The following is a 52,223-nucleotide window of genomic DNA, read 5'->3' as shown; positions in this document are numbered from 1 at the left end:
CGACTCGGATTCCTTGCGGCCTGAACAATCGCAAGTGTCCGGCGAGGGGGCGGCTTTGTAAAGCCGTTTGGCCCCACCCGCATAGCGGGTGGTTTCTGATGCGGCGCGCTGCGCGCCCCGCACAGGCTAAAGCCTTTAATGAAAGGGCGCTGACCTTCTGGTCGCGCCCTTGAAATTGAACGCCAGATTGCCGCTTGGGGCCGTTTGTAGCGTCGAGCGGTTACGCGGTTTGGTAAAACCGCGTAACTACAGAGCCTCCAGCGCGGCGGCGATGCGCTTCATGGCGGCGTCGGCGGCGTCTTGGTCGGGGGCCTCGGCCAAAACGCGAATCACCGACTCGGTTCCGCTCTTGCGCACCAGCACGCGGCCCTCGCCCGCCAGCGCCGCCTCGGCCTCGGCAATGGCGGCCTGCACGCCCATGTTGCCCAGCGCAGCATCCTTGTCCGCCACGCGTACGGCAACCTGCGCCTGCGGCAGCAGCTTGCACGGCACCGCGAGCTGCGAAAGCGTCTCGCGTTCGGCACGAATCACTTCCATCACACGCAGCGAGGTCATAATGCCGTCGCCCGTACGCTCGATATCGCCAAAGATCGTATGGCCCGTCTGCTCGCCACCCAGGCTGTAGCCGCCCTCGCGCATCTTGGCATACACGTGGCGGTCGCCCACGCCGCTGGTCACGGCACTCAGGCCGGCAAGCTCCAGCGACTTAATCAGGCCAAAGTTGCTGGCGATCGTCGGCACCACGGTACCGCCCGAGAGGCGCCCGTGCTTGTTAAGATACACGCCGCACACGTACAGAATCTGGTCGCCGTCGACCACGCGGCCGCGCTCGTCCACGGCCAGGCAGCGGTCGGCATCGCCGTCGTAGGCAAAGCCCACGTCCAAGCCTTGCTCCACCACATGGCGCTGCAGGCGCTCCATATGCGTGGAGCCACAGTCCACATTGATGTTAAAGCCATCGGGCGCGGCGTTAATCACGCGCACGTCGGCGCCCAGCGCGTCGAACACCGGCTTGGCCACCGAGGACGCCGAGCCGTTGGCGCAGTCAATGCCAATCTTGACGCCCTGCAGCGAAAAGTTCGCGCTCGCGATGAGCGAGGCAATATAGCGGTTGCGGCCCTGCATATAGTCCACCGTGGCACCAATCTGGTTGCCCGTGGCCAGCGGCACCTCGCCCTTGCCATCGATATAGTCCTCGATGAGCTCCAGCACGTCCTCGTCCATCTTAAAGCCGTCGCTGTTGACGAGCTTAATGCCGTTATCGCAAAACGGGTTGTGGCTCGCGCTGATCATGATGCCGCAATCGAAGCAGCCCTCCACGGTCTGGTGCGCCACGCCCGGCGTAGGAATCACATGCAGCATATAGGCGTCTGCGCCGCTCGCAACCAGACCGCTCACCAGCGCCGCCTCGAACATATAGCTCGAGCGACGCGTGTCCTTACCCACGATCACGCGCGCCTTGGCCCCGCGCCTGGCGCCGTAATACCAGCCCACAAAGCGGCCGATCTTGTACGCGTGCTCCACGGTCAGCCCAACGTTGGCCTCGCCGCGAAATCCGTCGGTGCCAAAGTACTTCATAAGAGGTCCTCTCTATAGACAAAGGCGCGCCGCCAAAGCAACGCGCCGCCAGCCTATTATCCTTTATAGCAACCGCAGAGGCTACACCGTCAAAAACACCATCGCGATAATCATGGCAAAACCCGCCAGGTCGGTGGGCAAAAATACCGTCCCCAGCATGAGAGCGCTGGTGATGGTAGCCGAAACCGGCTCCATGGTTCCGATAAGGCTCGCACGAACCGAGCCGATCTCCTTGACACCCTGCATATAGAACATATAGGCAAAAAACGACCCAATCACGATGAACACCGCGAGCGCGCCGACACCCGAGGGCTCGAGCGCCGGCATGTGTGCCCACGGCTGGGTAAAAATGCTCAGCACGATTCCTGCCGAAAGCATGGCTGAGCCCGTGACAACCGAGCTGCCGTATTCCTTGAGGATTCCGGCCGGAATAATTGCCATGCAGGCACCGCCCACGGCGCACAAAAGGCCCGCGAGCAGGCCCATCGGCGAAATGCTCAGCGTACTGGGGTCGCCGCCTGTGGCGATAAGAAACGTTCCGCCCAAGGCGAGCAAAACACCAAGCGTCTCGCGCGTGCGCGGAAGTCGATGCGTGGCAACGCAGGCATACCCCATGACGACCACCAGCTGCAGGCACTGGAACACCGTCGCCGTGCCCGCGTTGGTTAGGCGCACGGCAGACAGATAGCAAATCTGGTTGAACAGCAAGCCAAAAATCGTAAACAGGATGAGCTGCTTGCGGTCGGCGGGAGTAGTCCACAGTTTAACCAAGCGGTCGCGATCCTTGTTGAGCACGACGAGCATAAAGAGCAGGCCGGCGCAAACCTGGCGCATGCTCATGAGCCAAAACGTCTCGATATGGCAAACATCGAAGAGGTAGCTGGCGCAGGTGCCAGAAAATCCCCAGAACGTTCCGCCGGCAGCCGCGGCAAGCACACCCAGGGCCATCTTGCGCGTCTGGGCATCGTTGAGGCGGTCGCGCCATGCACGGCGGGTGCTGCGGCTGAGCTCATCGGTGCCCTCGGGCACATCAATGTTCGATATATCGGTCATCGGCACCGAAGCCCCTGCGCCTTCGACCTGCTCGACACGCTCTCTGCTCATCCCGCTCCCCCGAAACAGTCTGGAAACAATTCGGCTTACCTTACCACGGCGAAGGCACCAGCTGGGGGCTTGTCCGCTTATCGGTAGGACAATTCCGCAGACGTCTCTTCCATGGTTCGGCATCGCAACGGCTTTGCATTATGCGACAGCCAAACACGGCAGCGAGCTCTTTTAAAATGGGCGCGACAAAGCCCTTTGATTCCACAACGTTAGCGATTTTAAAAAATATTCTTGCCACCGAGTTCAAGCTCCGTTATATTATCCCTTGCGCACTTGCGCACCCTTGATCGGGCGTTTAGCTCAGGGGGAGAGCGCTTCCCTGACACGGAAGAGGTCAGAAGTTCAAATCTTCTAACGCCCACCAAATGTTCGCAGCCCAGAGGCTATGCCTCTGGGCTGTTTTGTTTTATGTGCTAAGCCAAAAGGGCGCCGTGGCACCCAAAACCGCTTCGGCAGCTCCAATAACCATCCCAATCGAGGCTGATACCGCCTCTACATAACCGGCAATCATCCCGGCAGACCCCAAGTTGCTTCGGTATCGCCGGCAATTACCCCTGCCACACCCAAAGTCGCCCAGACAACCCCGGCGACCGCCCCAACCAGCCCCAAAATCACCCAAACAGCCTTGGCGACCGCCCCGATCTGGCCTTCGCAAGCCTCGCGGCCACATCCGGACAGCCTTCCCATAACCAGGTCTAATATTTTTCCCAAGAAGTGAACGACCTTATTTGGACCCCCGAAGCATCCACACTTTTTACAGCCAAAACCGCAGGATTCCAATGATAAAACCGCAGGAAATAAGCCACCAAAAGTGTCGATGTTTCGGGGGTCCGTTTTGACTCGTTCACTTCTCGGGAAAAGTATTAGACCTGACAATGAGGCCCTTGGTCCCATGCCCAGCAACCGCCCCTACCAATGTTGACGCGCCTCGATTACGGCCTGCCAAAGCTTAAACCGCTTCGCTTCGACGCGCTTGAGGGCAAAGTATCGCTGCTCCTCGCTCATGGGCTTGTTAAAAATGGGTCGCTTGTTCCGGTGCAGCTTCCGTCGGATGCGTTCGCACAGCCGGATGAGCTTGTCGTAGTCATTTGCCTGCTCAGTCGTCACGGTGAAGTGTGCCACGCCGCTCAACAGCTCCAACTCGTTGCGGCGCTCGGCATCCTTGTAAATCTTCTCGCGTCCGTCATGAATGGCATCGCTATCGTAATCGACCATCGCGGTCAGCACCTCTGGCAGCAGCCCGGCCTTTACTTTATCCATGCCCACCTCGACTTTAGCCGTAAGCGTTATGTCGGGTGTGCGCTCCAACACGCGAAGCTTGTGATCACGTCCGTCATTGTATCCATCGCGAATGAAGACCTTCTTGTTAAGTTCGGCCTTGCCCAATGCATACCCGCCGTAGCGCGCAGGCAGCGACATAAACATGCAGAGCCCCGACTCCCTCGGAGAGCGCGACCCCTCGATCACATATGCAAGCAGCGCCTTTGCCTTCGCGATGCCCCTCACCTTGGGTGACTTCTCGATATACGCCGCGATGAGCTCCTTAGTCGTGAGCCTGCTATCGCGCATGCCCGCGTCCCTGCCTGTTACCCCACCGGGAGCAAGGTTATCCAGCCGGTAATCCGATGTCATCGCATAGCCGGCATAGACAGCCGCCGCCACATCGCCATCGTGCACAGCCTGCAAAAACGCCAGCTCGGGAGAGCACACATACGCATCAAGGTCGCCCATCCAGTGGCCCAGCGAGATAAACGAACCCGCCGGGAGCTCGTTGGTGCACAGATGCGTCTTAACATGCTTGCTCTGCCGACGGCCGGCGCGCGACGGCACCAGCAAATCCAGCGTTTCGATCCCCAGGTCATAGCGATCGATAACCTCCTGCGCTTCTTGGTCCAAGAGCGCACGGGCACCTGCAATCGACACGACCTCTGGCTCCGAATCCCCAAAGCGAGGGTTCGACATGTGCGCCAACAGCGCCAATGCGGCGTTATGTGGAACGATAAAGTACCCCATGGCGCGAAGATAGCACGCACGCCGGCGGCGGCTAGCGGTCCTGTTAAGTTTCCGGTAAACGACCGGCGGTTTTTTCGCCGAGGTGCGCCAAAGTGTTCATTCGACGATGCCCAAGCCGCAATCCGTCAAGTTTTTGGCAAGGTTGCCGCCCAACTGGCCAAAAGCCGACCATCTACTTGCCAGTTTATCCAAGGCGTAACCAACCAGTCCGCACCGCGGCTTCTCGGCAAAACACCACAACGTCCACACCCTGCGGTATCCTTGAGCCACTTACACCTGCAGCACCAAGGAGCCACCATGCGCACCGAGCTCGATGTTCCCTTTTCGCGCAAAGAAGAAGCCAAGGCGCTGGGCGCCAAATGGGACCGGACCAAGAAGATCTGGTATGTACCCAGCGGCGTCAACCCCGAACCCTTTGCCGAGTGGCTGCCCGGTGTTGACCGATCCGACCCCTCTGCGCCGTATATATATCTAGTACTGGGCAAGCGCGAGTGCTGGAAGTGTCACAAAGAGACCTCGGTCGCGGCCTTCGGCATTCCCTATCGAACCGATAACGACGAGGGCATCGCCATCGCGCACGCACCCAACAAGGCCGGGCACATTGCCATCGACACGACCAATGCCAACGCGCTCGCCATTGTTCCCGCTCTTGGCTGCGTCCCGGGCGAGATCCGCGACTATCTTTCTAAGCGCTGTGGCTACAAGCCCGTAGGCGCGCGAGCCTCCAAAGCCCCATCGCTCGGCAACACGTGCACCAGTTGCGGCGCACTGCAAGGCAGCCGCTATCTGTTCGAAGAACCCACGTCCCCGTTTGCCCTCACTGCCATCAACAAGCTGCCGGCACTGGAGTTTGTGCGCGTCGAAGTTGCCGGCGTCTTTGGCGTCCCGGCCACGCGTACCAATTTTGACCAGGCACTCTTTACCTGGGCACGCGACCATCACGCCGAGTTCCATAAGCAGCTCGGTGAGGGGGTTTATTTGTAGAAACGGAGAAGCCTTCACAGCCAGCTCCTCCGCATCACCTATCCCCCGTCGCAAACGTCATACACGATATCGAGGCCGCAAACAGGGCATTTCTCCGGATACACCGGCATATGAACGCCCGTCCGTTTTCTCACTTCGTCGCTGAGTCTGTCGCGCGCATCGATGAACCGAATATCGAGACACGATATTTGCGAGCCGCAACAAGGACAGGAGACAGCAAACGACCCGCAATCAACCTCTACGCCCGGAAACATATTGTTGTCGATAAGGGCACACGGCAGTTTTCCGTACTTCCCCATCGCAATATCGCCTCGCCAGCTCACACGCGCTCCTCTCTCGCTATCCAAATCAGGAAGAGCATGCACCGGCGGGCGTGCACGAGATTGCATCGCCACGCGATCCGATCAAACAACACGATCGTCAAAGACTGCCAAAGCCAAATACGCTAATACGGCAGAAGCCCCGCCTTTTCACGCTTCTTTTCCGAGCGATCGAACTCAATGCGATGGGCCTCAAGAAACACCGCATTGGGTCGCCACTGACGCTCATTCGGCTGCCTTAGCGTCGCACCTGCAAAGGAAGCGTAGTCGGTCTTATCCAGCAGGTACGATCCGCACAGCCGATATTCGCCGCAAACAGGCTCAAACGAAATCAGATGAGCATCGAATAGAGCATGAAAGTCGCGCCGAAGCAGAATACCGTTGCTGGCAACCTGCGATTTGGGTCCCGAGTAATTCTCGATATGTGCAGCCTCCAGTGCCTCGTTAACCCCACAACCCGACACCGCGCAGCGACCATCATAGGCGGCAATGAGCTGCTTGCGGAACCATTGCTGCCCCAATCGCTCGCGTCTCAACGCATAGCGAACTTTTTCGTCATCGGTCGCACTCTGTCCGGCAAACTCAATGTCGGCTGGCATGTGCTTCAGATAGCTCATGTCGGACGCAAAACGAGGATCAGGCCCGCCTTTATGAACGGGACCATGCAGAACAAACCAGCCGTTTTCGGGCTCAAACCGTTCAACAAACGCAAGGCCGAGCACCTTATAGCCCACCTCGGTTGCAAATATGACTCCAACTGGAACGCCATATTCCATGCAGTTGAGCATTTTACGGTTGTAATTCTGGTCTCGAGAACCAACGACACCTGGCGCTTGAACCGAATACTTAATGACCCACGTACCGTCATCCAAATAGAGCGGAGGAACATCGGTGTAGAAGCTCTTTTTAGAGTTATGGACCGAAAGCGCAAAGATCTTATTGGGATCTTGCTTCACCCGGTCCTGGCCCGGCCAGAAGATCCCTGAATCCCGCGTTACGGGAAAGAAGTCCGAGCCAATTCTCAAACGATACTGATACTGAGGGCTATCTTCCTTGGTGCGGTGCGGAAGGCTGGTCCAAACGCCCCCGCGCTGCTCCTCACCCAGAAACCACTCCCATGCCTCAACGTATTCGGAAGGCACGAGACTGCAGGCACGGTCATAGCTTGGTCCATCCATCAACGGAACAGCAAGGTCAATGTCGTTCATCGCCAGCACCTACAACCATACGAACGCGAGTCATGCCCCTCAATAATATGGCCGAGAGTCAATTATTACGAGATCTCATTCCGCGATCGGCACATCGTTGATGCTCTCGGTTTGCCGCTGGCGCGCTCATACCCCGCTATCCCACTCCCCTGTATACTGATGTAGCACGTGTTTCATCCGGGCTTATTGGGCCGGATTGTTCATGGGAGGGTCTTATGGCTGCTTCGAATCCGCCTAAGGGAAGCGTTTCTTCTTCGTCCATCAAGCCGGTGACGCGCAAGGCCGTGCGCTGCCAGCGCGAGGTCGCTTGGCTTGTCACGCAGGCGGCGGGCAGGCTTGTGGCGACCACTCAGGACGTCAATGCGCCTACGCCGAGCTTTGTGTTAGCAGCGGCGCTGGATTTTGTGCGCCAATTGGAGCTTGCCGCACAGGATGCCAGCGGCCACCTCGACTACCAGAATGTTATGGCGCCCGACCTGCAAACGTTCTGCCACATGGCCAAGTTGCCCGCCGCGCCCAATGCGCTTTCGGACGCAGGCTACATGTTTACGCTTTCGGGCGCGGACCTTATCCGCGACATCTATGCATACTGCAGCGAGCTCGCCGAGCGCCACGTCTTTGGCGCGGCTGAAGTCAAACCGGGAAATGTCATCAAACTGGTTCTTAGGCTGTTCCTGATGGACGGACACGCGGACGCTCAGGCATAGGACGTCTTTCGGCACCATTCATCAAGCCGGCGCTGGCCGCCTTATCTTGGTTGCCGCTACGTGAGTGAGAATTTTTGGACGGTCCGAAAATCCGCGCTCGTGTGTCCGAATATCCACGCTCGCGCGGCGGTCACGCAGGGCCTTTGTCCAATCCGCCGGCATCGTCTCCAGTTCGCCGCAGAGCCGCGGCCCCATATGGGTATACTCACGAGGATTCGACTCGATTCGCCCCCGCTGGGGCGTCAAAGGAGACTGCATATGTCCACCACCTCAACCGACCCGCGCGCCGCTGCCGCCGCGCTGCTGGTGCCCGGCACCACCTGTCACGGCTTTGCCGTCGAGCGCTGCGAGACCGTGCCCGAGCTCGACTCGGACGCCTACGTGCTGCGCCACACCGCCTCGGGCGCTCGCCTGCTGTACCTGGCGTGCGACGACGAAAACAAGGCTTTTGCCATTGGCTTTAAGACGCCGCCGGCTGATTCCACCGGCGTGTTCCATATCCTCGAGCACTCGGTGCTGTGCGGATCGGCCAAGTTTCCCGTCAAGGAGCCGTTCGTCGACCTGATCAAGAGCTCCATGCAGACGTTCCTCAACGCCATGACCTACCCCGACAAGACCATCTACCCCGTTGCCACCACCAACGAGCAGGATCTGTACAACCTGATGGACGTGTACCTGGACGCGGTGTTCAACCCGGCCATCTATACCAAGCCCACCATTTTTGAGCAGGAGGGCTGGCACTACGAGCTGGACCTGCCGAAGGGCGCCGAGGGCGAGGGCAACGGCAGTTCCGCAAGCCTGCGCGAGGGAACGCTACGCTATAACGGCGTGGTTTTCAATGAGATGAAGGGCGCGCTGTCCGACCCCATGAGCGTGCTGGACGACGCCGTCAACGCCGCGCTTTATCCCGACACCGCCTATGCGCACGAGAGCGGCGGCGACCCGCGCGCGATTCCTGCGCTCACCTACGAGCAGTTCCTGGACACGCACGCGCGCCACTACAATCCTTCCAACTCCTACATCACGCTCTACGGCGACCTGGATGTGGACCGTGCACTGGCCTTTTTGGACGAGCGCTATCTGTCGCAGCCGAGTGCCGCGAGCCGCCGCATGGACGCAGCCGTCGCCGCCGGCGAGGACCCGTCCACGCTGGCGCCCAATCCGCTGGTCGTGCAGGCGCCCGTGACCTGCGAGTACAAGCGTGTCGAGATGGCAACCACACCCGAGAACGCCCTGGTGGGCCTGGGTCTTGTGCTGGGCAGCGCGCTCGACCGCAAGCGCACGATCGCGGCGGACATCCTGTTCGAGGCACTGCTGGGTTCCAACGAGGCGCCGGTTAAGAAGGCCATTCTTGCCGCCGGCCTGGGCGGCAACGTGGTGAGCTACACCGCGGCCGAGAGCCTGCAGCCCTACGAGCTCATCATGCTGCAAAACGCGCAGCCCGGCGTGGCGCGCGAGCTGCGCCGCGTGTTCCAGGACGCCTGCCGCGACCTGTGCGAGCACGGCGTTCCGCGCGAGCGCCTAGAGGCCATCATCAGCAGCAACGAATACGACCTGCGCCAGCGCGACTACGGTATCGCCGACGGCGTGGCCATTGCGTGCGACGCGCTGAGCACCTGGCTCTACGATGACGACGCCGCGACGCTGGCGCTCAAGTACGGCCCGGTGTACGAGGAGCTGCGCGGCGAGCTGGACGGCAGCTATTTTGAGGACCTGCTGCGCGAGCTGGTGCTGGAGAATGACCACATGGCGCTGGTTGAGCTGGTGCCGGTGGATGCCGCCGAGGGTGCGGAGAGTGCCGAGGCCGCCGAGCTGGCAGCCAAGCGCGATGCCATGACCGATGCCGAGCTGGCCGATGTGGTCGAGCGCACGGCTGCGCTGCGCGCCGCGCAGGAGGCGGATGACGCGCCCGAGGCCAAGGCCACGCTGCCACGCCTGCGCGTGTCCGACATTGGCGAGGCGCGCCCCGAGCCGCCGCTGGTCGTGGACACGACCGCGCCCATCCCCTGCCTGCGCCACGGCATCCCCACCAACCGTTTGGCCTACGCCATGCAGTATTTCGACCTGAGCTGCGTCGCGTTTGAAGACCTGCCCTATGTGACGCTACTCTGCCGCCTGCTCAAACAGCTGCCCACGAGCGAACACTCGGCCGAGGAGCTCGACAACCTTATCGCCGGCAAGCTGGGCTTTTTGAGCTTTACGACCGAGGTCATGACGCAGCCCGACGTGGACGGCGTGCGCCCCTACCTGCTGGTGAGCGCCGGCGCCCTGTCCGAAAAGATCGATGCGCTGGCGAGCCTGCCGCGCGAGGTGTGGTCGAGCACGCTGTTGCTTGATGCCGACGCCGACCGCGTGCGCGACGTGCTCACGCAGATTCGCATTGGGCTTGAGCAGGGCTTCATTAACAACGGTCACTCGGCGGCGCTCGGTCGCGCGATGAGCTACAGCTCGCCTTCGGCCGTGGTGCGCGAGCAGCTTTCGGGCGTGGACTTCTACCTGTTCCTGCGCGATCTGCTCGACCACTTTGACGAGCGCCTGGACGACCTGCGCGCCAAGCTTGCCGAGCTGGCAGGCCGCATCTTTGTGTCCGATGGCTGTCTGGCGAGCTTTACCGGCAGCGATGAGGACTTTGACGCGTACTGGGCCGCCGCGGGCGACCTGGGGTTGGGCGTGGGCGACGGTGCTGTTGCCGGCCGCGACGCGCTCGTGGTGCCGACGCCGTGTGACCGCCACGAGGCTTTCGTCATCCCCAGCGACATCTGCTTTGCGGCAAGCGCATGCGACCCGCGTCGCCTGGGCATTGACGTGACGGGCGCCTGGGCGGTTGCCGCCAACGCGCTCTCCTACGACTACCTGTGGAACGAGATCCGCGTGAAAGGCGGGGCGTACGGCTGCGGATTCCGCGCGGCAGGCGAGCGTCAGGCGGCGTTCTACACCTACCGCGACCCGGCAATCGACCCCTCGATTGAGCGCGTGGCGCGCGCAGGCGAATGGCTCGGCGGTTTTGAGCCCGACGAGGCAGCCTTTGAGGGCTTTATCGTGAGCTGCGTGAGCGGCATGGATGCGCCGGTGAAGCCGTACGCGCTCACCAAACGCCGCAACACGACCTACCTGGCCGGACTCGATCCGCATGCACGCGAGGAGCGCCGCGCCCAGATGCTCGCCGCCACGCCCGGTGAGCTGCGCTCGCTCGGCGCCGACGTGACGCGCATCGCAGCCATCTCGCCCACCTGCGTCTTTGGCGGCCGAGACGTCATCGCCAAGAGCAACGCCGGCTTCAACGTCATCGACCTGCTGGGCTAACGCACAGCAAAGGTAGATTTTTGGGACATGCCTGAAAATCTACCTTTTCTTTTGCCGCTGCTTGGGCGGGGCAGCTCAGCCCGTCACACCAGGTTGTCTAAATCTGTAACATCTAGGCGGCAATATTGGCTCCAGATGTTACAAATCGAGACGTTTTCGGATGACGCCGGCCCTTTGTCTAAATCTGTAACATCTAGGCCCGATTTTGCCGAGTTACTGTTACAGATCGAGACACACCGCCGCGAACACCCACTCTTCGCCAAAACCCACGAAGGTGTCCATGAGCTGCTCCCCTTGCGATGGTTTGCGTGGTGGTTTCGTCATTTGACCAGATAAAACCTACCAAAATAAACCTGTCCCTTTTTGGTAGGTTTGAGAGAGGGGCCGGGATGGATAAGGCCGAGTTGCGGCGGGCGGTAATTGCCCGGCGCGATGCTCTAGATTTGGATATGCGGGCGGCGAAGTCTGCTGCTGTATGCGCGCGGCTCGTTGAGTTGCTGGGCGGCTCGGGTCCCGCGGCCCCGCGCACCGTTGCCGTCTATGCCGCCATGGGCTCCGAGGCAGATCCTGCCGCGTTTGCCGCAGCGGCCGCAAAACACGGCTGGCGCGTGGCCTATCCGTGCATGTTCTCGGCAGCTGACACCGTGGCTTGTGGCCAGCGCATGTGTATGCGGGCAGTTGCTGCCGGCGATGCGTCCGAGGCCCCGTTTATCGCCCACCCTACGCGGGCCTTCGCAGCCACGGACGTCGACAGCAGCCGTTTTCCTATCGTGCCTGCCGAGGCGCTCGATATGATCGTCGTGCCGCTCGTAGCCTTCGACCACACCGGCGCGCGCCTGGGCTACGGCGGCGGCTGCTACGACCGCTACCTGCCCACGCTCTCGCCCGCATGCCAAATCATCGGCATCGCCTTTGACGAGCAGCGTGTCGACCACGTTCTCACCGACACCCACGACCTGCCGCTACCCCACATCATCAGCGCCTAACCGCCGTTGTATCGCACCCGCAAGATGGGCATCCAAGAATCCACGCTCGTCACGCCGCAGCCACAACCGCAACCGCGGCCGTAGCCTAGTGCTCCTCGCCGGCGCGGGCCAGGTCGTAGGGCGTGGTCTGGTAGACGTAGTAGTTGAGCCAGTTGGTGTAGAACAGCTGGGCCTGGCTGCGCCAGACGTTGCGCGGCTCGGCGGTGGGGTCGTCACCTGGGAAGTAATGCGCCGGCACCTGGGGGTTGAGCCCGCGCTTCACGTCGCGCTCGTACTCCAGGCGCAGCGTGTCGGTATCGTACTCGGGATGGCCAAAGACAAAGAAGCGGCGGCTGTCGGTCGACTTGACGATGTACAGGCCCACCTCGTCTGATACGGCCACGACCTCAAGCTGCGGCTCGGCCTCCACGTCCTCGCGGCGCACATCGGTATTGCGTGAGTGCACGGCATAGAAGCGGTCGTCAAAGCCGCGGACCAGCGGGCTTTGCGGCTTCACCAGATAATGCTCAAACACGCCGCTCGCCTTGGCCGGCAGGTCGCACTTCTGGATACCGTAATGATGGTAGAGCCCTGCCTGTGCACCCCAGCAAATATGCAGCGTAGAGTGCACGTGCGTGGTGGACCAATCCATGATCTGGCAGAGCTCGGGCCAGTAGTCGACCTCCTCGAACGGCATCTGCTCCACCGGCGCGCCCGTGATGATCAGGCCGTCGTAGTGGATATCGCGGATGTCGTCGAACGTACGGTAGAACGTCTCCAGGTGGCCGGCACTCACGTGCGTGGCCTCGTGCGTCTTGGTGCGTAGCAGGTCCACCTCTACCTGCAGCGGCGTGTTGGAGAGCTTGCGCATGATCTGCGTCTCGGTGGCGATCTTGGTTGGCATGAGGTTGAGGATGAGCACGCGCAGCGGACGGATGTCCTGGTGCAGCGCGCGGTACTCGGTCATGACAAAGATGTTCTCGCTCTCGAGCTGCGCGGCGGCAGGGAGGGCGTCGGGGATGCGAATGGGCATGGATGCTCCTTACGAGTCAGTTGCAGCTATGGTACAACGAGCGGCCCCATCCGCGCGAGTGCATCGCCCCGAGACACCGTCAGCGGCCCAAATCACTCCAAAAGTAGAGATTAAGGCATGTCCCAAAAATCTACGGCGCTTTAGCCTAGCAAAGTGGCAGCAGGACGCTACAATGGTTCGATGCGAAATACTCGGCCGAAAGGATATGAATATGTACCAGACGCGTAAGATCGGTGTGGTCGGCCAGGGCCACGTAGGAGCACATGTCGCCAACAGCCTGCTCATGCAGGGCATTGCCGATGAGCTGTACCTCTGCGATATCAACGAAGCCAAGGTGACGTCCGAGGTCCAAGACCTGCGCGACTCCCTTTCGTTTGTCCCGTACAACACCAAGATCGTCAACTGCTACGACCACTACGAGGAGCTGGCCTGCTGCGACGTCATCGTCAACGCCGCCGGCAAGGTCGCACTGGCCGCCGGCAACCGCGACGGCGAGCTGTTCTTTACCACCGACGCCGCCCGCACCTTTGCCAAGCGCATCGTCGATGCCGGCTTCGACGGCATCTTCGTGAGCATCTCCAACCCCTGCGACGTCGTGTGCACCGAGCTGTGGCACCTGACCGGCTACGATCCCAAGAAGATCATCGGCTCGGGCTGTGGCCTGGACTCTGCCCGCCTGCGCACCGAGATCTCCAAGAAGGTCGGGGTGAGCCCCAAGTCCATCGATGCCTACATGATCGGTGAGCATGGCTTTAGCCAGCTGGCCGCCTTTAAGGCCGCAACCATCGCCGGCAAGAGCCTCAACGAGCTTCAGGCCGAGAACCCCGACAAGTACGCCTTCGACCACATGGAGGTCGAGGAGCTCGCACGCAAGGGCGGTTATGTGACCTACGCCGGCAAGCAGTGCACCGAGTACGCCGTTGCCAACTCCGCAGCGCGCGTCTGCGCCGCCGTGCTGCACAACGAGCACGCCGTGCTTTCGGCCTCTACGCTTATGACCGGCCAGTATGGCGAGGAGGGCATCTTTACCTCCCTGCCGTGCGTGATCGGCGCCGAGGGCGTCGAGGAGGTCTACACGCTCGACCTTTCCGAGCACGAGCTCGAGGGCTTCCACAAGAGCTGTCAGCACATCCGCGACAACATCGCCCAACTCGACTGGTGGGACGCCGAGGCCTACGACGCCAAGTAGTCCGCCGGTTGATGCGACAACTCACTCATACGGACACAATGTAAAGCGGGCCGCGCCGGAAACCCACCGGCGCGGCCCGCTTTTTGACTCACGCGACACGCTTGCAGATTTAGGTCTAATACTTTTCCCGAAAAGTGAACGAGCAAAAACGAGCCCCCGAAGCATCGGCACTTTGTGGAGACCATTTCCTGCAGTTTCATTAAGATTTTCCTGCTGTTTTGGCGTCAAAAAATGTCGATGCTTCGGGGGTCCAAAATAGGTCGTTCACTTCTCGGGAAAAGTATTTGACTTCGTTTTCGACAAACAGAAAGGGGCGCCGTAACGCAAACGGGGCCCGCGCTTGGCGAAGGCCCCGTCATGAAAATCGCGTTCCCCGTTACCTAGTACCGCTCGACGCCCATGTAGCGGCGAACCTCGGGGCTGTGGTCAAATACCTTGCCGCGGGCGGCGCGCAGCTCACAGCTCATCGCATAGAAGAAGATCGGCTCCAGGTACGAACGCACGCTGGCAGGCACCTCGCCCACGCCGTACTCAAGCGCATCGAGCACCATGACTGTATCGGTGTGCGTGTTGAGGAATGCCAGTGCGCGCTCCTCCATGGGGCGACACTCGCCAGCGCCAAGCTGCACAAAGTAGAACACGCCGGGCTCGGTAGCCTCGAAGGGACCGTGGAAATACTCGCCGGAGTGGATGTAGCAGCAGTGCTGCCACTGCATCTCCATGAGCGAGCAGATGGCCATGGCGTAGGTCTGGCTAAAGTTGGGGCCGGAGCCCAGGATATAGAAGAACTTGTGCTGCTGGCAGAGCTCGGCAAAGCGATCGCCCAGCTCGGCGTTGACTTTCTCGCGGGCAGCGGGCAGCAGTGCGTCCATCTGCTTAAGGCCGGCGTACATGTCGGCGAGCGCCTCGTAGCCCTCCTGCTGGTCGAGCAGCTCGGCGGCGATCAGAGCGCCGATGCCCTGCGGAACTTCGGCCTGCGACTCGCCCTTGCCCCACGGGTAAACCCAGGTGGTCCACTTGCCGTTATCGATCTTGGAGCCCGCGTAGTCAGTCATAGTCACGACCTCGGCACCGGCGGCCAGCGCCATCTCGCAGCCGTCGACGACCTCTTGCGTGTTACCGCTGTGGCTACAGGCGATGACGAGTGACTTCGGCCCTAGACTCTTGGGGGCCATAAGGCAAAACTCGCGCGCCGTGTAGACCGTCGAGGTAAACGTGGTTGCCTCGCGCTTGAGCAGCTCATTGGCCGGCATAAGGTCAATCATCGAACCGCCGCAGGCGATCCAAAAGACATTCTCGATCTTACCCTTGCGCTCGATAATTCCCTGAACCAGATCGTGTGCGTTCACGGTGACATTCCTCCCTGTGTGGCGGCTTTGAGCGACGAAAGCTCGTACCTGCGGTCGTTCTATGTTGTCCTATTTATAGCACGCAAGCTGTCGCAGGTGAATTCATTTCACCAAACTTGTTCTGTATTGTTCTATCTATGGACGTTAGATGTCGAACACGTAGCGCGAGCCCACGATCTTTTGGCGCCCGAGCAGCAAGGGCCGCTCGTCCGCATCGGTAAAGTACGCCTCCATATAAAAGAGCGGCTCGCCGACCGGCACCTCCAACAGCGGGGCCGTCTGAGCATCGGCGAGCGCGATCTCCACGGTACAGGGATCGGACTTGAGCGGTGCGCGGCCCGAATGCACGGCAACGAGCGCAAAAATCGAATTGTCGGTGAGGTCCTCGTCGGCAAGCTGCTGCAGATAGGGATGGTCGGCCAGCACAAAGGCGTTGTTCTCGAGCATGACGGGCACGCCATCGGCCGTGCGCACGCGCTCGACCACGATGAGCTCGCAGCCGGGTTCCACGCCAAAAAACGCCGCGTCCTCGCGCGTCGCCGCAACCACCGTGCGCGACACCAGGCGCGCTCCGGCCGCCATGTCGTTGGCAGCGCAGGCCTCGGTAAAACTCTGGACGTCGCCTTTCTGGACAATCTTGCGCTTGAGCTTGGGCGCACACACAAACGTGCCCCTCCCCTGCTGACGGTTGAGATATCCCGCGCGCGACAACTCCTCAATGGCGCGACGCACGGTAATGCGCCCCACGCCGTAGGACTTCGCGAGCTCCATCTCGGAAGGAATGCGCGAGCCGGCAGCGTACACGCCGCGCGCGATCTCGCCCTTTAGGTCGTCCATAACCTGCTGGTACAGCGGCACGGCGGACACGTCAGTACGGTCGGTCTTGCTATCGGCTGCCATCGTTACGCTCCATCCCGTGCATGCTCGGATTCAAACTCTTCAATCGCCGCCATAAACTGCTCGCCAAAGGCGTCGGCTTTTTTCTCACCAATGCCGTTGACCCGGATAAGCTCGTCGCGCGTCTGAGGGCGCAGGCGGCACAGACCGCGCAGGGCCTTATCGGAGAAGACCATGTACGGCGCCATCTCCAGCTCGGTCGAAATCTCCTTGCGGAGTGCCCGCAAGCGCTCGAACAGATCGGCATCGTCGCCCACGCGCGGGCGCTGATCCAGCTCGGCCTCCTCGCGCAGCAGATCCACCGCACGGCGGGCGCGGGCCGAGGCCTTGCGCTTGGATGCACGACGCTTAACGGTAAAGGCAAACGCCTCGTCCTCGACCTCGCCGGCACGCGGGCCCAGCCCCACGACCGGGTACTGTCCCTGTGAGGTTGCCAAATAACCGCGGCCGCACAGCTGCCCGATGATGTCCTTGATGCGCCCGACCGATTCGCTCGACAGCTCACCGTAGCCGCGGTCCTCGTCCAGATGCATCTGGCGAATGCGCTCGGTGTTGCCGCCGTGGAGCACGTCGGCGATCAGCGACTTGCCAAAACGCATGGGACGCGTAGCCACATAGCGCACGGCGGCGCGGGCCATATCGGTGACGTCCTCGACCTCGAACTGCGTGAGGCAGTTGCTGCAGTTGCCGCAGCCCTCGGCGTCGTCCGTGGCGGCACCGCTAGCACCGGCTGCGGCGGTATGCTCGGCCGCAGCCTCGTCGCCAAAGTAGCGCAGCATGTATTCGCGCAGGCAGCCGGTGGTATTGCAGTAGCCCTCCATCTGGCTGAGCAGGCGGTATCGATTCTGGAGCGCCCACGCGCGTTGCTCGTCATCGAGCGCCTCGTCGGCAGCATCGCCGCGATCGATCAAAAAGCGACGCATACGAAAATCATTGCCGTTCCACAGCAAATGGCAGCTGGCTGGGTCGCCATCGCGGCCGGCGCGGCCCGCCTCCTGGTAGTACGCCTCGATGCTCTCGGGCACGTTGTTGTGAATCACGTAACGCACGTTGGGCTTGTCGATACCCATGCCAAAGGCGTTGGTGGCAACCATTACCTGGATATCGTCGTCGATAAAGGCGCGCTGGCTTTGCCGGCGGGCGTCGTTGCCCATGCCGGCATGGTAGCGGCCAACGCGAATGCCGCTGGAGCCCAGCGCCTCGGCAAGCTCGCTTGCCAGCGCATCGACGGTCTTGCGAGTCGAGCAATACACGATGCCGCTTTCGCTCGAATGTGCGATCACATAGTCGCGCACCCACGCGGCCTTGGCCTTGTCGCCCATCTCCTCGCAGCCAAAGTAGAGGTTCTTGCGATCGAAGCCCGTCACCACCGTCGCGGGGTTTTGCAGGCCGAGCATCTGCTGAATGTCCGCGCGCACGCGCTCGGTCGCCGTAGCGGTAAAGGCCGCCACGATGGGGCGCTTCGGCAGGGAATCGATGAACTCGCGAATCTGCAGGTAGGCGGGACGGAAATCCTGGCCCCACTGGCTTACGCAGTGGGCCTCGTCAATGGCCACGAGCGGCACGCCAATGCCGGCGGCGGCGGCCTCCCGCGCAAAAGCTAAAAAGCGCGGCTCGAGCAGACGCTCGGGCGCCACGTACATAAGCTGGTAGCGGCCCTCGCGCGCCCGCTTGAGCACGGTGTTTTGCTGGGCCGGAGTAAGACTGGAGTTGAGATAGCTGGGTCGCGCACCCGCCGCGAGCAATGCACGAGTCTGATCCTCCATAAGCGACAGCAGCGGACTCACCACAAAGGTGATACCGGGCAGCATGAGCGCGGGCACCTGGTAGCAAATGGACTTGCCGGCGCCCGTGGGCATAACGCCCAGCGCATCGCGGCCGGCAAGGATCGCATCGACCATGCGGTCCTGCCCCGGGCGAAACGAGGTGTAGCCAAAATAGGCGCCGAGCGTATCGAGCGCCATCTGCTGCATGCTATCGGTCATGGTTTCCTAACGTCCAAGTCATCTGCCGCCGATTATACGCCGCCACGCGGACCGATGCCGCACGGCTGCCGGCCACGGGCAATGTAATCCGATGGGAACGAGCGTGGATAATCTCCCACTTTGAGCCCGTCACCAAGCAAAAAACGGGAGATTATCCACGCTCATTCTGCGGGTAGTCATTGGGGACATTCTTGACAAGCGCGGAAACGTCGCTGGTTGAGCATAAGTCAGCGAAAACGCCCCTAAGCGAGCAAGGTGACGTGAAAGAGGAGGGAAGCGTACTTCGGTACGCGACCGACGATTGAACGTCAGATTGCCGCTTAGGGGCGTTTGCAGCGTCGACCGGTCCGCCGTTCGTTAGAACGGCGGAACCAAAGGCGTAGCATCGAGCCGTTACGCGGTTTGGTAAAACCGCGTAACTTACATGACCATAACGTAGCGGCTACCCACGTAGTACTGCTTGCCGAGCAAAACCGGCTCGCCATTGGGACCGGTAAAGCCGGCACGCAGGTTGAGCAGCGGATCGTGCGGAGCGATGCCCAGCTCGGCCGCCTGCTCGGCATTGGCGCGAACGGCCTCGACCGTGCGGTAGCCAACCGAGGCAATCGGCGTTCCACCAACACGCTCGACCTCGGCAAAAATCGACTTGTCCTCAAGATCGGCCGTCAACAGCTCACGGTAGGCGTCAAAGGGCACAAAGATGTTCTCCTCAAAGATGGGCTCGCCGTCGGCCGTACGCACGCGCTTGATATGCAGCAGCAGCGCATCCTTCTGCAGGCCAAAGAACTCCATCTCGTTTTGGCGCGCCGGAACGATCTGGCGATCGATTACATGCGCGCCGGCCTTCATGCCATTGTCGGCACACAGCGCGGTAAACGTCTGCAGCATCGAGGCATGAAACTGGCGGTTGATGTGCGGCGTGGAGACAAACGTGCCACGGCCTTGCTGTTTAACCAGATAGCCATCGGAACACAGCTCCTCTACGGCGCGGCGCACCGTAATACGGCTCACCTCGTACTGCTCGGCAAGCTCAAGCTCGGACGGGATACGCTCCTTGGGTGCATAAACACCTTTCTCGATCGAATCCTTGATTTCGTCGTAAATCTGCTGGTACAGCGGCGCATTTTTGGGTGCAGGCATATCTAATCACTCTTATCGAAATATCGGAATAACAAATACGTATATAACGTCTAGTTTTATGTTACCTCATAACGATAAAACGATACACCCTCCCTACCAAAAAGGGACAGGATTGAGCAGAGCCGGCAAAATGCCAAATACCTTACTTGCCGTCGTCCTGCTGCAAGCTGTCCTGTTCGCTGAGGCGCACCTGCCTGATGGCCATGCGTGCGGGCTTGTCGGGATCGGGAACGGCCGTGGGCATGGGTTCGTCGACATGACCGCCCCACCAACCGCCCACAAAGTTGAGCGTGTGGAAAACGTTGATCACGGCGCCGGGATCAACCTCGCATACCAGCCTGATAATGTCCTGGCTCTCGTAGGTCGAGACAACGGTGTGCAGCAGGTACATCTTCTCGCGGCTGTATCCGCCGACGACCTCGGCGCAGCTAATGCCGTGCTGAAAATGGTTTACGTAGGCAGTCATGACCTCGTCTGCCTTACGCGTCGTGATCTGCAGCGTCACACGATCGTAGCGATGATAGAAACTGTCGATGGTCTTGGTCGAAATAAACTGAAACACAATGGAATACGCCGCCTTGTCCCAGCCAAACATAAAACCAAAGATTGCCAGGATAAAGCAGTTGAAGCCAAAGATGACGCCCCAGATGGTCTTGCCCGTGTGGTTGGAAACCCACAGCGCGATAAAGTCGGTGCCGCCGGTGGATGCGCCGGACTTAAGCGCGATGGCAGCACCCAGGCCCGAGACCACGCCGCCAAAAATGATGAGCATGATCTTGTCGCCTAAAAACGGCGCAAAGTGAAAGACGTTGAGGAACAGCGACGAGAGCACGACCTGCATCATCGAGAAGATGACAAAGCGCTTGCTAATGCCGTTCCAGCATAGGAGCGCCACGGGGATGTTGAGTGCGAGCATACCGAGCGAGATGTCGATGTGAACGCCGCCTAGCGAGGTAACGCGATCGAGAAGGACCGCGACGCCGGTAAGACCACTCGGAAGCAGGTCAGCGGGCCGAATGAACGCCTGGATCAGAAATGTCTGGAGAACGGCAGAGACCGTGACTGCCACGGCAGTAATGGCACGGCGGACGATGGTGAGGCGGCCGAGTACGAGCACGCGGTCCGTGAGCTGATCGATGGCATCCGCCACGCAGGCTCCTTTCGAAGGCAGATATAGTTGTGGGGCATGCCCGCGATTGTAGCATGGAGCGTGCGGGGGCGCCTCAATTCACCCTCTCTCGACAACCATCAGAAGGACCGTGAGGCCGCTCAAAAGAAAAACGCCGTGAAGAGAGCGATCCCTTCACGGCGAATTCGGCATTTGCCCAGATAAAACCTGCCAAAATAAACCTGTCCCTAAATGGCAGGTAGGATGTCACACAGATTGTCAATGACAACGTCGGCGGCAGACTGGTCCAGGTTGACGCCCTCGTGCGGACGCAGCGCCAGGACGCGGGCGCCAGAGCGCTTGCCAGCCTCGATGCCCAGAGGCGAATCCTCGATAACCAGGCACTCGGAAGGCTCCACCCCCAGCGCCTCCATGGCACGCTGGTAGATCTCGGGGTCGGGCTTAAACGCACTGCACTCGTGACCGCTGATGGTGTAGTCCAGCACGTCGGCGATGCCGGCAATCTCCACCAGCTCGTCGATCAGCTCGCGATAGGACGAGCTCGCGATGGCACACTTCACACCGCGCTCATGCAGCTCACGCATCACCGGCTCCGTCTGCTCGTTGAGAAGCTCGGCATACGGAACGGGGTGGTGCGGGCTGTAGACCTGCTTGTACTCCACGCGCAGGCGCTCACGCAGCTCAACATCGTCGGGCACCAGCGCCTTCCAAATGGCCGGCTCGTTAGACCCCGAAAGGTCGGGGATCTCGTCAAAGTGGAACCCCTTCTCTTCCATAAACGCCACGCGGCGACGGTTGTAGAACCACTCGGTATCGACCAGCACGCCGTCCATGTCAAACAGCACTGCCTTGATCATACGCTCCTCCTTCCACCTGCCAAAAAGGGACAGGTTTATTTTGGTAGGTTTTATCTGGGGTTTGCGGCGCGACAAACACGCCCCCCAAAGCAAAAAAGGGGACGGGGCGAAAACCCCATCCCCTCTCAATCAACCCGTAAGGTCTACTTACTTGTGATTAGTAGGAAAGCTTCCACATGTAGCGACGCATGGTCAGCGGGTGCTGACGGGCCTCGGCGATCTGGTTGCCGTACTCACGCATAACGGCGAGGTGCAGCAGCGGGTTGAAGTAGGTGACGACGCTCGCCGGCACGGCGTCAGCCAGGCCGTAGTCCTTGGAGTCGATCAGAGCGACCTTGGCGCCCATGCGCTTAAGGAAGGTGAGGGCGCGGGCGTCCATCGGACGGGTAGCGCCATCGGACATGAAGAAGACGTAGGGCTTACCCTCGGTGGAAACCTCGAACGGGCCGTGGAAGTACTCACCGGTGTTGTAGGCGGCGGCATCGATCCACTGCATCTCGGTGAACAGGAAGGCGGCGTGAGAATAAGCCATCTTCTCGGAGGCACCGGAAGCCATGAAGTAGATCATCTTGTCGTCCTTGAAGTCCTCGGCGAACTTCTTGGCGAGCTTCTTGCAGGACTGAGCGGCGTTCTCGCAGAGGTCGAAGACGTTGGTGAGGCCGGTAATCATGTCCTCGTAGTGGTCATAGCCCTCGGTCTGCTGAAGGATCTCGAGAGCAAGAGCGATGGCATAGCCGGGCTTCTCGCACTTGGCAGCGTAGTTGGCGTGGAAGCCGTGGATGATGACGTGGTCGGCGTCGACAGTCAGAGCGGAGCCGGCCTTGTTGGTGAGGGAGACGACCGGGCAGTTGTGCTTCTTAGCGGTCTTGTTGGCCTCGACGGTCTCGGGCGTGGAGCCACCGAGGGAGCAGGTGATCACGAAGGTGTGCTCGTTGACCCAGGAGGGCGTGTCGTAGTTGAACTCGTTTGCGGTGAAGATCTGAACGTTCAGCTTGTCCGTGTTGTTGGCCAGGAAGTACTTGGCGGGGTAAAGGTCGGACATGGAAGCGCCGCAGCCGACGAAGGCGACGCTGTGGATCTCGTGGTTGGACAGGACGTCAGCGACGATCTGCTTAGGGAGGTTAAGGTCGATCTCGTACATCTGACACATTCCTTTCGATTTTTGCGGCGCCACTTTGCCGGACGTGCGCAGGGTTACCGTGATTTGGACCGAGTCGCCGGCCCATTGAAGATGTGACATAGGGACTGTCCCTTTGACACATTTAGGGATGGAAGCCTGCCTGGGGTATGGGATGCCAGGCAGGCTCCCCGGGGAAAGCGGTTAGACGCTTGGGCGCGACTAGGCCAGGATGCCGGCCGCGGAGAGGGCGATGCCGCCCACGATGGCGATCACAAGAAGCCAACCGGTGTTGACGTTCTTCTTGATGAGCCAGTACATAAGGCCGGTGAGGCCAAGGGAAATCATCTGGGGCATCATGCCGTCCAGGATGTCCTGGATCACGACGGTGCCGTCAGCGAACTGCAGCGGGGTGGTGGCGCCGATCAGCGTAGCGATCATGCCGCCCACGGACATAAGACCCACGATGCCGCAGACATACATGAGCTTCTCCATGAGGTCGCCGCCCTGAAGCTTGCTCAGGTACTCGTGGCCGCCCTGATAGCCCATCTTGGCTGCGAACCACGTGATCAGCACGGAAGGCACGATGGAGATGAGCATGGCCAGGATCGGGCCCATGATGGAGCCCTGCTGAGCCAGCTGAACGCCCAGACCAAAGGCGATAACGCGGATGGTGCCCTGGAAGAAGGAGTCACCAATACCGGAAAGCGGGCCCATGAGGGAGGTCTTGACCGCGTTGATCGAATCGGGATCGAAGTTCTCGGGATCCTTGGCGTACTCCTCCTCCATGGAGGCGGCGAGGCCCAGGACGAAAGCGCTCGTCTGCGGAGTGCAGTTGTAGAACGCCATGTGACGGCGATAAGCCTCTTTCTTGGCAGCGAGCTGCTTGGGGTCGGACTCATCCGGATAGAGGCGATCGAGCGTGGGAACCATGCCATAGAGGAAGCCCATGTTCATCTGACGCTCGTAGTTCCAAGAGGCCTGGATGGCCCAGGAGCGCCAGAAGAACTGGCTGACCTTCTTGTTCAGGGACACGTCCTTGGTTGCGGTTGCCATAGTGTGTTCCTCCTTAGTCTTCGTCGTCTTCGAGCGGATCGTAGTCGGAATCGACACCGGCGGCTGCATGGGAACCGTTGAACTTGAAGCCCATGAAGACGACAGCCAGGCACACACCGATCAGAGCGACCGCGATGACGGACAGGTTGAGGTAAGCGGCGAGCAGGAAGCCGATGAACAGGAACGGAGTCATACCCTTCTTGATCATCATGGTGAGCAGCAGGGCCAAGCCGTAGGCGGTCATGATCTTGGTCGAAACGTTAAGACCAGTGGACAGCCACTCGGGAACCATGTTGACGATGGCCTGAACCAGGTCGGTGCCAACAAAGACGGCGAGGAAGATCGGCAGGAAGTACATGACGGCGTACAGACCAGTGCCGACGCAGATGTGCATACGGTAGGCGGTCTTGAACTTTCCGTTATCGATCGCGCTATCTGCCACATGGGTGAGGGCGGCGATGATGGAACGGAACACGATGCCGAGGAGCTGACCCAGGACGGCGACCGGGATGGCGATCGTCATGGCGGTCTCGGCGGAAGCATCGGTCAGGCACGCAAAGGCAGCGGCCACGATGCCGCCCAGGACCATATCGGGCGGAACGGCAGCACCGACCTGCACCAGGCCCATGGACACGAGCTCGACGGCGGCACCGACGGCAAGGCCGGTGGGCACATCGCCCAGCAGCAGACCGACGAGCGTAGCGCCAACGAGGGGCTGCTCGAAGTTAAGACGACCGAGCAGGCGGGAGTCCCACATGCAGAACACGCCGACGAGGCCGACGAGCACCGCACTGATGAACGTATTCATACCCTTCTCCTTTCAGTCAGGCAAAAGCCTGGTTGACTACAGCTTGGCGTCGATGTCGACGCTCTGATACGTGGGGGTCTGCTGGACATAGAGCTTGATGCCCATGTCGAGCAGCTGGTTGATGTCGGCCTTCTGCGTGGCGTCGAAGAAGACGGAGCTGTCCTTGCCGCCGACCTGATCGGCACCGTCGTGGTTGGCGGTGGCGCCCAGGTTGATGGCGTCGAGCTTGTAGCCCTGGCAGAACTGCAGCATCTCGGCAGTGTTGCCAAAGACGAACATGACGCGCTCGCCAAGGGTGTTGAGCTTGTCCATCTTGGCGAGGGCGCGCTCGACGGTGAAGACGTTCAGGCGCACGCCCTGGGGCTTGGCCAGCTTAAGAGCGCCCTTCTTGATGTCATCGTTGGCGGCAGCGTTGTCGACGACGATGATGCGCTCGGCCTGAACCTTGGTGGTCCAGGTAAAGACGACCTGACCGTGCAGCAGACGGTAGTCAAGACGTGCGAGGACGATCTTGGCGGGACCGGAGCTGTGATGGGACGCCTTGGCCTTCTTGGCGGGAGCCGCGACGGCCTCGACCGGTGCGTTGGGGTTGGTCAGACCAGTGCGGGCCTCGTTGATGAGGGCCGCGAGCTCGGTGCCCTTGACGGGGGCGGGGCTCATAGCGAGCGTGAGCGCCAGCGGGATGTTGAAACCGCTGACAACCGTGAACTTCGTGCCGTTCTTGGAAAGCTCGACCATGCTGTTGTTGACCGAGCTGCCGAGCATATCGGTCAGCACATAGACGGTGTCGTCCGCGTTGAACGTGGCGATCATGGCGTCCACCTTATTGGTGATGGGCTCCTTGTCGTCACGAGCAAGCGACACGACGTGGACGTTCGACACGTCGCCGAGAACCATCTCGAGCGTGTCTTTGGCGCCTGCGGCCAGGCCGCCATGAGATGCGAGAATGATCTGATTCATCTTGCCTCCTCCTTTTCGTTATGGTCATTATAACGTTTTATACGCTACTTACATTGATAATTAGTATAAAGACCGTTCGCGGTTAAAAATCGACCGTTTACGGGTTTAACGTACTCGAAACGTTGGGGCTGGGTAGGCGGGCACTGGCTGGATAACCCCAGGTCGGATGCCGCACGCAATTCCCTATCGCACGAAGTACCAGGGACTTTCCTGTACGGTGGGCTCCAGCGCGATGCCGGTGCGTTCCTTAAACAGATCCATGTCCTGCGATTTCTCCGTCCACCACGCGTTGGGCTTAAAGGTCATGCTCTCAATGACATGACCGACAAACACACTGTTGCGCAGCCTGGAGAAGTCGGTGTTCATGATCAGGATGGACGCGAGCACCAGCACGATGCCCAGGACCTTGATCGCGCCGGCGGGCTCGGCGTAGACACCAATGCCCAGCAGTACGGTGACAACTGTCTCGAATGACATTACGACGGGAACTTTCGACGTCTCGAGCCCCATGGACAGACCCTGCATATATAAGATGTAAGCCACGGCTGTGGGGATGAGTCCAAAGCCAAGGAACAACAGCAGCAGCTGTGGCGACATTGCCGCGGCGACATCCGGCCACGGAGCCGCGATAGCTGCCATAACCGCACCGCCAAAAACAAAGCCCCAAAACGTGACAGCCAGCGGGTGGACCGTCTTGGTTGCTATTCGGCTAAACACCGCGAGCGACGCACCGCAAAGGCCTGCAATCACACCCGACGTGACGCCCCAAACCGAAAAATGAAAACCGGAAAGGTCGCCATTGGTCACTGCAAGCACGCAGCCAACGATGTTAAAGACAATGGCAACGAGCTTGTTAGGGGTCACGTCCTCGCGATAAAGCACGCGGCCGAGCATGACGCCAAACACCGGCGAGGTGTAGAGCAGCACCGAGGCCGTGGACATGCCCACCTCGCCCATGCACTCGTAATAGCAGGTGTTGGCGGCGGCCAAACCGACGATACCGACAAGCGCGCAGGGAACAAGCTCTTTAGGGCTTGCCTTGAACAGGGTCAGCGGACCCTGAGCCACGGTAGACCCCTCACCCGGGCGGCAGCCCATAAACATCAGGACCGGCGCCAAGATAAGCGCTCCGACCAACAAGCGAAAGGCAGCCATGCTCTGGGACGAAACGCCCATGGCCGAGATGCCGTTTACAAAGATTCCGATGCTGCCCCACATAAGCGCGGCGATCAGCACCAGCACATAGCCCAGATTGCTTTTCTTCAACGCAGCCTCCTCGGTATTGTTTCCAATATGTTTCATACTACGTTATAGTCGTTATATACATTTTTCAAGCCACAAATCGCCGAACGGAAAATGATCCGCTGGGGACGGAGGAAAACGGATCACTGAGGGGCTGGTCTGAGTCAGTGATCCGTTTTCCTCCGTCCCCAGCGGATCATTTGGCTGTTGCGGTGAAATAGTTCCTAAATAGAGGCTTCAAGCCCCCAAACAGGAACTATTCCACCGCAACTTATGAGGACATCGAGCTGTTAGGCCGCTCTATCCCCTAGTAGTCAAGCTTCCACATGTAGCGGCGCGTCATATAGTCCTTGTGGGTGACGGCAGAGAGCGCGCGCATGTAGACGTTGTTGAGGATCGGCGCGAAGATCAGGTGGTTGAAGTATTCGCTCACGCTGTCCTTGATGTCGTTGAGGCCGAGCTCCTTGGCGTCGAGCTGATAGACGCGCTCGCCACCGTACTGGTTGACGAAGCGGATGCCGCGCTCGTCGTTGCAGCGGCTGCGGCCGACGCTGATGAGCTGGAACAGCGAAGTTCGCTTGTCCAGGATCTCGAAGGGGCCATGGAAGAAGTCGCAGGTGTTGATGGTGCAGGAGTCGATCTGTAGCATCTCCTGCACGTTGCAGATGCTAAAGACGTAGGCGGCACCAAAGAGCGGACCCTGAGCCATCACGTTGATGCAGGGCTTGTCGGCGTTCTGCTCGGCCCACTTGGCAGCAAGCGGACGGGTGTACTCGACGGCCTTGCGATAGATGGGGTCGACCAAGTCGAAGGCGGCCATGGCGGTCTCGTACTCGGCATAGCCCTCGGTCTGCTGCATGAGCTCCATGGCGATCATGGTCACGACGGCGGAGTTGGTGCGGCCCATGCAGGACTCGTCGACGGCCAGGCTGTCGTACTGAATCTTGTAGTCGCAGACCTCGGTGAGGGCGGATTCGTCAACATAGATGGCGATGGTGCTGGCGCCGTGGTCCTTGGCGACCTGGGCGGCGACGATAGTCTCCTTGGTGCCGCGCATGGACACGACGACGGCCAAGGTGTTCTCGTTAACGTAGGCAGGGGTGGCGTGCACGAACTCGTTGCTGGTGTAGCTGGAGCTCACGACCTGCGTGGCCTCGTGCTCCATAAAGTACTGGGCAGGATAGTTACCGCCGTTGGATCCGCCGGCGCCAATCCACACGACGCGCTTGATGCCGCCCTTGTCTGCCTTGTCGGCCAAAACCTGGGAGACGACATCTTTAACCTGTTCCTGAGTAATCATCGTGCATCAGCCTTTCTTCTCGTTTGATGCTCATCACAGGCATACAAGTTACATACATGTTTTGGTTATGTCGACTAGTTGTATGCTATATTTGTCTTAGAAATTTTGCTGCTGTGGTTTTCGGTAGCTCGATACCAGCAGTTTTATTGTTTTATTAAATACATGCTTGCTTAGGTAAGCATACAGGTTAGAAATAGGTTGGCAATATGGGCGTCACATCTAAAAAGAAACTGACCCAATACGAGCGCTTGGCGGGCACGCTGCGCGATCGCATCGCTGCCGGCACGTATGCGCGCGGAGACAAGCTGCCGTCCGAGATGGAACTCATGGACGAATCGGGGCTGTCACGCAGCACCGTACGCCACGCCCTTAAGGTGCTCGTTGATGAGGGCCTGGTGCGCACCGAGCGCGGGCGTGGCGCCTTTGTGGCCGACACGCCCGCGCTCCACGAGAACAACCTGGTGTTTTCGAGCTATACCAAGCAGGTCGAAGGCCAGGGCATGAAGCCCACCACGCGCACCGTGGACTCGGGCTTTGCCAAGGCGGCCGGCAGCATAGCTAAGTTCTTTGACGCCGCCGTGGGCAGCAAGCTCGTCAAACTTGTCCGCCTGCGCTACCTGGACGACGCGCCGCTGTGCCTGGAGACCACCTACCTGCCGCCAAGCTTCGAGACGCTCATCGATCGCGATATCAACGGTTCGCTCTACGCCACGCTGCGACAGGAGTTCCATCGCGCACCGGCACAGGGGCATAAGACCTTTGAGGTGTGCTATGCCTCGCAAAATGAGGCGTTTTTGCTCAACGTTGAGCGCGGGCAGGCGCTGATCCTGATCACCGACTACGTCTACGACACCGACGGCCGACCGCTCCATATCTCCAAGCGCATCCAACGCACCGACCGCGCCAAATACACCGAACCCATCGGCTAACCTGCCAAAATAAACCTGTCCCTAAATGGTAGGATTGGGGAGGTCGGGGAACCAGGTTGGTTTGGGTTGGTTGGGCGTGCGCTCGGCTAGGACCAACTCCATCCAACACATGTCGTACCAGCGACCGAACTTTTGGGCGCAGCGATCGAAGGCACCCACCAGGCGATACCCCATATGGGCATGGAAATCCTGGCTGTTGTGCGTCAGGTACTCGTCGTCCTTGTCGTGCGGCACGGCGATGAGCGCGCACATGTTGGTGATGCCCATCGCAATCAGGCATTGCTTGAGCGCATCGTGCAGCTTGCGGCCCAGCCCGCCGTGGCGCACATCGCGCGCCAGGTAGATCGACGTCTCGACCGACCAGTCGTATGCCTCGCGGCTGTTGAGCGGACTCACATAGGCATAGCCTACCGGACGCCCGTCCAGCTCCATCACCAAATACGGGTAGCGCTTGAGCGTACGCTCGATACGCCCGGCGAACTCCTCAACGCTCGGAACCTCGTATTCGCAGGTAATCGCCGTCTGGCGCACATACGGCTCATAGATGGCAAGCAACGCCGGCGCATCGTCGGGCGTCGCCAGGCGAATCGTCGGCTCGGACATTTCGGTCATACAACCCTTCCCCCTCAAAAACAAAGGCTGCCCTGCGCCAAGCTCAGGCGCAGGGCAGCCCCTTGTCACTACATCAGGCTACAGGACAGCCGCCAACGCGTCGATGTCCTCCTGCGTCGTGGCCCAGCTGGTGCAAAAGCGCACCACCGTGTGGGTCTCGTCGTACTTTTCCCAGTACTCAATCGAGGCATGCTCGCGAATGCGGGCCATGTCCTCGTTGGGCAGAATCACAAACTGCTGGTTGGTCGGCGTCTCCAAGAAGAACTGGTAGCCGCGCTCGTGCAGCACGCGACGAAGCGCCTGAGCCGTCTCGATCGCCTGGCGACCAATCTCAAAATACAGGCCGTCGGTAAAGAGCGCCTCAAACTGCACGCCCGTCAGGCGGCCTTTGGCAAGCAGCGCGCCATGCTGCTTAATACGCGGAATGGGATGCGCCGGGGCGTGCATACCGCAGAACACCACAGCCTCTCCGCAGAGCGCGCCGCACTTGGTACCGCCGATGTAGAACACGTCGCACAGCTGCGCCAGCTCGGGCAGGGTAATGTCGCACTCATCGGCCGCCAGCGCATAGGCCAGGCGAGCACCGTCCACAAACAGCGGAATCTCGCGCTTCTGGCACACTGCGTGAATCGCCGCGAGCTCGGCCTTGGAGTACAGCGTGCCGTACTCGGTCGATAGGCTCACGTACACGGCACCCGGGAACACCGTATGCTCGTAGCTCTCGTTTTCGTAGAACACCTGGATATAGTTCTCAAGGTCCTCGGCGTGCATCTTGCCCTCGTAGCCGGGGATGGTGAGCACCTTGTGGCCGCCAAACTCGATGGCGCCCGCCTCGTGGCAGGCGACGTGGCCAGTCTCGGCAGCAACGACGCCCTCGTACGGCGCGAGCAGCATGTCGATCACCGTCGCGTTGGCCTGCGTGCCGCCCACCAGAAAAAACACGTCGGCATCGGGGGCCTGACAGGCCTCGCGGATAAGCTGCTTGGCACGCTCGGTATGTGCATCGGTACCGTATCCGGGCTGCGGCTCCATATTGGTGTCGACGAGCGCCTGCAGCACCGCCGGGTGTGCGCCGTGGGAATAATCGTTGTTAAACGCGAGCATGGCAATCCTCTCTTACCGGGTATCGGCCAGATGATTCAAACGGAGCTATTGTACGCCGCTGGGATAGGCAATGCGCGCGGCAAGGCACTCAAGTGCCAGCACCAGAGCAAAACCGCAGCTCACGTCACTCAAAAAGTGCGCTCCGATCACGATGCGGCCAAACGCGACGAACGCCACAACCACAGCCGCCGTCCAAAAGACCACACGACGGCGCGACGGCTTTTCCTTAAAGGCCGCTGCGGGAAGCCCGGCGAGCATAAGGCCGATCGCCGCGTGCGCCGCGTGTCCGCTCGCAAACGACTTAAAGCCGTCCTTGACTACACCGGCGGCAATATAGGCCCGCTTGTCGGGGTTGCCGATCACCCACCACGGCTGAAACTCGAGCCCCGGCGTCACCTCGACCACGCGCATGCGCGGGCGCGACCACAGCGGCTTGACGATCACGTTGAGGATGATGGCCTGAGCGACCCACACGGCAAGCACCATGAGCGCCCAGCGTGTGAGCTCGTCGGGCTCGGTCGTGCGCGTGAGGCGATAGACGATAAGGTTGGCGACGATGGCCAGCACAAACGTCAGCACCAACTGAGCCGCGATGAGTTTGCCGCCAACCCTCAGGGACGAAACGATCTCATAGCCGGTCAGGCCAACATTGACGAGGATGCCGAGCACGGCGAGCCATTTGCTCCCCCTGGAGTCGGGACGCACCGCACGCACGAGCATAACGCCCGCGACGCTCGCCGTCAGCTCAAACGGCAGCTCGCCGGCCGCCTCGATAAAGCGGCCGTACATACTGCCGATGTTGAACAGCGAGCTCGAGATCTGATAATCGAAGAAACTGCCCACGCCCAGGCAGAGGGCAAGGATAACCGCGATAGCAGCGGCATCTTTCTTATAGATGTACCCGAACATGCTTTCCTTTCGATGGAACCAGATTGCCCAAATGGGGCGTTTACGGCGTCGACCCGTTAGTCATCGTCGGACGTGCCCAGCTGCTGCAGCAGCATGAGTGCCGCGGCCACGGGGCCGGTGCCGTCGTTGGCGTCGAGACCGCGACCCAGGCCGCTGCCCGCGCCGGCTCCCGCCTTGTAGGGCACCGACAGTTTGCGGCTCTTGGGGAAGTTTACCGCGCCATAGCGGGTCTTAAGCTCATAGGCCACCTTCTTGGGAACGTCGACGCCCAAAAACGTGATGCGACCGCCGCTGAGCGTAACGCTCTCGAGCCCCAGGCGCTCGCCGCGAATGCGGATTCGCGCGCGATTGAACAGGTTGAGTCCCGCCAACGGCAGCTCGCCATGCGCGGCCTCGGTCTCTTCCTGCACCTCGTCGATGCTCTCCAGGTCCTCGGCCGCCGCAAGCTTACGGTATACGAGCACGCGCTGATCCACCGCCGGCAGGTACTCCTCGGACAAGAAGTAGTCGGCCGGCAGGTTAATACCCACGCTCGCGGCCTCCACACCGGCATCGTCGTCGCCACGCGCCTCGGCCACGGCCTGACCCAGCATCTGCGTAAACAGGTCAAAGCCCACGCTCGACAGATTGCCGTGCTGCTCGGCGCCCATGAGCGAGCCGGCGCCGCGAATCTCCAGGTCGCGCATGGCGATACGCATGCCGCTGCCCAGGTCCTGGAACTCGGAGAGTGCGGTCAGGCGTGCCGTAGCCTCCTCGGTGAGCGGCAGCTCGCCCGGGAACATAAAGTACGCGTAGGCTTGCGTGGCAGAACGGCCCACGCGGCCCTTGAGCTGGTAGAGCTGCGCCAGACCCAAGCGCTGCGAATCCTCGATGATCAGCGTGTTGGCGGTCGCGTTGTCGATGCCGCTCTCCACGATGGTCGTGGCGACGAGCACGTCGATCTTTTTGGTCGCGAACTCGATCATCACGTCCTCGACCTCGCGCGGGCTCATCTTGCCGTGCGCCACGCCCACGCGCGCCTCGGGCGCGGCCTCGTGCACGCGCGCCACGGCGTCGTCGATGGTCTTGACGCGGTTGGACACGTAGTACACCTGGCCGCCGCGGCCCACCTCCAGGCGAATCGCCGCGCTCACCACGTCGGGGTCGTACTCCCCCACGTGCACGATCACGGGGCGGCGCCCGGTCGGTGGCGTGGTGATCAGGCTCATGTCGCGCACGCCGCTCGTGGCCATCTGCATGGTTCGCGGAATAGGCGTTGCCGAAAGCGTGAGCACGTCAATCTGCTCGCGCAGGTTTTTGAGCTGCTCCTTGTGCTGCACGCCAAAGCGCTGCTCCTCGTCGATGATCACCAAACCCAGGTTCTTGGGGTTCACATCGGCCGAAAGCAAACGATGCGTGCCGATGAGTACGTCGATCGTGCCCTCGGCAAACGCCTTGAGCGCGCGCTTCTGCTGCGCCGGCGTGCGAAAGCGGCTGAGCACCTCGACCTCGAGGCCAAACGGCGCAAAGCGCTCAAAGAAGGTCTCATAGTGCTGTTGGGCCAGAATGGTCGTGGGGCAGAGCACCATGACCTGACGGCCGGAGTCCACGCACTTAAACGCCGCGCGCAGGGCGACCTCGGTCTTGCCAAAGCCCACGTCGCCGCACAGCAGGCGGTCCATGGGCTTGGGCGCCTCCATGTCGGCCTTAATATCGGCGATAGCCTCCAGCTGGTCGCGCGTCTCGTCGTAAGGAAAGCTCTCCTCCATCTCGATCTGCTCGGGCGTGTCGGGCGGGCAGGCGATACCGGTAATCGAAGAACGGCGCGTATACAGATCGACCAGGTCAAACGCCAGCTTTTTGGCGTTCTTGCGCGCCTTGTTGGTGGCACGCGTCCAGTCGGCGGTGTTGAGCCTAGTCAAGCGCGGCTTGTCGCCGTCGGGACCAACATAGCGCGTGATGCGGTCGACCTGCTCGAGCGGCACGTAGAGCTTGTCGCCGTCGGCATATTCCAGCAAAAAGTAGTCGCGCTCCTTGCCGCCAACTTCCTGGCGCGCGATCTCGCTAAAGAGCGCGATGCCGTGAGTAGCGTGCACCACGTAGTCGCCCGGCTTAAACGGAAACGTGATCTGCGTAATGTCCACCTTGCGACGGCTGCGCGCGCGGTTGGCGTCCATGCGGGCATTGAGATCGGCGATCGAGAACACGGCTAGGTTGGCATCGGGCACCACCACGCCCTGCGGCAGGGCAGCATCCACAAAGGTCACGCGTCCGCGCGAGATGGTGGGTACGGCAGCACCGGCGGCAGCCTGGGCGGCGCCCGCCTCGAGCGAGCGGGCGTTGAGTGCGTCGACGCGGCGCTCGCGGATCGAGGCATGGGCCTCCTGGCGGACAGCACGGTCGGCAGAATCTGCCGCTGCCACGCGTACGCGCTCGCCAATAACGCCGGCGTTTTCGGGGGCGGCCGTCAGCGACTCCTCAAAGGTAATGCCCTCATCGCCAAAGGTGAGCTCCATCGACTCGCGCGCTCCGCGGTCGGGAATGGCAAACACGCAGGCATAGCGCTTGCCCACGACTTCCTGAACGCGCGTCATAAAGCGGTTGTCCGAGCCTGCGATAGCCGGCTGCTCAATCTTGAGCTCTGCCGTAACCGCACCGCCGGCGCGGATCAGGCTCACGTAGTTCAGGCGCTGCTGAGCACCAAAGTCGAGCTGCTGGGCGCGCACGTACAGGCCGTCCAAGCGGACAATCCCCGCCTCGCCGGCACGCGCCTCGATATCCTCGTAGGCACGCAGGCAGTCGTCGAACAGCGAGCGCGGCTCGGACAGAACCACAAGCGCCTTGCCGCTCACGTGCGCCAACGGGCTCACGGTCTGGCCGTACATCACCGGCAAAAAGCGGTCGAGCTCGGGTGTGACGATACGCGCATCAACCATCTCGAGCAGTGCCGCCAGCTTGCTGTCGCTCTGGCTTGCGCGATAGAGCGCCACGTGCATGTTGTGAACGGCTTCGTCGGTAAGCGCCAGCTCGCGGCACGGGAAGATCTCGATGCTGTCCTCGTTGCCGATGGTTTGGCCCGTAGAGCTCACCATACGGCGAATGCGATCAATTTCGTCGCCAAAGAACTCAATGCGCACGGGCGCTTTCTCTTGTGCGGGGAATACCTCGACGGTGTCGCCGTGCACGCGGAACAGGCCGGGTGCGTCGGCGGCGCCGGCATTGGTGTAGCCCATGCCCACCAGGCGCTGCGGCACTTCGTCAAAAGGAACCTCCTCGCCCACCGCAAAGGTCGTGGACTCCCAGTAGCGGCTCTCGACTGGCGGCACGCAACGCAGCAATGCACGGGCCGAGGCAACCATGATGCAGTTGTCCCCGCGCACGATACGCCCCAGAGCCTCGCAGCGCTGCGCCACCACGGCATCGTCGGGCGCCTGCTCGCGCCACGGATAGTCCTTGCGCTCGGGAAAGCGGCACACGTGCGCCAGGCCCACGTAGGCGGCAAGGCTGCGCGCGGCGCGATCGGCCGCGTCCTCGCCGCTCACAATGTAGACCGTAGGGCGCGGGCGGCGCGCAAACTGAGCAGCCGCCATAAGCGTGCGGCCCGACTGCGACACGGCCAGCGTCACATCCTCGCCGGCGTCGAGCCCGGCCTCGACGGTCTGCAAGGCTTCGGCAGTGTAGAGCTGCGCGGCTATACGGTGAATGAGCATGCTGTTCCTCCGGCATCGCAACGCCAAAAGCCCGCCGGGGCAAGCTCGGCGGGTCTTACGTCAAAAGTATTGATTATCATGGTAGCGCATGAGGTGAACACGCCAGCGCACGCCAAACAGCTACCCCAAAACGCGCATGCTCGGGCAAAGATCTGCCAGCGGGCACTCGTCGCACTTGGGTTTGCGGGCGTCGCAGATCTCGCGGCCAAAGGTGATCCACTGGTGGTTGACCGACTCCCAATACTCGTGCGGCAAGATCTTGAGCAGATCCTGCTCGGTCTTGAGCGGCTCTTTGGCGTGCGTCTTGGGACTCAGCATCAGACGGTGCGCGATGCGGTTGACGTGCGTATCGACCGCGATACCCTCGACAATGCCAAACCCCACGTTGAGCACGATGTTCGCCGTCTTGCGCCCAACGCCCGGCAGCTTGACAAGCTCCTTCATGTCGGCCGGCACCTCGCCGCCGTAATCGGCGACAATCATCTGTGCGGCCTCCACGGCGTGCTTGGCCTTGCTCTTATAGAAGCCGAGCGACTTAATGGTATCTGCCACATCGGCAACGCTCGCCCCCGCCATGGCCTCGGGCGTGGGCCACTGGGCAAACAGCTTCGGCGTCACCTTGTTGACCTGCGCGTCGGTCGTCTGCGCCGAGAGCAACACCGCTATGAGCAGCCTATAGGGATTCTCGTGGTCCAAAAAGCACTCAACCGGGCCATAGCGACGGTTAAGGCGCTCGCACACCTCAACGGCGCGCTCGCGCTTGGCGGCATTGGTCTCGCGTGGCATAACGACTCCTCGGATTGGCGGCATAACTTACCTATGGGCACGATTGTCCCACGTATGGGGTCTTTACGCCTCCAAAAATGCGCCGGTCTGGCGGCCCCACAAGCTTGCGTACTCGCCGCCTGCCTCGACAAGCTGCGCATGCGTACCGTCCTCGACAATCTCGCCGTCCGCCAGCACCACGATGCGGTCGAGCGCCGCCACGGTGGACAGGCGATGTGCCACCACAATGGAGGTGCGGCCGCGCATCAGGTTCTCAAGCGCCTCCTGCACCAGTGCCTCGGACTCGCTATCCAGGGCAGAGGTCGCCTCGTCGAGCACCAGAATCGGCGCGTCGGTGAGGATGGCACGGGCGATGGCCACGCGCTGGCGCTGACCGCCCGAAAGCTTAACGCCGCGCTCGCCCACCATGGTGTCAAAGCCCCGGGGCAGGCGGTCGATAAACTCCAGGGCATTGGCCAAGCGGGCCGCCTCGCGGATCTGTTCGTCGATGGCATCGGGGCGGCCGTAGGCGATGTTCTCGCGAATGGAGCGGTGAAACAGCAGCGCCTCCTGCGGCACGTAGGCAACCTGGCGGCGCAGGCTCTGCTGCGTGCAGCGCGAGACATCCTGACCGTCCACGAGTACGCGACCGCCCTGTACGTCGTCCAGGCGCAACAACAGTTTGGTGAGCGTCGTCTTGCCCGAGCCCGATTTGCCCACCAGGCCCACGCGCTGACCCGCCGCCACATGAAGTGTCAGGTCGTCGAACACGCTCTCGCCCGCCGCGGCGTCGCGGTATGCAAAGCTCAGGTGCTCAAAATCAATCGCGCCCTCGCCCACCTTGAGCTCGGGAGCGTTCTCGTCGTCTGCCACCAGACGCGGCTCGTCCAGCACACGCGTCATCTCGGCCGCATCGCCCAGCGCGCGATTAATGCGCTGCATCATGGAGCTTACGTAGTTCAGACGCATGGTGAGGTTGTACGTATAGGTAAAGATCATGACAAGCGAGCCGGCAGAGATACCAAACCACGCGTTGCCGCCCACGACGAACACGCTCACCACGGCCATGGTGATGACGATAAGGCCCGAGGTCGTAAAGTTGCGTTGCATCATGGCGTGCATCGAAACCGTTTCGGCGTCGCGCGCGGCGCGGTCGGCAGCATCGAACAGGTCGCGCTCAAAGTCTTCGCGCCCACAGGTCTTGACGGCCAGGATGTTCGTGACCGCGTCGGACAACACGCCCGACAGTTTGTTCTGCGCGGCGGACGTCGCGGCCGAAAGCGGCATGATGCGCTTATACATAAGCCAGACAAACGCAATGTAGACGACCATAATGCCCACCAGGATCACGGTAAACGTCGGTACCACCGGAGCGAGCGCCGCTACCGTGCAGACAACCGAGGTGACAGTGGGGATGAGCGAATACACCGTCACGTCCACCAACCCCGTGTAGCCGCTCATAAAACGGCTCGTCTGGCTCACAAGCGATCCACCAAAACGGCTGGTATGGAATGTCATGGATTGATTGGAGAGCGTGTCGAAGCACAGGCGCGCCAAGTGATAGTTACCCGCAATCTCGAGCTTGTAGACGGTGTAGTCCTGCAGCTTGGAGAGGATCTGGCCTACCAGGTTAACGAGCACGAGCGCCAGAATGTAGGGGCCAAAGACCTCAAACACCCGGTCGCCCGCCACGGGGCCGGCCTGGACGCGGTCGACGATAAGGGCCATCACGTAGGTGTTGGCAAACGTGAGCAAAAAGATGTAGCCCGCCGACGAGAGCACCGAGAGAAAGACGATCAGCGGCTGCGTGCGCGTGACGTCCCAAAAACGCTGTAGCGTGCGGCGCACGGTTGAGCGTTTGAGCGGACTGGTGCTTCTCTGTGACATGGGCTTCCTTTCACATATGGCGGGGCTAAACGTCATTGTTGCATACTAAAGCGCACTTCAGGCAAGCACGATGCGAAAAGCAGCGGGGTGCCCGCGTTTGCGCCGGCGCCCCACCGTCTTGTTGTAATTATTCCTCGTCTTCTTGGTCTGTGAGAAAGCCCGCGGGCGTGAGTCCCAAGATCTCATCAGCTTGGTCGGCGTCTTCTAGCGCGTCGATGTCCTTGAGCTTGCGCTCCATGACGTTGGTGCGCGTGGTGATGATGCCCTCGACCGTCTTTCCCGCGGTCTCGATTTGCTGCTGAGCGCGGCGCAGCGCCGCCTGATAGCGCGGCAGCTCGGCCTTGACGGCAGAAAGCACGCGCAGCACGTCATCGGTGCGTTTTTGCAGCCTAAACGTCTGGTAGCTCATCTGCAGGCTGTTGAGGATAGCTGCCATGGTGCTGGGACCGGCAACGTTGACGTGATAGTCGCGGCCCAGGGTCTCGATAAGTCCCGGACGACTGACAACCTCGGCGTACAGCCCCTCAAACGGCACGAACATAATGCCAAAGTTGGTCGTTGCCGGCACACTCAGGTACTTTTCGCAGATGTCCTTGGCCTCGCGCTTGACCATGGCGTCGAGCGTCTTACGCGCAGCGGCGACGGCCTCAGCGTCACCCGACTCCTGGGCGTCGAGCAGATGCTCATATGCGTCACCCGGGAATTTGGAGTCGATCGGCAGCAGCACGGGATCGTCCTCGTCTACCGGCAGCTTGACGGCAAACTCAACGCGCTCCGAGGCGCCGGGCTTGGTGGCGACGTTTTCCAGATACTGGTCGGGCGTAAGGATGTCCGCCAGGATTGCACCCAGCTGTACCTCGCCCAAAATGCCACGCGCCTTTACGTTGCCCAGCACGCGCTTAAGGTCGCCCACGCCGGTGGCGATGGACTGCATGTCGCCCAGGCCCTTGTACACGGCCTCGAGCTGGTCGCTCACCTGCTTAAACGATGCCGACAGGCGATCGTTGAGCGTGCGGGAGAGCTTCTCGTCCACCGTCGCGCGCATCTGATCGAGTTGCACGTTGTTGTCTTTGCGGATAGCACCCAGCTGAGCATCGACCGTCTCGCGCACCTTGTCCAGGCGGTGCTCGATGCCCTCGCGGTTGGCACCGAGTTGTTGGGCCGTCTCGCGGCGCAGGTCATCCATCCGGTCACCAGCTTGCGAAAACTCGCGTGCGATGTTCAGGTAACGTTGCTGCTCCACGGCCGCATCTGTCGTCTGCTGCTGCGCGATGGCATTGGCCGTGCGGCGGGTTTCTGCCAGCGCGACGTTCAGGGCATCGAGCGCGTTGTTGGCCTGCTCGAGTGCCGCCAGCGCCTCCGCACCGCCATCGCTGCGCTCTCGCAGCTCGGCGCGAAGGCCCTTGAGCTGCAGGGCGCAAGCCACAGCCACTCCTACCGCTACCAAGGCGATCACGACCAGCACAATATCAACAGCAGACATAGACTCCGCCCAACAAACCCAATCGAACAATAATCGAACCGCAATCAATCTTACCCTGTCATATGCAGCGCGTGGCCGGCGGCGCATCAAGTTACCTTTGCGCTATGAATACTGGCACGCTAACTCTCCCAGCCGGCGCGGATGGTTGTTACGACATCGCCCAGGCGCTGGCCGAGAGCTGTCAAATGTTGGAGCACTTCGCTGGGCGAGGCGCCGTTGAGAATGCACGTGAGGGCATATGAGGCCAAGAAGATTGCCGCGAGTCCCAACGGGATCAGCACGATCATCGCCAGCGTACGCAGGCGCTGGGCCCAGCGACGGCGACGCGCACGACGCTTGTCGAACGCAAGCTCCTGCGCATATGAATCTTGCTGTACGGAATAGGCTCCTGGGTCCACCTCACCCGCAGACGATACCGCGGGCGCGGCGTTTTGCGCAGGAGGCTGGACGGCTGCCCCTTGCATTTGCATCTCCATAAGCCGCTGCTGTTGGCGCAGCATGCGCTCGGCTTGTTGCTGCGGGGTCTCAAGAAACAGATCCATGTTGGCCTCCTCAATAGGAGCATTCGATGCTTGCGCCCAGCATCCCGCACCATCGCGGCCGCGGCAATGAAATCCGCGGCAATAGCCGCAAAGATTCTTTTGTCAGAAAACTGTCGAAAAGTTCAACAACTCCCCTACCAGCACTTTCTTTGAGCTTTTTTCGCCAGCAATCTTTTGCCCTCTCGCCCTTGCGCCATCCGACCAAAACCTAACCAAAAGCTTGACGGAAATTGTGAAGACAGAGACCCCAAACAAAACGTGCCGCCCCAAAAGGGGCGGCACACAAACTAATCTATTAGCCAAAACTCGTTGGCAAGCCCGCGCCGTCAGAACCGCGGCGCATGCCTTTGCCTCGCGCGACCCTGCGAAGCCGTGAGCGAGAGGCAAAGGTATTCCCCGCCCTGCGCTCCGCAGCAGCCAGCGCCACGCGCTAGTAGTTCACCACCTGCTCCTCAAAGTACGCCTTGGGATGGTTGCAAACCGGGCACACCTCGGGCGCCTTGGCACCAACATGCAGGTGCCCGCAGTTCAGGCACTTCCACACCTTTACGCCCTCGCGCTCAAACACCTCGCCCGATTCAATGCGCTCGACGAGCTTGTTATAGCGCTCCTCATGAGCCTTCTCGACAGCGCCAACGCCACGGAACTTCGCGGCGATCTCGGCAAAACCCTCCTCTTCGGCGGTCTTGGCGAACTCGTCATACATCGTGGTCCACTCGTAGTTCTCGCCCGCGGCGGCATCGCGCAGGTTGTCCAGCGTATCCGGAACAGCACCGTCGTGCAGGTACTTAAACCACAGCTTGGCATGCTCGGACTCGTTGCCCGCCGTCTCTGCAAAGATATTCGAAATCTGAACGTAGCCGTCCTTTTTGGCCTTGGATGCATAGTAACGATACTTGGTGTGCGCCTGGGACTCACCGGCAAAAGCGGTCTCGAGGTTCTTCTTGGTTTGAGAATTCTCAAAATCCATAGGTGTACTTCCCTTCAATACGCGCCGCCCATAGACTTTGAGCGGCATTGCCTTTAGGATACCCTCATGCCGAGAATCTAAACCTTACTATCCTGTTCTGCAAATTCGCGTCATCACACACTCAGCCAGCGCTCGCCTTCGGCACGACAAAAGCCTTCGCGCTCCAGGTCGGCAAGAATGCCCGCAATAAAATCGCAACCAACCGGTTCGCGATCCGCTGCGGCCTCCATCTTGTTAACGCCTGCAACAGCTTCAACAAGCGTTATGCCCGCCGGCTGTCCGTCGCGAGCTGCAAGCAGCATGCGCACGATATGGGCACGCTTTTGCCGACGCGAGCCCTCAAACTTGGACTGGCGGCTGTAGCCCGCCGAGCGCCTAGACGGATTGGGCAGCGTCTTTTTAAGATACGCGCCGTAATCCAGCAGCGCGTAATACCACGCGCGCGGCGTATCGGCATCGTCGAGCGGCACGGCAAAGGGAGCGACCTCATCCGCCGCCGCACCGGGCGCCGCCGGGCAGGCCGCCTGGATCAACGGCACCAGCTCGCGGTCGGGAACAGACGGAACGTCAGGAAAAAAGTGATGCAGAAAGACCGTGCGCACATTGGTCTCCAGGTACACTCCCGGAAGATCAAACGCAAACGACCGAATGCCCTGCGCCGTTGCGGGCCCAATACCGGGCAGCGCGACCAGGTCGCATGTATCACGCGGAAACTCCCCATCCCAGTCCTCCACGAGTCGCTGCGCAGCCTTATGGAGCGCCAAAGCACGGCGGTTGTAGCCCATGCCCTGCCAAGCGTCCAAAACATCAGAAGGAGCGGCCTGGGCGAGAGAATGCACGGTCGGAAAGCGGTCGAGCCATGCCGGCATGCGCGTCTCTACGCGTGGAACCTGCGTCTGCTGCAGCATGACCTCGGAAAGCCAGATGATGTACGGGTCGCGTGTGCGGCGCCACGGAAGGTCGCGATAACGCAGAACCCCTTCCGAACGAATCATCGAACGAAAGGGGTCCTGAATCATAGCTATGCTCCTTATGCGGCGCTACTCCTCCCGACAAGCACACGCGCAAACGGCATACTCGGGAAAGGCGTCGCGGTCGGCGAACTTGGGATCGACGGCGGGGAACTGGCGGCGAGCGACGACATCGTCCAGCGAAACGGAATCGAGGTAGTCACGCATCAGCGCCTGGGCCCCAGCCCACAGGGGATGATAGCAGCACGTGCCCCTGCGTGCACAGTCGCCATCGAGTGCCGTGCAATCATTCATAACCATAGGGCCCTGAACGGCCTCGACGACCTGACGGATAGTGACCTCGCTCGGGTTGACCTTAAGACGCATACCGCCGTGGACGCCACGCAGGCTCTCCACAATACCGGCCTGAACCAAACCGTGTTGGATCGAACGGGCAAACGAATACGGAACATTGACCTCTTCGGCAGCAGTGCGAACAGAAAGCAACCGCTCCGGCTCCTCGGCAAGCATCGCAAGCATGCGGAGGGCATAATCAGTCTTCCTCGATATGTCCATGTTTCCCCTTTCAAGGAATACGAACAGCTCGAACGGGCTCCGGGGCCGAGCTTACGTCGAGACGCTAAATAACCGCCGGGACAACCAAATAGTGAATTAGATGTCCGCTGAAGGTCGAATCCAAAGCAAATTGCATCAGATTAGGCCTGCAGTGGAATTTAGTATAACCTAACCCCCTGTTTCGTTGAACGAGTGTTGCGCAACAAACCCCCCCCCTGTTTAAACCGATATACTTAATTCATTTCCGCATTTCGGAAACAAGGAGCAGAATGAAAGGGACGGCCGAGCGGTTGTCCTATTAAACGCAAAAAGCCACGTCCAAAGACGTGGCTTTGATTGCGTTGGCGGGAAGTACGGGGCTCGAACCCGCGACCTCCGACGTGACAGGCCGGCGCTCTAACCAAACTGAGCTAACTCCCCAGGCAGTCGTTCGCGTTTGTTTCCGTTCGCGTGCGCTGCGGGGATTAGTATACACAGAAGTCTGTTCGCCGCGCAACAACTTTTTTGAAAATATTTTTTGGGTCCCTCCGGGAGGGTCTCCGGGGCCGGCTGGCGCGGGTTAAGTTTGCTGCTCTACAGTCCTGCGCAAGACGGAAAGCACATTAAGTGCTTTCCTTTGCGTGCGGAACTCGCGACAAACTTAACCCGCGCCAGCCGGCCCCGGAGACCCTCCCTGCCGTCACTTTGTTCGAAGACTTTGTTGCTCGCCGCTTCGCGGCTCGGGACCCCCGTTCTCCTCGGCGGGGTTGCATGATGGTTGTTGTTGAACTTCGGCCTTTGGCTCAAAGAAAAACGGGAGATGCAATCTGCATCCCCCGTTTTTGTTGCGTTTACTCTAGGTCAATAAATTTGGTGCTGAGAATCTTGCCGTCTTTGACGAGCATTCTGGCCATGGTGGGGCCCCGGGTACCCCTGGGGTAGCTGGCGCTGCCTGGGTTGAGGACCAAGCAGCGGCCCACCTGGGCCTCTTTGGTTACGTGAGTGTGACCGTTGATGGCTACGTCTACGGATCCCACAGGGAGGTCCTCGCGGTAGTGGGCTACGGCAAACTTAAGGCCCTCGTAGCTAAAGAGCGCCAGACGGTCCACTTCGGGCCCGTAATCGCGGTAGTAGTCGTTATTGCCCAGAACCGCTCGCACGGGGGCAATGGTTCGCAGATGTTCGTAGTCCATCTCCGACGTAAGATCGCCGGCATGGATAATCAGGTCCGCGCCGCTCAACTCATCTAAAAGCGCGGGCGACAGATAACCGTGGGTGTCCGAGATGATGTCGATACGCTTGGCGCTTGCACTGTTCATGGGATCCCTTCCGCAAAACGATTTGGTGCATTCATACAAAAAGCCCCGCGGCTCCGCAGACGATTTTGGTCTACAGGGCTGCGGGGCCGGTGTGCTAGAGGCTCAGGGCCTTCTTGAGCGGTACGACGCGACGGCGCGAAACCGGTACGCGTTCGTCGACGCCCGTAATGCCCAGCTGGATAGCGCCCGAGGGAACCGTCTCGACGTCGGTAACACACGCCAAGTTAACGATATAGCGGCGGTGAACGCGGAAGAAGCCAAAATCACAGAGCTTGGCCTCGAACTGTGCCAGCGAGGTCGTCGACAAAAAACGGTCGTCGACGGTATAGATACAGGAGTAATCGTCCTTGGCCATAATGAAGCGAATGTCGTCCACGGGGATGAGCACCTTGCGGCCGCCCTTCTCCACCGGGATGCGCTCGATGGTCACCTTGCTGTCCGCAACGGGCTTCGTGCGCTGCATGACCTTCTCGATTGCACGATCCAGGCGGGCTTCCTCTACCGGCTTCATCAGATAGTCGACGGCATCCACATCAAACGCCTCAACCGCATGATCGCTGTACGCGGTCACAAACACGATCGCCGGCGGATTCTTAAGCTTATGCAGCGCCTCGGCAAGTTGCAGACCCGAAGCGCCAGGCATCGAAATATCGAGGAACACGACATCAACGCGACTCTCCATAAGCATCTCGATGGCGGAGCGAACGCTCGACGCTTCTGTGATCGTGCCGATCTTGCCCGTCTGCTCGAGCAAGAAGCGAAGTTCCGAACGGGCCGGGGCCTCATCATCCACAATCATCGCACGCAGCATGGGGATAAAACCTTTCGTCAACAAACTACATCGGGCATACGCCAACCGGCGTTAAGCCCGTGACCAATTATTCTACTCTTGAATGTCGAAGATGCTCTCCGACAAATCGAGATGTAGGAGCACTTTAGCGCCCTTACCCGGCGCCGATTCGACGCGCGTATAGGAGTGCGGCCCATAAAAGCGATGAATGCGCTCCGAAATATTGTGCATGGCAACGCCGGCGCCGCCACCCTGCGGGGAGCTGGCGTCGGGACGGGCAGAGCGCTCGTCAAACAGTCTGGCAGCGATGCCCTCGTCCATGCCCACACCGTCATCGGCCACCGAAATCAAAATCGCATCGTCACCATCCCTGCGGACCGTCACGTCAATCTTCAGCGCACTGGCATCACCCATGCCGTGACGCACGGCGTTCTCGACAATCGGTTGGATCACAAATGCCGGAACCAGCGTGTCCTCGACGTCCTCGGACACGTCAAAGGTCGCCAGCACGCGATCCTCGCCAAAGCGCGCCTTCTCAAACGTCAGGTAGCGCTTGGTCTGTGCGACCTCGCGCGACACGGGAATGAGCGAGCCCGAATTGTCGAGCGTTGCGCGATAGAACGAGGAGAACTCGCGCAGCAGCTCGCGGGCGCGCAGCGGGTCGGTACGCGTAAACGATGCGATGGTGTTGAGCGTGTTGAACAGGAAGTGCGGGTTAATCTGCGCCTGCAGGGCACGCACCTCGGCACGGGCCGTGAGCTCCTTTTGCACCTCGAGCTCGTGAATGGCGAGCTGCGTGGACAGGATTTCGGCAAAACCCGAGGCGAGCGCATACTGGGTACGGTCAACGGCACGCGGGGTCTTGTAATAGAACTTGAGCGTGCCGACGGTGCGGTCGCCCACCTTGATGGGTGCGATGATGCCAGCGGGGACCTGGTTGTGTGAGCCATCCGAACCCACCACGTCCACCACACGGTTGAACGACTGGACGATACCGTGTTCGATGACGTAGCGCGTGGCGAGCGTATGAATGGGAGAATTGGGCAGCAGCTTTTCCTCGAACTCGCCCGCGCAGGCCAGTACGTTGCTCTCGTCGGTAACGGCAACTGTCATGGCGCGTGTCTCGGGCAAAATGCGCTGGCACACCAGACGTGCTGACTCCTGCGTCAGACCGCCTTTAATGTCCTCGAGCATGGCCGAGGCCACCGAGAGCGTCTCCTCGGTGTACTGCGAGCGAACCGAATCGGGATTGAGCGTCAAAAAGATAAAGATACACAGGAAGATGCATAGCAGCGTACAGGCGACCACGGTCGCGATTGGCTCGATTCCAGTCGCCAGGGCAAAAACAAAGTACACCAGCACACAAATGGCGCAGGATACGGCAATGATGCGAAAGATTGACATTGAACTATCGCGCTGGGCGCGGCGGTCGATCATTCAGTCCCCTCCAGGATGCTGGTCAGCTGGGCGTCACGCCAGAGCTCATCCATAATCTTGGGCCAGAAGCTCTGGAAACGCAGGTAGCTTGCGGCGTTTTGGCGTGCGTAGGTCCTGGCCTCGTCAATACCGTGGCGCCAAATGCGTAGGTATCCCTCGTGCTCGCGGGTAAACATGCTGCGGACCATGGCAGTCTTACGCACGCGATCGTCAAGCTCGCGCGAAATCCACGGGCCCGGATAGGGCATGAGAGACGCGGCTGTAACGGGAATGAGCTCTTTCTGATGCGCGGCAAACGTTAGCTTGGCACGTTCGTAGTACCAACGGTACACGTCCTGCATAAAGCGCGGCGAGCGTTTCTCGGACTCGGGCGGTAGATGGCGCACGGTCCACTCGTTATCAAACCATACGTCGTAGCCAAATATACGCATATTAAAGAGGTAGTCCAGGTCCTCGCCACGAGTGATAAACGGGTCAAATGCCACGCGGGTAAAGGCGCGGGCATGGAGGGCCATAAGGCCGCCGCACACATAGTTTGAACGCGAAATACGGGTGCCCGAGAGCGCCTTTTTCATCCAGCGATTGAACTCAATACGCTTGGTCCACCAACGGTGGCAGATGCCCACCTTGTCCGTGGGGGCCAGCGGCGATCCGTCTCGATCGTAAAAGTAGCCGCTCTTAACCAAGATTGGCAGGCCCTGACGCGTCTGCTGCCCCAACGCGTAAGTCGCGCGTTTCATAAAGTCGGCATCGATGACAGTCTCGTCGTCATCCAAAAAGATGACGGCATCGTGACCCAGCACGGCGGCACAGGCAAGTCCCATATTGCGGATGGCGCCATAGCCGCGCAGGCTCACGCATTCTCCCGAACCCTTGGGCGCAATCTGCGCTACGCGGTCGGCGATACGCGATGCCTGGGTATTGGTGACTACGGTAACTTTGAGCGTAGGGTGCGCGTCAACGATTTCGCGTACGCGCTTCGACACATCCGCCGTGGCCGAGATGGGACAGACCACCAAAAGGATGATTCGCGGAATATCGCGTACCTGCTCGAGCGAAGCAAGACAGCGATCGAGCTCGGGATTGGTGGCGTTGAGCTTCGTCGAGTGGTCATAGACACCGGGAGCGTTTGCATGGGCATCATCGCCCGCCCAATATGTTGGAATCACAACCGTGGCGTTCATGCCTTCCCTCCCTGCAACACAAAAACGAGGCGCCGCCAAACACAGGCGACGCCCCGCGACCTAGCTGATTCCATCATACCCACTTGGGCAAATCATTGCTCGCAAGTCGCAATGTTTATTGCGGATAACCCCAAAAGAGTACCGCGGACAGGCACAATAGCCGCTCGCTCCTATGCGGCATGCTCTGCCGCTCGAGTCATGCGAGACAGGCGGGCCAGCAGCATAAAGCCAACGACCAGCAGCACAGCAATGGAAAGAACGCCCAGCGACGGGTTGCCGGTCAGCGAGGTGACGACCGACACCAGAAAGGTGCCCATAACGCTTGCATAGCGCCCAAAGATGTCAAAGAAGCCGTAGTACTCGTTGGACTTTTCCTTGGGGATGATGCGGCCAAAGTAGCTACGGCTGAGTGCCTGCACGCCACCCTGGAACAGGCCGACCATAATGGCAAGCACCCAGAATTCAAAGGCGGTCTTGAGGAAAAACGCGGCGAACAGCACAATGCCCATGTAGGCGGCGACCGCCACCAGGATCATGTTGAGCGTGCCCACGCGTCCGGCGAGCTTGCCGTAGATGATGGCGGACGGAAAGGCCACGAACTGTGTAACGAGCAGGGCCAGTACCAGCTGGGTCGAGTCGATGCCCAGAGCCGAACCGTAGCTGGTTGCCATGGAAATGACCGTGTGCACACCGTCGATGTAGAAGAAGAACGCGATCATGTAGACCAGCACGGTCTTGTTGTGGGCGATCTCGCGCATGGTGTGTACGACCTCGGAGAACACGCCGCCCACGATGTGGCCGATGGTGTCCTCGGGACCGCGCTCACGACCGTACTTTTGCTTATAGGTGCGAATGAGCGGCAGGGTAAAGATGAGCCACCAGGCACCAGTGATGACAAACGACAGACGCGTTGCCAGCATGGTGGGGACGCCAAGAGCGGGACCACCCATGATAAGCGCCAGGCAGATGATGAACGGCACGGTGGAACCGATGTAGCCCCAGGCATAGCCCGAGCTGGACACGGCGTCCATGCGCTCGTCGGTGGTAATGTCGGGCAGCATGGCGTCATAGAACGTCATAGAAGAGTTAAGGCCGATGGTGCACAGCACGTACACGGTCAAAAATGCCATGGCGGACATTGGGATAGCCTGCGCTAGGCAAAGCACCAAGCCCGTGAGGAAGAAGCCCAAGAAAAACTTGATCTTGTTGCCGGCGTAATCGGCAAGCGCGCCCAGAATGGGCATGAGCATGGCAATGACCAGCGAGGCAATCGTCTGCGCGCTACCCCAAGCGACTACCAGGTCGGCCGAGGAAGCACCGGTATTGATGGCGTTAAAGTAGATGGGCACCACCGAAGTGTTGAGCAACACGAGGGCCGAATTGCCCACATCGTACATAACCCAGTTACGCTCGAGCTTGGTGTATTTCATGGACAGGGACCCTTCGTATTCGCCCGATATGCAGTCAGTTCATCGTACCCCAATTGCACAGAGGCACCGGTAAGGATTCGGCAAAGGGACACGCACGAGCTCTACTCCTCGCGGTCGAACTCTTCGTCAGCGCCGAGCACGCGACCGCTGTAATTGACGTGGTTGGTCACGGCCTCCATATCGCCGGTCTCGATAAAGCGGGTGACCGTGCACTCGTAATCGACCAGCGCGCGGTCAAAGACCTCGGGGAAGCTCTCGTTCGTGACCTCATCGGTAAAGGGATTCTTCCACGTCAGATGGCCCAGATTGCCGGTGCGCTCGGGCGGCTCGGTCGTCACGCGGTGAGCAAGGCCATCGAGCAGGGAGTAGTCGTGTACTAGGCCCTCGACCAGGGCAATTGCACGCGTCTTGGCCGAGCCCGCCGGTTCAATGGCGCGATAGAGCAGCTGCATGTCGGCAACGGCGGCACCGTACTCCCCCGCTGGGATATCGATACCGTACACACGCCCGGCAACATAGCTCATCAGCACGCCGGCCACACGATTGATGCGGTCGGTGGTGACGATCTCGCCCGCCGGCGGATAGTCCTCGACCGTGGCCCCATCGCGCTTGAGCTGCAGCATCAACACGTCCAGGTCACTTTCGAGCACCGCATGGACCTGGCTGCCCGAATCCCCCAGCTCGGGATCGGACTCGACAATGCCAAACTGCTGCTCGTAGACAAAGGGGTGGGCATTACGGTCGAGCACGTAGTGCGACAGCAGGCCCAGCGCAAAGGCGCGGCCCAAGTTGGCATCGCGCGGGAGCAGATGGGACACGCCGTCGCGCAGGCACGAGAACTGGCGCGACATGCGCGAGCGATGCATGGCCTGCGCCAGCAGCGTGCAGTCGGAAACGCGCGGCGTCAGGATGTGGAAGAAAAACGGGTCGGGACCCTGGTTGCCCAGGATAAAGGCAATGCGTTCCTCGTCGGACGTAATGACGCCCTGCGGCAGACGATCGATGCTTTCCTCGCCAAACAGATGATGCGTAATAAGCGCAGGCATAATGATCCTTTCGATTTCATTCGATGTCACCCATTATGCCCACCGCGCGCCCATGCCAAACCTGCGTCGGCAAACGATGGCATGCGGACCGTCTACACAAGCCCCAGGCGCGCCTTAACCTCGGCAGCGCGACGACGGGACACGGGCACCGTCGAGGTTACGCGATCGAGCCTGAGTTCCATAAGACCCGTAGAACCGATCTCGACATTGTGCACGTCTTCCAAATTGACCAGATAGCTGCGGTGGACACGGATAAAGCCCTCGGAGGCCAGGCGCCGCTCGAGCGATGAAATCGACTCATTGATCAGATATGTTCCCTCGGCGCAGACGGCGTTGCAAAAATCGGCGCGCGCCTCAAAGTAGCAGACATCCGCCACGGGAATGAACACCTTTTTACCCCCACGATCCACCGTCAGGCGCAAAGGCTGGCGCGGAGCATGGACGACACGGCGAGCGCCCAGGGCGGTCTCGATCTTATCGAGCGCCTTTGACAGGCGAGCATCCTCGACCGGCTTTACGATGTAATCGACGGCATCGAGGTTATAGGCATCGGCCGCATACTCGGCAAATGCCGTCACAAACACCACGACCGGCGGTGTCTTTAGGTTCTGAAGCGTCTCGGCAAGCTCAATTCCCGAGCGACCGGGCATGGTAATGTCTAAAAACAGCACGTCGGGCTTGTTCGACAGAATCGATTCCACGGCTTCGGTGACATTGCCCGCCTCGGCAATCTGGCCCACACGCGCATCCTTTTCCAACAGATAGCGTAGCTCAGCCCTAATTGGGGGCTCGTCATCAACCACCAAGATATTCCAGCCTTCGGACATATGCGCTTCCCCTCTTTTTTTCTCTCAATCCAACCTCGTGCTACACCGTTAGCGGCGCCGGCTCATGCGGCTCGCCGTTCAACTCAACGATGACCTGCGTTCCCACGCCCTCCTGGGACTTCACACGCATGCCAGAATCTTCTCCGTAAAAGAAATGGATGCGCTGAAGCACGTTGAAGAGCGCCAGGCCGCAGCCTCGCTTGACGGAGCCGTCGGCGGTAATGCTTTCGGGCTCCTCTCGGCGATGCTGCTCAAACAGATGCGCGCAGACTTCTTCGCTCATACCGATGCCGTCATCTTCGACGATGATCTCCAAGCCGTCATCGGTCTCAAAAGCCCTAACACGAATGGAAAGCGGCTCGGTCTCGCGCTGCGCATGCTTGATGCAGTTTTCGAGCAGCGGCTGCAAGATAAACGGCGGCACCAGGCTGTCGCGCACCTCAAAGTCGATGTCGACCGAAACGCGCAGACGGCCGTCGCCATACCGGGCCTGCATAAGATTGATATAACGGGTGCCCTGTTCCACCTCGTGCTCGAGCGTGGTGAGCGTATCGGAGTCAGAAAGCGTCTGACGATAGTAGTTGGAAAAATCGATCAGCAGCGATCGCGCCTTGTCGGGCTCGGTTCGAACGAGCGAAACGATCGTGCTAATGGTATTGAATAGAAAATGCGGATCGACCTGCGACTGCAGAGCGCGGAGCTCAACGCGGGCCGTGAGCTCATCCTGGCGCTCGAGCTCAAAGCTGGCGAGCTGCGTGGAAATGAGATCGGCGAAACCCGAGGCAAGCGCCGTCTGGCGCATATCGATGCTGCTCAGGCGGGGGTAATACAGCTCGAGTGTGCCCACGCAATGACCACGCACGGTAAGCGGCGCGACAATACCGGCACGCAGACGGGGAAAATAGCCGCCCGTCTCATTGGAGGCATCACGCGAAAACACGCTCTGCTCGCCCGTCTCAATCACGTTGAGCGTGGTCTTGAGCACTACCGGGGTTCCGGCAGGGCACTTTGCCGAGTCCTCGCCCCAGCTTGCCAGCACCTGCCTGCCGTCAGTAAAGCAGATCGCAGAAGCGATGGTCTCGGACAGGATGATTTTAGAGGCACCCAGGGCCGCTTCGGGCGTAAGGCCGCGCGACGTGTAGGCAAATATTTTTGATGCGATGGCGAGCGTGCGGTCGGTTGCGCTCGATGTGAGGTCATCGGGGACCACAAAGACATACGAGAAGAAGAAGCACAGCATGACCAGGCCGGCAATAACGACAACGCCTGGAACGGGATTGGGATTATCGGTTAAATCCCAGATAAGCAGCAAGATAAGCGCCGGAACGACAACACCGAGTAGGATGGCCTGAACCACATGCTGGGCCGTACGAAAGACCTTGGTAGAGTTGTAACTCTTGCCCAGATTCAGCCTGTTTAAATCCACCGTCATCCCCTCTTGCCCGTAGTACCGATAGCAATAAAGAGGGCCGCAAGCGACCCTCTCCATTGCATTATGCAATCAAAAACTGTGTTTTACATCCAGCCATCGACAAACGGTAGCTTAGGCGC

The 52,223-nt window shown here is 60.4% G+C and carries 44 protein-coding genes and 2 tRNA genes (1 of these 46 running past the window's edge); 8 read left to right on the top strand and 38 right to left on the bottom strand.

All coding sequences use genetic code 11. The annotated features are described in order from the left end of the window. Positions 1-246: 246 nt before the first annotated feature. Positions 247-1,578, bottom strand: coding sequence for a phosphoglucosamine mutase (gene glmM, locus ACTQZF_RS00935; RefSeq protein WP_441554287.1), 1,332 nt, complete (start codon positions 1,576-1,578; stop codon positions 247-249). Between the two features lie 81 nt (positions 1,579-1,659). Beyond that, a complete protein-coding gene (locus ACTQZF_RS00930; protein WP_441554286.1) occupies positions 1,660-2,682 on the bottom strand; it encodes a DMT family transporter in 1,023 nt (340 codons plus the stop codon). Between the two features lie 289 nt (positions 2,683-2,971). Here ACTQZF_RS00930 and ACTQZF_RS00925 point away from each other — a divergent pair. Further along, positions 2,972-3,046 (top strand) — tRNA-Val (locus ACTQZF_RS00925). A 545-nt stretch (positions 3,047-3,591) separates the two neighbouring features. Here ACTQZF_RS00925 and ACTQZF_RS00920 read toward each other — a convergent pair. Continuing rightward, on the bottom strand, positions 3,592-4,605 hold the full coding sequence (locus ACTQZF_RS00920; RefSeq protein ID WP_441554285.1) for a hypothetical protein: 1,014 nt from the start codon (positions 4,603-4,605) through the stop codon (positions 3,592-3,594). 387 nt (positions 4,606-4,992) lie between these two features. On the opposite strand from ACTQZF_RS00920, the gene ACTQZF_RS00915 reads away from it, so the two are divergent. Then, positions 4,993-5,679 carry a DUF5710 domain-containing protein gene (locus ACTQZF_RS00915; protein WP_441554284.1) on the top strand — a complete coding sequence of 229 codons (687 nt, stop codon included), beginning with the start codon at positions 4,993-4,995 and terminating at the stop codon, positions 5,677-5,679. Positions 5,680-6,124: 445 nt separating this feature from the next. On the opposite strand, the gene ACTQZF_RS00910 is transcribed toward ACTQZF_RS00915, so the two are convergent. Further along, entirely contained in the window at positions 6,125-7,207 is a 1,083-nt protein-coding gene (locus ACTQZF_RS00910; RefSeq protein WP_441554283.1) for an HNH endonuclease, read from the bottom strand. A gap of 215 nt (positions 7,208-7,422) precedes the next feature. Here ACTQZF_RS00910 and ACTQZF_RS00905 point away from each other — a divergent pair, with 215 nt between their 5' ends. From ACTQZF_RS00905 to ACTQZF_RS00895, 3 genes are all read left to right on the top strand, one after another. Continuing rightward, positions 7,423-7,914, top strand: a complete 492-nt coding sequence (locus tag ACTQZF_RS00905) for a hypothetical protein (protein ID WP_441554282.1) — start codon at positions 7,423-7,425, stop codon at positions 7,912-7,914. Between the two features lie 258 nt (positions 7,915-8,172). Next, complete coding sequence (locus ACTQZF_RS00900) at positions 8,173-11,217, top strand: insulinase family protein (protein WP_441554281.1); 3,045 nt, start codon at positions 8,173-8,175, stop codon at positions 11,215-11,217. A 389-nt stretch (positions 11,218-11,606) separates the two neighbouring features. Beyond that, positions 11,607-12,203, top strand: a complete 597-nt coding sequence (locus ACTQZF_RS00895) for a 5-formyltetrahydrofolate cyclo-ligase (RefSeq protein ID WP_441554280.1) — start codon at positions 11,607-11,609, stop codon at positions 12,201-12,203. 85 nt (positions 12,204-12,288) lie between these two features. On the opposite strand, the gene metA is transcribed toward ACTQZF_RS00895, so the two are convergent. Next, on the bottom strand, positions 12,289-13,215 hold the full coding sequence (gene metA, locus ACTQZF_RS00890; RefSeq protein WP_427795205.1) for a homoserine O-acetyltransferase MetA: 927 nt from the start codon (positions 13,213-13,215) through the stop codon (positions 12,289-12,291). A gap of 211 nt (positions 13,216-13,426) precedes the next feature. Here metA and ACTQZF_RS00885 point away from each other — a divergent pair, with 211 nt between their 5' ends. Then, on the top strand, positions 13,427-14,404 hold the full coding sequence (locus ACTQZF_RS00885; RefSeq protein ID WP_152067319.1) for an L-lactate dehydrogenase: 978 nt from the start codon (positions 13,427-13,429) through the stop codon (positions 14,402-14,404). Between the two features lie 380 nt (positions 14,405-14,784). Here ACTQZF_RS00885 and ACTQZF_RS00880 read toward each other — a convergent pair whose 3' ends face one another. The 12 genes from ACTQZF_RS00880 to ACTQZF_RS00825 all read right to left on the bottom strand — a co-directional run bounded on the left by ACTQZF_RS00880 (position 14,785) and on the right by ACTQZF_RS00825 (position 28,244). After that, positions 14,785-15,753, bottom strand: coding sequence for an SIS domain-containing protein (locus ACTQZF_RS00880; RefSeq protein ID WP_441554279.1), 969 nt, complete (start codon positions 15,751-15,753; stop codon positions 14,785-14,787). Between the two features lie 144 nt (positions 15,754-15,897). Continuing rightward, complete coding sequence (locus ACTQZF_RS00875; RefSeq protein WP_441554278.1) at positions 15,898-16,653, bottom strand: GntR family transcriptional regulator; 756 nt, start codon at positions 16,651-16,653, stop codon at positions 15,898-15,900. Between the two features lie 2 nt (positions 16,654-16,655). Further along, entirely contained in the window at positions 16,656-18,635 is a 1,980-nt protein-coding gene (locus tag ACTQZF_RS00870; protein ID WP_441554277.1) for a RecQ family ATP-dependent DNA helicase, read from the bottom strand. Between the two features lie 420 nt (positions 18,636-19,055). Then, entirely contained in the window at positions 19,056-19,775 is a 720-nt protein-coding gene (locus ACTQZF_RS00865) for a GntR family transcriptional regulator (protein WP_441056551.1), read from the bottom strand. A gap of 142 nt (positions 19,776-19,917) precedes the next feature. Continuing rightward, a complete protein-coding gene (locus ACTQZF_RS00860; protein ID WP_441554276.1) occupies positions 19,918-20,925 on the bottom strand; it encodes a YitT family protein in 1,008 nt (335 codons plus the stop codon). Between the two features lie 206 nt (positions 20,926-21,131). Continuing rightward, positions 21,132-21,761, bottom strand: coding sequence for an HAD family hydrolase (locus ACTQZF_RS00855; protein ID WP_441015582.1), 630 nt, complete (start codon positions 21,759-21,761; stop codon positions 21,132-21,134). 157 nt (positions 21,762-21,918) lie between these two features. Beyond that, the gene (locus tag ACTQZF_RS00850; protein ID WP_427795265.1) at positions 21,919-22,902 is read right to left on the bottom strand and encodes an SIS domain-containing protein; all 984 of its coding nucleotides are present in this window, start codon (positions 22,900-22,902) and stop codon (positions 21,919-21,921) included. Between the two features lie 198 nt (positions 22,903-23,100). Further along, a complete protein-coding gene (locus ACTQZF_RS00845; RefSeq protein ID WP_154518549.1) occupies positions 23,101-23,934 on the bottom strand; it encodes a PTS system mannose/fructose/sorbose family transporter subunit IID in 834 nt (277 codons plus the stop codon). A 13-nt stretch (positions 23,935-23,947) separates the two neighbouring features. Beyond that, positions 23,948-24,742: a PTS mannose/fructose/sorbose/N-acetylgalactosamine transporter subunit IIC gene (locus ACTQZF_RS00840; RefSeq protein WP_154518546.1), complete on the bottom strand. Its 795-nt coding sequence runs from the start codon at positions 24,740-24,742 to the stop codon at positions 23,948-23,950. A 36-nt stretch (positions 24,743-24,778) separates the two neighbouring features. Continuing rightward, complete coding sequence (locus ACTQZF_RS00835; RefSeq protein ID WP_441049007.1) at positions 24,779-25,702, bottom strand: PTS mannose/fructose/sorbose transporter subunit IIAB; 924 nt, start codon at positions 25,700-25,702, stop codon at positions 24,779-24,781. Positions 25,703-25,885: 183 nt separating this feature from the next. Further along, positions 25,886-26,968, bottom strand: a complete 1,083-nt coding sequence (locus tag ACTQZF_RS00830) for a DMT family transporter (protein ID WP_441049008.1) — start codon at positions 26,966-26,968, stop codon at positions 25,886-25,888. 283 nt (positions 26,969-27,251) lie between these two features. Continuing rightward, the gene (locus ACTQZF_RS00825) at positions 27,252-28,244 is read right to left on the bottom strand and encodes an SIS domain-containing protein (RefSeq protein WP_441554275.1); all 993 of its coding nucleotides are present in this window, start codon (positions 28,242-28,244) and stop codon (positions 27,252-27,254) included. Positions 28,245-28,450: 206 nt separating this feature from the next. On the opposite strand from ACTQZF_RS00825, the gene ACTQZF_RS00820 reads away from it, so the two are divergent. Beyond that, complete coding sequence (locus ACTQZF_RS00820) at positions 28,451-29,173, top strand: GntR family transcriptional regulator (protein ID WP_441554274.1); 723 nt, start codon at positions 28,451-28,453, stop codon at positions 29,171-29,173. Between the two features lie 21 nt (positions 29,174-29,194). Here the strand turns inward: ACTQZF_RS00820 and ACTQZF_RS00815 are convergent, their stop codons facing one another. The 8 genes from ACTQZF_RS00815 to ACTQZF_RS00780 form a co-directional block, all read right to left on the bottom strand. Further along, positions 29,195-29,785 carry a GNAT family N-acetyltransferase gene (locus ACTQZF_RS00815; RefSeq protein ID WP_441554273.1) on the bottom strand — a complete coding sequence of 197 codons (591 nt, stop codon included), beginning with the start codon at positions 29,783-29,785 and terminating at the stop codon, positions 29,195-29,197. Positions 29,786-29,863: 78 nt separating this feature from the next. After that, positions 29,864-30,889 (bottom strand): threonine aldolase family protein, encoded by a 1,026-nt coding sequence (locus tag ACTQZF_RS00810; RefSeq protein WP_118271027.1) that lies wholly within the window; start codon positions 30,887-30,889, stop codon positions 29,864-29,866. A gap of 45 nt (positions 30,890-30,934) precedes the next feature. Then, positions 30,935-31,798: a phosphatase PAP2 family protein gene (locus tag ACTQZF_RS00805; protein WP_427719494.1), complete on the bottom strand. Its 864-nt coding sequence runs from the start codon at positions 31,796-31,798 to the stop codon at positions 30,935-30,937. A 56-nt stretch (positions 31,799-31,854) separates the two neighbouring features. After that, positions 31,855-35,487, bottom strand: coding sequence for a transcription-repair coupling factor (gene mfd / locus ACTQZF_RS00800; RefSeq protein WP_441554272.1), 3,633 nt, complete (start codon positions 35,485-35,487; stop codon positions 31,855-31,857). Between the two features lie 120 nt (positions 35,488-35,607). Beyond that, positions 35,608-36,273, bottom strand: a complete 666-nt coding sequence (gene nth / locus ACTQZF_RS00795) for an endonuclease III (protein ID WP_427719497.1) — start codon at positions 36,271-36,273, stop codon at positions 35,608-35,610. A 63-nt stretch (positions 36,274-36,336) separates the two neighbouring features. Then, complete coding sequence (locus ACTQZF_RS00790; RefSeq protein WP_441554271.1) at positions 36,337-38,139, bottom strand: ABC transporter ATP-binding protein; 1,803 nt, start codon at positions 38,137-38,139, stop codon at positions 36,337-36,339. 127 nt (positions 38,140-38,266) lie between these two features. Beyond that, complete coding sequence (locus ACTQZF_RS00785; protein WP_441554270.1) at positions 38,267-39,622, bottom strand: DNA recombination protein RmuC; 1,356 nt, start codon at positions 39,620-39,622, stop codon at positions 38,267-38,269. 119 nt (positions 39,623-39,741) lie between these two features. Further along, entirely contained in the window at positions 39,742-40,164 is a 423-nt protein-coding gene (locus tag ACTQZF_RS00780; protein ID WP_154518493.1) for a hypothetical protein, read from the bottom strand. Positions 40,165-40,190: 26 nt separating this feature from the next. Between ACTQZF_RS00780 and ACTQZF_RS00775 the strand changes: the two genes are divergently transcribed. Next, positions 40,191-40,376: a hypothetical protein gene (locus tag ACTQZF_RS00775; RefSeq protein WP_154518490.1), complete on the top strand. Its 186-nt coding sequence runs from the start codon at positions 40,191-40,193 to the stop codon at positions 40,374-40,376. A 218-nt stretch (positions 40,377-40,594) separates the two neighbouring features. On the opposite strand, the gene rbr is transcribed toward ACTQZF_RS00775, so the two are convergent. From rbr to ACTQZF_RS00710, 13 genes are all read right to left on the bottom strand, one after another. After that, a complete protein-coding gene (gene rbr, locus ACTQZF_RS00770) occupies positions 40,595-41,134 on the bottom strand; it encodes a rubrerythrin (RefSeq protein ID WP_154518486.1) in 540 nt (179 codons plus the stop codon). 113 nt (positions 41,135-41,247) lie between these two features. After that, positions 41,248-42,153 carry an adenine glycosylase gene (locus tag ACTQZF_RS00765; RefSeq protein WP_441554269.1) on the bottom strand — a complete coding sequence of 302 codons (906 nt, stop codon included), beginning with the start codon at positions 42,151-42,153 and terminating at the stop codon, positions 41,248-41,250. A 21-nt stretch (positions 42,154-42,174) separates the two neighbouring features. Then, a complete protein-coding gene (locus ACTQZF_RS00760; RefSeq protein WP_154518481.1) occupies positions 42,175-42,660 on the bottom strand; it encodes an RrF2 family transcriptional regulator in 486 nt (161 codons plus the stop codon). Between the two features lie 342 nt (positions 42,661-43,002). Then, a tRNA-Asp gene (locus ACTQZF_RS00755) sits at positions 43,003-43,080 on the bottom strand. 410 nt (positions 43,081-43,490) lie between these two features. After that, complete coding sequence (locus ACTQZF_RS00750) at positions 43,491-43,958, bottom strand: YfcE family phosphodiesterase (RefSeq protein ID WP_427719507.1); 468 nt, start codon at positions 43,956-43,958, stop codon at positions 43,491-43,493. A 94-nt stretch (positions 43,959-44,052) separates the two neighbouring features. Continuing rightward, positions 44,053-44,769, bottom strand: coding sequence for a LytR/AlgR family response regulator transcription factor (locus ACTQZF_RS00745; protein WP_154518646.1), 717 nt, complete (start codon positions 44,767-44,769; stop codon positions 44,053-44,055). A 72-nt stretch (positions 44,770-44,841) separates the two neighbouring features. Beyond that, entirely contained in the window at positions 44,842-46,185 is a 1,344-nt protein-coding gene (locus ACTQZF_RS00740; protein WP_427794496.1) for a histidine kinase, read from the bottom strand. After that, positions 46,182-47,369 (bottom strand): glycosyltransferase, encoded by a 1,188-nt coding sequence (locus ACTQZF_RS00735; RefSeq protein ID WP_441554268.1) that lies wholly within the window; start codon positions 47,367-47,369, stop codon positions 46,182-46,184. Before ACTQZF_RS00735 ends, ACTQZF_RS00740 begins: the two co-directional genes overlap by 4 nt. Positions 47,370-47,539: 170 nt before the next feature. Further along, on the bottom strand, positions 47,540-48,799 hold the full coding sequence (locus tag ACTQZF_RS00730; protein WP_427719512.1) for an MFS transporter: 1,260 nt from the start codon (positions 48,797-48,799) through the stop codon (positions 47,540-47,542). 101 nt (positions 48,800-48,900) lie between these two features. Then, positions 48,901-49,845, bottom strand: a complete 945-nt coding sequence (locus ACTQZF_RS00725) for a zinc dependent phospholipase C family protein (RefSeq protein WP_441554266.1) — start codon at positions 49,843-49,845, stop codon at positions 48,901-48,903. A gap of 92 nt (positions 49,846-49,937) precedes the next feature. Further along, positions 49,938-50,672: a LytR/AlgR family response regulator transcription factor gene (locus tag ACTQZF_RS00720; protein WP_154518631.1), complete on the bottom strand. Its 735-nt coding sequence runs from the start codon at positions 50,670-50,672 to the stop codon at positions 49,938-49,940. A 40-nt stretch (positions 50,673-50,712) separates the two neighbouring features. Then, positions 50,713-52,098, bottom strand: coding sequence for a histidine kinase (locus ACTQZF_RS00715; protein WP_441554265.1), 1,386 nt, complete (start codon positions 52,096-52,098; stop codon positions 50,713-50,715). A gap of 117 nt (positions 52,099-52,215) precedes the next feature. Further along, positions 52,216-52,223, bottom strand: partial view of a metal-dependent hydrolase family protein gene (locus ACTQZF_RS00710; RefSeq protein ID WP_154518625.1) — the 3' end only. The gene runs 1,270 nt beyond the window's last position; only the last 8 of its 1,278 coding nucleotides appear in the window; its start codon lies beyond the right edge, outside the window; the stop codon is at positions 52,216-52,218.

The sequence above is a fragment of the Collinsella sp. LCP19S3_H3 genome (genome assembly GCF_052119145.1).
Classification (GTDB): Bacteria; Actinomycetota; Coriobacteriia; order Coriobacteriales; family Coriobacteriaceae; genus Collinsella.
Note: the sequence above shows the minus strand (reverse complement) of the source record. Positions and strands in the feature narration are given on the sequence as shown.

Bases quoted from the DNA above. Each gene is read 5' to 3' on its own strand.
- glmM (WP_441554287.1), bottom strand. From the start codon at position 1,578: ATGAAGTACTTTGGCACCGACGGATTTCGCGGCGAGGCCAACGTTGGG.
- ACTQZF_RS00930 (WP_441554286.1), bottom strand. From the start codon at position 2,682: ATGAGCAGAGAGCGTGTCGAGCAGGTCGAAGGCGCAGGGGCTTCGGTG.
- ACTQZF_RS00915 (WP_441554284.1), top strand. From the start codon at position 4,993: ATGCGCACCGAGCTCGATGTTCCCTTTTCGCGCAAAGAAGAAGCCAAG.
- ACTQZF_RS00910 (WP_441554283.1), bottom strand. From the start codon at position 7,207: ATGAACGACATTGACCTTGCTGTTCCGTTGATGGATGGACCAAGCTAT.
- ACTQZF_RS00905 (WP_441554282.1), top strand. From the start codon at position 7,423: ATGGCTGCTTCGAATCCGCCTAAGGGAAGCGTTTCTTCTTCGTCCATC.
- ACTQZF_RS00900 (WP_441554281.1), top strand. From the start codon at position 8,173: ATGTCCACCACCTCAACCGACCCGCGCGCCGCTGCCGCCGCGCTGCTG.
- ACTQZF_RS00895 (WP_441554280.1), top strand. From the start codon at position 11,607: ATGGATAAGGCCGAGTTGCGGCGGGCGGTAATTGCCCGGCGCGATGCT.
- metA (WP_427795205.1), bottom strand. From the start codon at position 13,215: ATGCCCATTCGCATCCCCGACGCCCTCCCTGCCGCCGCGCAGCTCGAG.
- ACTQZF_RS00885 (WP_152067319.1), top strand. From the start codon at position 13,427: ATGTACCAGACGCGTAAGATCGGTGTGGTCGGCCAGGGCCACGTAGGA.
- ACTQZF_RS00875 (WP_441554278.1), bottom strand. From the start codon at position 16,653: ATGGCAGCCGATAGCAAGACCGACCGTACTGACGTGTCCGCCGTGCCG.
- ACTQZF_RS00870 (WP_441554277.1), bottom strand. From the start codon at position 18,635: ATGACCGATAGCATGCAGCAGATGGCGCTCGATACGCTCGGCGCCTAT.
- ACTQZF_RS00865 (WP_441056551.1), bottom strand. From the start codon at position 19,775: ATGCCTGCACCCAAAAATGCGCCGCTGTACCAGCAGATTTACGACGAA.
- ACTQZF_RS00855 (WP_441015582.1), bottom strand. From the start codon at position 21,761: ATGATCAAGGCAGTGCTGTTTGACATGGACGGCGTGCTGGTCGATACC.
- ACTQZF_RS00850 (WP_427795265.1), bottom strand. From the start codon at position 22,902: ATGTACGAGATCGACCTTAACCTCCCTAAGCAGATCGTCGCTGACGTC.
- ACTQZF_RS00845 (WP_154518549.1), bottom strand. From the start codon at position 23,934: ATGGCAACCGCAACCAAGGACGTGTCCCTGAACAAGAAGGTCAGCCAG.
- ACTQZF_RS00840 (WP_154518546.1), bottom strand. From the start codon at position 24,742: ATGAATACGTTCATCAGTGCGGTGCTCGTCGGCCTCGTCGGCGTGTTC.
- ACTQZF_RS00835 (WP_441049007.1), bottom strand. From the start codon at position 25,702: ATGAATCAGATCATTCTCGCATCTCATGGCGGCCTGGCCGCAGGCGCC.
- ACTQZF_RS00825 (WP_441554275.1), bottom strand. From the start codon at position 28,244: ATGATTACTCAGGAACAGGTTAAAGATGTCGTCTCCCAGGTTTTGGCC.
- ACTQZF_RS00820 (WP_441554274.1), top strand. From the start codon at position 28,451: ATGGGCGTCACATCTAAAAAGAAACTGACCCAATACGAGCGCTTGGCG.
- ACTQZF_RS00815 (WP_441554273.1), bottom strand. From the start codon at position 29,785: ATGACCGAAATGTCCGAGCCGACGATTCGCCTGGCGACGCCCGACGAT.
- ACTQZF_RS00810 (WP_118271027.1), bottom strand. From the start codon at position 30,889: ATGCTCGCGTTTAACAACGATTATTCCCACGGCGCACACCCGGCGGTG.
- ACTQZF_RS00805 (WP_427719494.1), bottom strand. From the start codon at position 31,798: ATGTTCGGGTACATCTATAAGAAAGATGCCGCTGCTATCGCGGTTATC.
- mfd (WP_441554272.1), bottom strand. From the start codon at position 35,487: ATGCTCATTCACCGTATAGCCGCGCAGCTCTACACTGCCGAAGCCTTG.
- nth (WP_427719497.1), bottom strand. From the start codon at position 36,273: ATGCCACGCGAGACCAATGCCGCCAAGCGCGAGCGCGCCGTTGAGGTG.
- ACTQZF_RS00790 (WP_441554271.1), bottom strand. From the start codon at position 38,139: ATGTCACAGAGAAGCACCAGTCCGCTCAAACGCTCAACCGTGCGCCGC.
- ACTQZF_RS00785 (WP_441554270.1), bottom strand. From the start codon at position 39,622: ATGTCTGCTGTTGATATTGTGCTGGTCGTGATCGCCTTGGTAGCGGTA.
- ACTQZF_RS00780 (WP_154518493.1), bottom strand. From the start codon at position 40,164: ATGGATCTGTTTCTTGAGACCCCGCAGCAACAAGCCGAGCGCATGCTG.
- ACTQZF_RS00775 (WP_154518490.1), top strand. From the start codon at position 40,191: ATGCTTGCGCCCAGCATCCCGCACCATCGCGGCCGCGGCAATGAAATC.
- rbr (WP_154518486.1), bottom strand. From the start codon at position 41,134: ATGGATTTTGAGAATTCTCAAACCAAGAAGAACCTCGAGACCGCTTTT.
- ACTQZF_RS00765 (WP_441554269.1), bottom strand. From the start codon at position 42,153: ATGATTCAGGACCCCTTTCGTTCGATGATTCGTTCGGAAGGGGTTCTG.
- ACTQZF_RS00760 (WP_154518481.1), bottom strand. From the start codon at position 42,660: ATGGACATATCGAGGAAGACTGATTATGCCCTCCGCATGCTTGCGATG.
- ACTQZF_RS00750 (WP_427719507.1), bottom strand. From the start codon at position 43,958: ATGAACAGTGCAAGCGCCAAGCGTATCGACATCATCTCGGACACCCAC.
- ACTQZF_RS00745 (WP_154518646.1), bottom strand. From the start codon at position 44,769: ATGCTGCGTGCGATGATTGTGGATGATGAGGCCCCGGCCCGTTCGGAA.
- ACTQZF_RS00740 (WP_427794496.1), bottom strand. From the start codon at position 46,185: ATGATCGACCGCCGCGCCCAGCGCGATAGTTCAATGTCAATCTTTCGC.
- ACTQZF_RS00735 (WP_441554268.1), bottom strand. From the start codon at position 47,369: ATGAACGCCACGGTTGTGATTCCAACATATTGGGCGGGCGATGATGCC.
- ACTQZF_RS00730 (WP_427719512.1), bottom strand. From the start codon at position 48,799: ATGAAATACACCAAGCTCGAGCGTAACTGGGTTATGTACGATGTGGGC.
- ACTQZF_RS00725 (WP_441554266.1), bottom strand. From the start codon at position 49,845: ATGCCTGCGCTTATTACGCATCATCTGTTTGGCGAGGAAAGCATCGAT.
- ACTQZF_RS00720 (WP_154518631.1), bottom strand. From the start codon at position 50,672: ATGTCCGAAGGCTGGAATATCTTGGTGGTTGATGACGAGCCCCCAATT.